Origin of the sequence: Flavobacterium cupreum (assembly GCF_003996965.1) — a bacterium.
Classification (GTDB): domain Bacteria; phylum Bacteroidota; class Bacteroidia; order Flavobacteriales; family Flavobacteriaceae; genus Flavobacterium; species Flavobacterium cupreum.
This window is the reverse complement of the sequence record NZ_QWDM01000002.1, coordinates 57,672-115,342: the sequence shown is the minus strand read 5'-3', so window position 1 is coordinate 115,342 and position 57,671 is coordinate 57,672. Positions and strand designations below refer to the sequence as shown.

The following is a 57,671-nucleotide window of genomic DNA, read 5'->3' as shown; positions in this document are numbered from 1 at the left end:
TTTAGTAAGTGCTGTTATTTGCTCGTCTGTAATTTCTACAGATTTCAATCGCTGCTCCTCTTTAGACGGAATAAAAATTCCAACGGTTCTGTTATTGCTTCTGAAATATTTCTCCGCAACTCTTTGTATATCTTCTTTTGTCAATTTTTCGACAGCATCACGATAGATAAACCCAAGTCTGTAATCTCCTGCTCCAATAATTTCCGTCAGATTGATTGCATAAGAAATGGTGTTGTTTTTTATACTTTCGATCTGTTTAATGATTTTTGCTTTCGCTCTTGCTACATCTTCATCGGTATATTTCGTTGTCGGGATTTTATCCAGTTCCGCGCGTACGATATTTTCTGTTTCCTTAATGTCTTTATCGTTAGGTACGGCCACTCCGAAATACACAAAACTTGCATCTCTTACAGTTGGCTGCCAGCTGTAAATACTGGACACTTTACGCGCTTCTACTAATGTTTTATAAAGATAACCGGAAGGATCTGCCGTTAAAATCTCGGTCAAAGCGTCAATGGCGGCGTAATCTTTATCAGCATAAGGAGCGGTATGATACAAAGCGCCTACGTTTTTACTATCACCTGCTCTTTTTAATTCTACAAATTTTTCTCCGTCCTGAGCCGGCTCAAGGGTATAGGTTTTATCCAAAACTCTTTTTGGTTTTGGTATAACTGAAAAATACTGTCCAATGTATTCCAGTGCTTTTTGCTCATCAAATTTACCTGCAATTACCAAAGTTGCATTGTCAGGCTGATAATATCTTTCGTAAAAAACCCTTAATGTATTTGCTTTTACGCGTTCGATGTCTTCTTTGCTACCTATAGTGCTATTTCCGTAATTATGCCATAAATAAGCGGTAGAAACGATTCTCTCCTGCAAAACACCATCCGGATTGTTTTCTCCAATCTCAAATTCATTTCTTACCACAGAGAATTCTTTATCCAGGTCGGTCTGCAGAATCGTAGAATTAACCATCCTGTCTGCTTCCATCTCAAGGCTCCACTTCAGGTTTTCATCATTCGAAGGAAAAACTTCATAATAATTGGTTCGGTCCAGCCAGGTCGTTCCATTGGCATTTCCGCCTTTGTCTGAAAGCATTTTTTTGATATCACCCAGGTTTTTAGTACTCTTAAAAAGCATGTGCTCCAGTAAATGTGCCATTCCTTTTTCACCATACCCTTCATTTCTGGAACCCACATTATAAATGATATTGACAACCATATTACTTTGGGAGGCATCCGAAATCAACAGTACTTTCAATCCATTATTTAATGAATATTCCTTCACTCCTTCTACATTGGTAATGTATTTGGGGGTTTCCTTTTTTTGAGCGTAACCAGAACTCACTACGCCCAGGGCGCAACACAAAATTCCTTTAAGTAATACTTTTTTCATACTTTCATTCAATTATTAAAACACGATTAATTATTTATGACTGAACCAAATATAGTACTTTTCTTAGACACAGCTAATCTTAAAAATAGAATCCTATAAAAAAAATCCGAAACAAACTTTTAAAATGTCGTTTCGGATTTTGATGTTATTCCTGTAAATCCAATTGCTATCTGGATTCTATTTATTTTTAGTAAAGATTTTATCTTTTAAACTGCCACTCCGGATTTTGCAATTTTAACATCCGCTTTCAGGTGGGCTGCATTTGCTCTTCCGCTTGGATCCTGGTTTTCCTGCCATTTTGGAATCCATTTTCGAACGGTTTGCGCCGCACTGACCTGCGGATAATATTTATGGAATATCGATCGGTATAAATACGCTTCTTTTGTGGTTGGCGAATTGTATGGGAATTCTGCATTGGCACCCTGTAATTGCTCGTCTGATACCTGTGTCGCACAATATTCAATTAACTCGTCAATCCAGTTGTATCCGACTCCATCTGAAAATTGTTCTTTCTGACGCCATAAAACTTCTGTCGGCAAATAAGGATTTTCGGGAGTGTCAAATGCTTTTCTCAGAATGTATTTCTCAATTCCGTCGTATGTTTTTGGCTGTTTTTCATCGGGTTTGATCAGTACATTGGCATCAAGGAAATCCTTATCTAAAAAGGGAACCCTTGTTTCGATACCATTGGCCATGGTCGATTTATCAGCGCGCAATAAATCTGCCGTAAACAGTTTCTGCACCCTTTCGATCGTCTCTTTTTGAAATTCTTCTGTTGACGGAGCATTTCTAAAATACAAATGTCCTCCAAAAATTTCATCAGCACCTTCTCCCGAAAGAATAGCTTTTATACCTTTCTCCGCTATTGCTTTCGACAATATAAACATGGGTACACTCGCTCTTACCGAGATGACATCGTAGGTTTCAATATTCTGAATTATTTTTTCCAACACGTCAATTCCTTCCTGAACAGAAAAATGAATTTCGTGGTGTTCTGTTCCCAAAAATTCAGCTGCTTTCCTCGCAATTTTATTATCGGGAGCATCAGCATTTAAGCCAATTGAAAAGGATTGTATTTTTTTTCCGGTTCCGGCCAGTAATCGGGTCGCAATCGAAGAGATCAGAGAAGAATCCAGACCACCTGAAAGCAAAACACCGACTGGTAAGTCACCCATTAAGCGCTTACGGACTGCTTCTGTCAGCGTTTCTCTTATTAAAGATAAATCAAGATCATGATTTGCTTTTTCGTAATCCTCATATTCCGGCTGGTAATATTTTACAAAACCGGTTTTCGGGGTATAATAATGCCCGGGAGGAAAAGTGGAAAACGTTTTGCACTGATCTGCAATCGGTTTCATTTCAGAAGAAAAATAGATCCTTCCTCTTTCATCCAGACCATAATACAAAGGCTTAACACCCAACGGATCCCTGCCGGCAATATAATCGTCTCCGTCAATGATTACAAATGCAAAATCCCCGTCTAACTTATTACAAAAATTATATCCGAATTCCTCGTACAAGTGCACAATAACTTCTGAATCTGATTTCGTTCTGAACGTATACGCTTTTAAAAGTCCGTTTTTTAATTCCTGATAATTATAGATTTCCCCATCATGTGCCATCCAGGCATTTTTAGTTCCCTGAATAGGCTGTTTCCCTGAATTCAAATCTATAATCGACAAACTTTCATGGCAGATAATACTGCCATTTTCCATGATCTGATACCCTCTTTCATCAGGACCACGGTGCGACATTCTTTTAGAAAGCTCCCTCACGAGCTGCGGGTCTTTTCCTTTACCTATAACGGCTAATATTCCAGACATACCATTCTTTTTTTTATTTCTATTTTTTTTAGCAACCTTAAATTTTATCTCACAGTATTTTTAAAGTTCATTTTCAGGATATTCTTTGGGGAATGTCAAATATAAAAAAGAAAGTTAAATAATTGCCAATAATTATTTTTAAGTAGCTGAAATAATACAATTTAACATTTAACAAAGAAAAACGTTCCCGATTAAGAGAACGTCTTTCCTATTAACAATTTTTAATTTAATGATTTTTATGCTTTTACGTAGGCATCATCGTGTACACTTGACACTGCTCTTCCGGAAGGGTCATTCATATTTTTGAACGCTTCATCCCACTCCAGGGCAATTTTTGTACTGCAGGCCACACTTGCTTCCTGCGGCACACATAAAGCGGCTGCATCACTCGGGAAGTGTTCTGCAAAAATAGAACGGTAATAGTACTCTTCTTTTGAAGTTGGGGTCTGTAATGGAAATTTAAATCTCGCATTGGCCAGTTGTTCGTCTGAAACTTCTTTTCCAACTACTTCTTTCAAAGTATCAATCCAGCTGTATCCTACTCCGTCAGAAAACTGCTCTTTCTGTCTCCAGGCAACGCTTTCCGGCAACATGTCTTCAAATGCTTTACGAACTACCCATTTTTCCATTGGGTGCTCTTTGTTGATCATTTTATCCTGTGGGTTGATGCGCATGGCAACATCCATAAATTCTTTGTCTAAAAACGGTACACGGCCTTCAATTCCCCAGGCTGCCAGACTTTTATTGGCACGTAAACAATCGTACATATGCAGTTTACTTAATTTACGAACGTTTTCTTCGTGGAATTCTCGTGCATTTGGCGCTTTATGGAAATACAAATATCCTCCGAATAACTCATCTGCACCTTCACCTGAAAGTACCATTTTGATTCCCATTGACTTGATAACTCTCGCCATCAGCCACATTGGAGTCGAAGCCCTAACCGTAGTTACATCATACGTTTCCAGGTTATAAATTACATCACGAACTGCATCTAAACCTTCCTGAATGGTGAATTTAATTTCATGGTGAATAGTTCCGATATGTTTGGCTACAATTTGTGCAGCTGCTAAATCAGGAGAACCATCTAATCCTACTGAAAAAGAGTGCAATTGCGGATACCAGGCGTCTGTGGTATCATCTGATTCAATACGTTTTTGTGCAAATTTTTTGGCTACCGCCGAAGTAATGGACGAGTCTAAACCTCCTGAAAGTAAAACTCCGTAAGGGACATCACTCATTAATTGTCTGTGTACTGCCGCTTCCAGTGCTTCTTTTATTGCAGGAATGCTTGTTTCGTTGTCTTTTACGGCATCATATTCTGTCCAGTCTCTTTTGTACCATTGTACAAATTCGCCATCTTTACTGGTCATGTAATGTCCAGGAGGAAATAACTGAATTTTGGTGCAATATCCTTCTAAAGCTTTCAATTCAGAAGCTACATAAAAAGTCCCATGCTGATCCCATCCAATGTACAACGGAATAATTCCCATATGGTCACGGGCAATAAAATACTCGTCTTTTTCTACATCATAGATTGCGAATCCAAAGATTCCGTTCATTTCATCCACGAAATGAGGTCCTTTTTCCTGGTAAAGAGCTAAAATAACTTCGCAGTCACTTTCGGTCTGAAAGTTATATTTTCCTTCAAATTGTTTGCGCAATTCCCTGTGGTTGTAAATTTCACCGTTTGCAGCCAAAACCAGTTTTTTATCTTCTGTAAACAAAGGCTGCTTTCCTGAAGCCGGATCTACAATCGCCAGACGCTCATGAGACAGAATTGCTTTTTCATTGCTGTAAATTCCGCTCCAGTCCGGTCCGCGGTGACGAATGATTTTAGACATTTCTAATACTTGAGGTCTTAATGTTTCGGCTTTTTGTTTTAGATCAAAGGCACATACGATTCCACACATAACTATATATTTTTATTTTTAAATTTTATTTTGATAGGGCAAAGATGCAGTAATGGTTATAATTGAAAAACACAAAAGCCAAATTCAATTACAATTTATAATCATAAGTTGAATTTTACATATAAATTGTAAAATTTTAACACCAAATAAAGCTTCAAACTTGAAAATTTCAATTTTGAAGGTGAACAAAGAAAAAAACTCAATGTTTTAAAGAGATCGTTGAATTATAATGACTGATGCTTTCAAAACGATGAAAGATTATTAACAGAAGAAATAGAAGTTCTTTAAAAAATGTGGTTTTCTAAAATCTAGTAGTGTGGATACGCTCACAAATACATTTATTGTTTTAAGTAAGCATATTTCTAAGCTGCAAAATGTGGCACGCAGATTTGGCAGATTAAGCAGATTTATCGCTGTTTTAATCTGAAAAAGAATAAGTGATGTGAATTGTTATAAAACACTCTCGATGGTATAATGCGTTTTATTAATTTCAAACTGAAACCCCATCTTATTTCCCATTAAATGCGAGCCTAAAGGAGACTGAGGCGAAAGGGCGATCACATTTATACCGTCAATCGTAATTTTGGGAAGGGCAACGCTTAAATACAGATAGATTCCGTTGGCTTTGACAAGACTTCCGGAAATAATATTTTCTGCTGTTTTGGCGGCATCAATCTTATCTAAAATTGCTTTTTGAGTGATAGCTTCTTTTAGTTTATTGGTCAGTTTTTCCTGCTCGATATGCATCATCGACAGTGCTGTTTCGTGCTTGTCGCCGGCCGAACCTTTTGCATCGTTTTTAGAATCTTCGGTCAGAGCAGAAATCATGTCCCTGAAAACATCGATCCGATCCTGGACCATTTGTAAGTAATGCTTATGTATTTTTTGTTTGAATTCCATTGTGTAGTTAACCGCAAAGGGCGCTAAGTTTACGCAAAGGTCGCTATTTTTTAGGCCACGAATTACACAAATTTGCACTAATTTTCGCGATTTTTTTTTGCCACTGATTAAAGGATTAGAATGATTATTCTATTTGCTTATAATTTATAAATACTTTAATTCGTGAGAATTCGTGTTATTCGTGGCTAACTATAAAAGCAAAGTTCGCTAAATCTCTGTAAAGACTTAGCGAACCCTGCGTAAAACTTAGCGCCCTTTGCGGTAAAAAGAATTAAAAATCGAACTTATAATTGGCGCCGCCTAAGACCTGAAATCCCTGTACCGCGTAATTTAGCCATTTTTCGTAAGCCTGATTTCCGATATTATTCAGTTTTAAGAAGAAAGTCAGACGTTCGCTGTATTTGTATCCTAAATGCGCATTGGCATCAAAATAGCTTTTTAAAGTTACCATAACAGGATCTGTGGCAAAATCTAAATTCGACTGCATATCCTTACGTTCTCCCACATAAAAAACATTCAGGCCGGCATACCATTGTTTGGTGATATTGACATCCAGGTTTGAGCTTAATTTTATTGTTGGTAAATTCCAGGCTTCTAAATCGCCGTCATTTTTGTAGCTGTTAAAAGTTCCGTTGATTCCAAAAGTAACATTTTCAGAAAAATCAGCTTTTAGTTCCCCGTAAAAACGAAATGTTCTGACGTCCTGATACACCACTCCGAAAGAGTTTCCGTAGGCGTAATTTTCATTTGCAAGGTCTTCTGTGTAATCATTGCTTTTAAACAATGCTTTATTCTTTTCATTCAGATAAGAACCTGTTACGTTATAATTGATATTATTGGCCAGTTTCCCTTTTAATCCTGCAAAAACAGTGTATTGATTGCTCGTCGGCCTCATGTTAAGCGTTGGAGACAGAAATGGGTTTTCGGTTACAAAATCAGCATAGGAATTCTGATTCAGGCTACCATTTGCCCCGGCATAAAAAATCATCAGGTCACCTACTAATTTATAAGAAGCATTTACTTTTGGATAAATATAAAATTTATTCCCGCTGTTTTCAGAGTCCAGACCGTAAAACAATCCTGCCCCTAACTCTAATGTCCAGTCGTTTTCAAGAATTACAAAACTAGGCTCAATTCCAAAATTAGTAAGGCTGTATTTTAAAGGCTCCGTATTATCATTCGCATAATTATTTTCGAAACTTCCGCTCACGTGGTCTACAATAATATTGGTATTGATAGACTGGTCCATCACCTCGACTTTAAACGATGGTTTTAGGTAAAACCTGTTTTCAGAAGACGAAAAATTATCTGAGAAATGCGTAAATCGGGTTGATATCTTATTAAAAACACCTTCTGTAAAATCAATATTCCCACCTAAAGATATGGTGTTGTACGAGTGATTCGGATTAATTTTATCCACTAACTCTAAGCGCTCTCCGGGAAGCAAGGCCGAACCAAAGGCTGCAGGCAAACCGTACCAGTTGTAAATCTGGTTTTGATATCCTAAATCGACGGCCCAGGACATATCGCGATTGTTGGCACCATAGCCAATATTTAAAGCGGTATCATAGAATTCATCATTCAGTTCTGCGTCTTTTATGCCGCCCTGAGACGAATGATGACGGAACATTCCGGAAAAGTAATCGTTATTTCCTAAATCCTGTGTTACAAACAATTCCGCATTTAAAGTGGAATAATTCCCTACTCCTACAGTCGCATAATTGCTAAACAAACGTTCCTGTTTAGACTTCTCTACGCCTTCTGCTTTTCCTTTTGAAGGTGTAAAAGTGGAAGCCACCGGAACAGACAAGATACTGTATTTAATCGTTTCTTTGGGCTGGTTTCCCGCATCGTCAATCGAAGGGGTTTCTTTTACCTTAAAGGCATCTGATACTGTCGGCGAATAGGGCTTTACCACATTTACTGTTTCAGTTCCGATACTTTCCTCTTTCGTCTGCGAAAAGGAAAGCTGAAAAACAAACAGCAAAATCAAAAGGATCGTTTTATTATTGAAATTCATTTTCATATTTATTTTATTTTGTAAAATCCAATTGGTGAAATGTGAAATGTCTTTTTTCAAATTACATTTTACAATCAGGCATTACATTATCTAGTTTTCTAATTATCTAATCATCTCATTATCATGCTTCCCAATCTCCCTTGGCAACAAATTGAGATTTTCCTCCAATTTGTATTGTATACTCGTTCTCTGTCAATTCTCCTTTAAAATAAATTCGGGACGGTCGGTTTATAAAATCGCCCTGATGGTTTATCGTCTCTATTTTCGCCGAATGATATTTTAGAAGAAAAGCCTGTAAGCAGGTACTGGCGCTTCCTGTCGCGGCATCTTCCACCAGTTGATTGTGTTCTACACAAAGCATTCTGCTTATTATTTTGGAATCTTCCAGGCAATAAAAATATAAGGCCCTGTGGTTTGTTTGGCAATTCTTCATCAGCCAGTCATTTGTTTTGTCTTTGTCTAAAACCAATGCCTCCAAAGCTTTTTGATCTTTAAGCGGAACGATCACAAAAGCACTTCCCGTGGTCACTTCCTGAACAGGATACTGATCCTCAAAATCTTCACTTTTTAAACTACTGAAGGATAAAAAGTCTTCCTTATCGAAAACATTTAAAAATTCCGGCTGAGCCGCTTGTAACCAAATTAAATCTTCTGTTTTACGAATCGCAATTTCTCCAATCGGAACTTTCAGTGTAATGGCATCAGGTTCATTTTTGAATATTTTATGGATCAGCACCCACGAAGTTCCGATAATGGGATGGCCTGCAAATTTCATTTCACTTGCCGGCGTAAAAATTCTGATTTCGGCTCTATTATTTTCAAAATCCAGCTTTGTAATAAAAGTACTCTCGGCAAAATTGATCTCTTTGGCGATCCTCTGCATTTCTTCCGAACTTAGATTTTCTGCTTCCAAAAAAACCGCCAGTTGATTCCCGGCATATTTATTTTCAGCAAAGACATCAATGATATAAAAAGGTAAAGTCATTTTTCTTTTTTTTAAAGAGAGTATAGAGAGAAGAACATAGAAAATAGATTTTCCTCATCTACCTCTATTTTTTCTATGATCTATATTCTATATTCTATATTCTTTCTTCTATATTCTATATTCTATATTCTTATTTCGTAATCGACGAATTCGTTTTAGACTCTTCCAGTTTAATAGCGCTCAGTTCTCTTTTCGCTTCTTCCACTACATCCGGATAATCGGTGAAATTATTGATGACATTATCTAAAATATAAGTGGCCTGATAGCTGTCTTTCAGTCCGTAGAAATTTCTGGCCATCAGCACCAGACTTTTCGCACCGTAATATTTATAAGCCGAATAACTCTTCGCTAATTTTTGAACTGCCACATTGGAAGCATCAAATTTGCCTTCTTTTGTTTTAAAATAGGCATCATAGTACAGCGCCTCTGCTGCCAGTTCTCCTTTTGAAGTGGTTGACAATTTAGCATAGGCAGTTTTTGCCTTGTCTTCATCACCGGTCTGCATTGCGGCACGGGCTACGATAATCTGTGCATCTGCTTTTACGTTTGCATCTGCTTTTGAATTTTGCAGTACTTTGTCAGCGTAGACCACTGCATTTGTATAGTCTTTTTTATCGTAGTAACACTTCATCAGATTGGCCTGTGCGAAGTTTTGGTTCTGGGCAACATCGGCTTCATTATCTAAACGAACCAATACCGGAATCGATTTGTCACAATCTTTTGCTTTCAGGAAAATCTGGGCCAGTCTGTTTAATGACTGCTCCGTAAATTCATTTCTCGGCTGATCTGTTACATATTGATAATTGACAACCGATTTCGTTTCCGAACCTTCTGCGTAATACAATTGTGCTAAATAATAGTTTGCCTCCAACGCATGAATTCCGGTTGGGAATTTGCTGATGTAACCTGCAAAAGCTGTAATGGCCACTTTACTGTTATTCTGACTGTATTGTTTAAAAGCTCCTTCGTATGTATCGTTATCCAGTTCTGCATCTGTAACCTCGACAAAATCCAAAGTACGTACCCAGGTGGCATATTCGTCTACTTTTCCGGAATCAACGTAAATTAATCTGGCAGTTGAGACTGCTTCTAAAGCTTCCGGTGTTTTTGGAAACTCGGCAGCAACTTTTTTAAATTTTACTAAAGCTTCATTGTCACGATCTGTATTGTAGTATACCAGACCTTGTTTCAGGATTGATTTTGAAGTAAAGGCCCCGTTTCTGTATTCAGAAATCAGCTGATCGTATGTTTTAATGGCCAAATCATTCTTTTTCTGCGCAACGTAAGTATTTCCTAATTCATACAAAGCGTCATCCCTGTAAGATGATTTTTTATACATCAACAGGAAATTATTCATCTCTTCGATTTTTTTATCGTTTTTAGACATAAAACCGTAAGAAAGTGCTTTTTGATATTGCGCATAATCCGCGTCAACCCCTTTGGATTCCATGGCTTTGGCGTACGCTTCCATGGCCGGCCCGTATTTGGCACTCACGAATCGGCAATCTCCCAAACGTAAGTACGAATCATTTAAACGTACTTTATCTTCTTTCGAAGTATCAATTTGGGCCTGAAAATAAGTACCGGCCTGATCGTATTCTTTCAGTTTAAAATAAGCGTAGGCTATATTATAATTGATGTTTTTGTATTCGTCAGTTGTTTTTGCCGCAGCCAGTCCCGCAAATTGTTTGTAACTCAGTAAAGCAGCCTTAAAATCATCGGTCACATACTCTGATTCTGCTTTCCAAAAGGTGGCTCTGGCTGTAAAGTCAGGATTTTTTTGTTCTTTTACAGCGTTATTGAACATTTTTAGTGCTTCGCCATAATTGGCTTCATTATACAATTCCACGCCTCTGTAAAAAAGGACTTTCTGGTAGGCTAATTTATTTTCGGGAGTTCGGTTCTTCTCCAGTAAAACCAGAGCTTCCTTGTAATTTTTTGAAGAGATATACGAATCCACCAGTAGTTTTTCTACTTCTGATCTGCTGGAATTGTTTGGGTATTTTTTTAAGAAATCAAGCAGAATGCCGGGAACGGTCTGGTATGCATTTCCGATTTCATAACTCAGTTTAGCATAATTTAAAGCGGCGTCTTCCTGAATCTGGGTGTTGAAATCCATTTCAGAAGCGTTTTTGAAAGCATTTAATGCCTCTTGTTTTTTTCCGGTATTCAGGTAACTCAGCCCTAAGTGATAATAGGCATTTTGGGCTACGAAATCTTTTCCTTCAATAATTTTATTGAATTGGGAAATCGCGCTTTCGTAGTTTTTTTGCTCATAATACGCATACCCCAGCTGATAAAAATCGGTGTTATTCCATTTTCCTTTTCTGCCTTTGTATTCCTGTAAAAACGGAATCGCTTTGTCGTATTGTTTTAAATTGAAATAACTTTCCCCAATAATTTTATTCAATTCCGATTGCTCAAGGGCATTTGATTTCCCCATTGCCTTTTGGCCCAAATCAATCGCTTTTTGGAAATTTCCTAATTTGAAATTCATATCGGCCTGATAGTACGACAGCTTTTCCTTGTATTTTTCTTCTCCTGAAACTTCATCAAAATACTTGGTCGCTTCTTTGTAATCGTCTCCTTCATATGCCATAAACCCTAAGTAATATTTGGCCTGAGAGCCAAACTCGGGAGAATTAACCACCTTATTGAAATAGGTTGTTGCTTCTTTTTTGTTTTTAGCATTAAAATAACTGTATCCTTTCTGAAAGTTGAATTTATCCAGGTCAGACTTGCTCATATAGCTTTCATCTACCTTGTCAAACCACTGCAAAGCTTTCGGATAATTGCCCTGTTCGAAGAAAAAATGAGCCACTTCTACATAAGCCTGATTTTGTTTTGTACTTGTCGGATAGTCGGTTACAAACTTTTCCATCAGTGCATCAGCATTCGCCTGATTCGTCCTGATGGCGCAGTTGGCAATGTAATAAGCACAATCAGACTGAACTTCTTCTGTCGTGGCGCTATTCTTTACATATTCAAAAATATGTTGTGCCGAAGCGTATTGTTTGTCATTGTATAAAGCCAGTGCTTTGTCAAAATCCTTTAGATCGTAGGTATATATAGCTGATTTTTGCGCTGATACCAGGGTCGAAAAAAGGACAATTGGTAGTAAAAAGAACCAAAAAAGTTTACGCATTTTATTGTTATTTAGTATTCAAATTTATCATTTAATACCGTTTATAACGAAACGTTTCGGCCTTTTATTATAAAAAAACATTTTAAAAACTTATATCTGACAGCTTCTGCAAGCATATCTCTTAACCATATAAGTTGTGTAAGTTATTATAAGTAAGACTCTTTAACAAACCGCTCCATGAGATTGAGAGTATATCAATTTCATAAATAAAAACCTTACCCATCATTTCCTAAAATGAACTTACATCACTTATATGGTTCAATTTTTCACGGGCTAAATGTTTTTATAACGTACTTATTCCTTCACAATTCAATACCAAAAACCTGCCACACCATTCTCTAAAATGAACTTATATCGCTTACAGGGTCTGATTTTTTATTTCTTTCTATTATAGGTTTTCTTCAGAAATGATTGAAATTTATTTTGAATCCATCCGTTATCTTATTACTTTTACCATTCAAATCAATTTATTATGTCACAAATCGTACTGTCTCTTAAAGAAGTCACTATATATCAGGAAGGAAGAAAAATTTTATCTCATATTAATTTAGATGTTCAGCACGGTGAGTTCATCTACATCATCGGGAAAACAGGTTCCGGAAAAAGTAGTTTTATGAAAACTTTATACGGCGATTTGCCTTTAAGTGAAGGAGAAGGCCACATCGTTGAATTTGATCTGGCGACTTTAAAAGAAAGTGAAATTCCGTTTTTGAGACGTAAAATTGGAATTGTTTTCCAGGATTTTAAATTACTGCCGGACCGTTCTGTAAAAGACAACATGCTTTTTGTACTAAAAGCAACCGGATGGCATGAAAAAGACGCCATGGAACACAAAATCGATGAAGTTCTGGACAAAGTCGGAATGAAAGAATTTGTAAACAAAATGCCTCACCAGCTTTCGGGAGGTGAACAACAACGTGTTGCCATTGCAAGAGCGCTGCTAAACGATCCTGAATTTATCCTTGCCGATGAGCCGACCGGAAACCTTGATCCGCAGACGAGTTCTGAAGTATTGGAAGTTTTGAAAAAAATCAACGCCAACGGTAAAACAGTTATCATGGCCACTCACGATTATGCTTTATTGATGAAATTCCCGTCTAAAACCTTAAAATGTGAGGACGAAAGAATTTTTGAAGTGGTACAGCGCAGCGTATAAAACCCAATTATTTTTTATAAACATGTGGGTTTTCACGAATTCCCTTTTTAAACAACTTTCTCAGATTCATTCTAAGAAAAGTATCTATTTTTAAAATTGCATCCGTAAATTTATGTTCAGGCCTTCCTCTGAAGGAAGTAACGTGAAATTTATCTGTTGTGTAAACCGGTACTTTTGAAAAGTAATAATTGGAAATACAACATCTGAATCCGTCAAAAACGATTGGCGACACCGAATGCAGCGACTGATTGTGCGTCACCATAACGGCCAATCGGTTGAATTTACTGTGAATTGTTACTGGTTTGTTTTGTAAACCGTCGGGCCACAATTCGAGATTTCCGCCATATTCCTCTTTCCAGTCCGGTGTAACGTAATACAATAAATTCAGGACACGCCAGCGCTCTCTGTCTTTATCGTGTGAATTATCTAAATGTGGATTTAAAAACTGTTTGTTTCCCATCATAGAAAGTCCGCCTGCATACAAAAACTCATCCGGAATTGGCGCTTCTATCTGGCAGATCTCCCCAATTAAATGAACAATTTTAGGATCCTGAAAAGCATAAATAATTTCCTCCAATACAGGATTATAAAGGTTCATCTGTACCGCTACAAATTTATCTTCCTTGATGCTTTTCTTTAAAATCATCTCTTCTTTCTTCGGGAAAACATTGTATAGACCCATAGCTATTTCTTCAGGAAGCAAATCATCGATAAAAAGGTAGCCAATTGCGTTTTTTGACGCGGCAAACTGGGTGGCTAAAAGCGTTTTGTTATCGTTGATTTTATTATAAATAATTTCAGCAAGTGCAATTCTATTTATAAATTCCATACTTTTGAATCTTCTGTTACGTTGCAAATATATTACTAAAAATTGCTATTAATGCTCTCCATTCTTATCCCGACATACAATTATACTATTTATCCGCTTGTTTTAGAATTACACCAACAATGTTTAGGTTTAGGGATTGCATTTGAAATTATTGCAATGGATGATGCTTCAACAATTGCAGCTGCTGAGAATGAAAAAATAAATACACTGGAATATTGCCATTACGAAATACTGAGCACTAATATTGGAAGAAGCAAGATTAGAAACCTACTGGCCGGAAGAACAAATCATAACTGGTTACTTTTTCTGGATGCTGATGTTTTTCCAAAAAATAAAGACTTCATTTCCAACTACATCAATCAACTTGGAAATGACCCGAAGTTAGTAAATGGAGGTTTAGTATATCCTGATGAAAAACCACAAAAAAGCAAGCTGTTTCGATGGATTTACGGAAAAAACAGAGAAGCGTTAGACTATAGAAGAAGACAAAAAAATCCTTACCTCAGTTCTTTAAGCCTTAATTTTATAATTCATAAATCGATCTTTGAGAAAGTTTCTTTTAATGAATCTATTCCAAATTTGAGGCATGAAGATACTTTATTTTCTTATAGCTTAATGAAAGAAAACATTCAAATAGAGCACATTAATAATCCTGTTTATCATTATGGAATGGATGATTTTGAAGTGGCCATTCGCAAAGAAAATGAATCGTTGCATGCTTTAAAACACTTAATTGACAATCAGTTACTGCCTCCCGACTACGTCCGGCTTTCCAAATTGCTATTGAAAATTCACAGAATAAACGCATTGTCAGCGGTTGCCTTTTTTCATAAAATAACAGCTTCTCTTTTTCTAAAAAATTTAGGCGGTAACTATCCTTGTTTGTTTATTTTTGACTTGTACCGATTGGGTTATTTATGCCAACTTGAGAAAGAACAAAAAGGCTATATTTCAACCCGTTAAACCTTAAAAACAATGCCTTTTTTTTCTATCATTATTCCGTTATACAACAAAGAAAACTTTATCGAAAATACGATACAAAGTGTACTGGCTCAGACTTTTCAGGATTTCGAAGTGATTCTGGTGAATGACGGATCAACGGATAACAGTGAGAAAAAAGCGCTCCAGTTTAAAGATCCCCGAATTCAGTACTATTCCAAAAAAAATGAAGGCGTTTCACTGGCAAGAAATTTCGGTATCGAAAAAGCCAGCGCACAACACATTACTTTTCTTGATGCCGATGATTACTGGTACCCTGATTTCCTGCAGGTAATGTTTGAACAAATCAGGCAGTTTCCGGAACAAAAAATTTTTAGTGCCGCGATTGAAATTGAAACTTCAAAAAAAATATTTCCTGCTCAGTATTCCATACCCAAAACTGGCAGTTCTGAGCTTGTAAATTACTTTCGCGCCAGTACAAAAGAACCCATTATCTGGACTTCCTGCGCGGTATTTCACAAAAGCATTTTTGACCAAATCGGAGTTTTTGACCCTAACATAAAAAGCGGTCAGGATACAGATCTCTGGATTAGAATCGGATTGGTTTATCCTGTTTTGTTTTCATGGAGCATTCTGGCGCGCTATGTCTATGACAACAACAGCTTGTCTAAAAACGATACATTACTACATGCAAAAATGGATTTTTCGAAATTTACAAAGCTTGAAAAAACGAATGCTGACCTGAAGCATTATTTAGATTTAAATCGGTTCTCGCTCGCCATAAAAAGCAAATTAACCGGCAACAAAGCCCTTTTTACTCACTTTTATACCGGAATTGATTTAGGGAAAATAGGCTTCAAAAAAAGATTTTTACTAAGCCTTCCCTCCTCTTTATTATGGCTGTTGATTCAGATAAAATTAAAAATGGCTGACCTTGGTCTAGGCTCATCGGTTTTTAAATAGTTTGAAATTTTTATATTCCCTGATGTAGTCTTCTTCGTCAAATTCGTCCGAAGCCAAAACCAGACAAACTGCACCGGAAGAAAAATTTTGCAATTCCCGCCAGATCCCTTCTACGATTAACAAGCCTAAATTAGGCCTGTTGAGTGTTACGGTCTGCGATGTTTTTCCGTCTTTCAAAACCACGTCAAAACTTCCGCTCAGAGCGATTAAAAATTCCTGCTGATTTTTATGGGCGTGCCCACCGCGTTTGCTTCCGCTAGGAACATCATACAAATAATACACCCGTGTTGAGGCAAACGGAATGGTTTGCCCTTCTATAACTGAAAGATTGCCGCGCCTGTCCTGAATTTTTGGAATTTCGATTAACTGAATATCAGTATTTGTAGTCATAGTTTATGTTGCGTTATTTCTCTGAATTTTGCGATTCCTGCAAAACCGGTTTTATATTTTTCTCCAATTTCAGAAAAGCGAATGTACTTTTTTCTAATCAAAAAAAAGACATATTTTGCCAGCCAGATGTAAGCGAAGCTTCCATGCAATTTATAAAATAAAGCCGCTCTCGAATAAATTAAAGTATCGGATCCTTCGTCTTTTCCCGATGAAAATTCAGGATGCGAAACTATAATTTCCGGGCTAAAATAAACGTTCCTGTTTTGATTTAAAGCTGTTTTTAAAAATAAAAATTCTTCGGCAGTTTCAAAAAAGGAACCCAGTCCAAAATTGGTGTCAAAAGCGATATTCTTTTTTCTAATCTCTGCTACCTTGAATGCAATTTCAATGGAACTTACACTCCAGATGGTTTTTGAATTATGTTTGAAAGGTGAATTCCATTTTTTCTGTGGCTGCAAAGCACCAATCCGCTGATGATTAAAGGTAATGATATCCGCTTTTTCCTGAATTTCGAAAGCCAATAGAATATCTTTTCTGAAGTTTTCTGCAAAAACAACATCATCATCGGTGATCAAACAGATTTTTTTTGAGGCATTCTGAATGGCTTTGTTCCTGCTTTTAGACAGACCTTTCTCAGTACTATTAATTACCTTAACAGATTCAAAATCAGAAGACAAAATCTTATTTTTCGACTGATTTATAATCAGAATATTGAAATTTGAAAAATGTTCAAACGGAAACATAGGCATCAAAAAATCAAAATTGCTTCTATCTTTGGTAGCAATTAAAATTTCGAAGTCCTTTTCAGAAAAAACATTTGACATTTTCATATATATTTACGTAAATATAAATATTTCCGACACAAATGAAAGTACTATTGGTAGGAGAATATAGCAGGCTGCATAATTCTTTAAAAGAAGGACTGGAAGTGCTGCAGCATGAGGTCACCATTATTGCAACAGGGGATAGTTTCAAGCAATTTCCTGTGGACTATTCTATTTTTCCCAGGTACTTTATGGAGAACAAACTCTTAGTATTTTTAAACAAAATTTTGTTCCGTCTTTTCAAACTAGATTTGCCACTGGCTGAAAAAGGAATTCGTTTTTGGTTGTTTTTACCCCGATTAAAAGAGTATGATGTCGTTCAGTTGATCAATTCCAACGCAATTGAAACCTATCCTTTTTTTTCTAAATTTTTATTAAAAAAACTCTTTCGTCAGAATAAAAAAAGTTTTCTGCTCGTTTGCGGTGAAGACACGCCCATAATCGATTTCATGCTAAAAGATTCTCTAACATATTCTATTTTGACACCCTTGCTAAAAGACAGGAAACTTGCTTCTTATTATCGTTTTTCACTAAAATACACTCAAAAAAAATATCGCGATTTATATGATTTTGTAAGCAAAAGTGTTTCCAAAACAATAGTTTCTGATTTGGATTATAAAATTCCATTGCCGGAAAAAACCTTAATTCCGAATCCGGTAAATACCGCTAAAATTGCTTTTGAACCGTTGGATAGCGTCCAAAAAGTCATCATTTTTTTAGGCGTAAATAATACAAGCAGCATAAAAAAAGGAACACTTTTTTTCGAAGAATCTCTTAAAATTATTCAGCAAAAATATGGCAACAAAATAGCTATCATCAAAACTGAAAACGCTCCTTATAAACAATACATCACCCTTTACAATCATGCGCAAATTGTATTAGATCAGATATACTCGTATGATCAGGGATACAATGCACTCGAAGCAATGGCAAAAGGAAAAGTGGTTTTTACAGGTGCAGAAACTGAATTTAACAACTATTACCACCTTACCGAAAGAGTCTGCGTAAATGCGCTTCCGGATGTAGATTATCTGGTTGCCGAATTATCGTATTTAATCGAAAATCCCGAAGAAATAACGGAAATGGGCAAACGTGCCAGGGCTTTTATCGAGAAGGAACATGATTATGTAAAAATTGCTGAAAGCTACCTGAAGGTTTGGAGTGAAAGTGAAAGAAAAGTTTATTAAAACTACCTCATAACCTCTACCAATGTTATTGCTGTTTTAATTTTTACTTCTTATTTTTTGACATTTTGACATTGTAGGTTTGCTAGGTTATTTCTCCGTCACCGCTCCATCACCCCTATACGAAAATGAAATCAGAAACTTTTAGAACATTTTCTCTTTTTGCGTCACATTGTCAGGTATGAAAAGATTTATTTATTAACATTATTTCTTTTATTTTGACAGAAGCAATGAAATTGTACTGCCGTCTTTTTGAATAAAAATAGTATCACTATTTTTATTTTTGCTAATTATAAAAGGAGCTTCAATATCAGATATCCTTGGTTTATGCTCACTTCCTTTAGGTCTCCATATAGCGTCATCCTCTATCTTAATTGTATTAGTTCCAACTATGAAAGTGGAGCTATTTACGTAGTATTGGTCATTTAAAATGTATATACCTCTTTCATTGTAAGCTTTTTTAACCCGTAGGTTATCTATCTTATCCTCATATTGAATAGCACTTATTTCTGATTGAATAGTATTATTAATTGATATTAAATACATAAAAATTATTATTCCCAAAGTGAGCATAATTATAAAGAATGCCTTTTTATTCATAATCTAAATTTTAGTTTTGTCCTAAAGGCTTTCTTGTCTCTATGATGGATCAAACCATTCTTTTCTCTTAGCGACTTCAATTAAATGTTTTATTGTGAGTGCTGGTTTTAAAGGATATTCTACTTTGTCAAAAAATAATCGAATGAAAACTAAACTTCTCCAAGAATAATTTGGATATATAAAATACTTACTAACAATGAAATTTGAATAATCAATATTATACTTTTTAAAGAACGTTTCCATTAAATTTTCAGCATCTAAATCAAATATTTTATATTTTTCATCCCCTATATTTGTGTTTAAATCTATGTCTCTTAGACCTGTAGTTGATTTAAAAAAGTTTGCTATTTCCGTTTCTAATTGTACCATCTTTTTAAGGTTTAAATCCATTATAAAGTGTATTGCTTCTGTGAACAATCATTCCAGCACCAATAACAGAAGAATTTCGTCCTAGAAAAATCCCTAAATTGTTTATAGGAACACCCATCACTGTTGGTAACCGCCATGGCATCTTATAATTAATACCTATGTTGTTTGGAAATAGACTGAAGACTTTAATGTTGTTTCAGAACCTCCTAAAACAACTCTAATACCTAAACTAGATTTAGAAACAGTTGTAAGTCCCATTATTGTTAATTTGGCTCCTGCATAAATTTCACCTACTGCAAATAAATTAGACGTAAAGTTAAGGGAGTCATCGGTTATAGCTCCACTAGCCATTCTAAATCCCTAAAGCCATAACCTCTTAATTCTCCACTACTAGAAATAGCTCCTTTAAATCGAACAGAAGTTGACGATATGATATTTCCGTCTTTATCATACATGTAATCAGTAGTATCACCTCCTTTATTGTTTATCTGCTTTCCATTTTCATCATAGCCGTTGTCGTCAGGACTATCCATCTGATGCATTACATGATTCAGCCAGGCAACAATTCCTCCAGTGACGGCTCCCTGCCAGAAATTACCTCCTGTCAATTCAGCTCCTACACCTCCGCTTAGTGCTCCAAAGGCTATTGTTCCCACTGCGCTGTTAGCAAATTTAACCGGTCCTGAGCTCCATGCTGTGGCTCCTAAACTTCCACAAAATCCTTCTGCTGTTGCCCATCGATAATAGTACTTTGCGCTAATGAGAGTGCGCTGGCATTAGTGAAGGTACCTAATCCCTATTCTATAAATTTAATCGAAACTCTGTTCTTAGATTTGATTACACCATGATAGACCTGATATCCATTTTTTTGAATAGTTCTTAAAATCGGTCTTGACAACATCTTTTTATAGTTGGTAGAGTCACTAAACATCGTTATTTCAGCACTATATTTTGCATTTTTATCAAAATCCACATGAGCATTTTGGATTGGATCTCCATAAGGAAGATTTACAAACCCTTCAAAATAAAGAGTCTCATTTGAATGAATTATAAAATTTGAATTGTCAAAATATTTTTCATTACCCATAGTAGAATAATTTAACATTTTTAAAATATGAACATTCCTTTTATTCGATATAGAATTTGGATTAAGATTAAAATTTGGATGACCGTATCTCACTTTAACTTTTTCCTCTTTATTTCTATTATCTTTATAAAAATAAATTGTAGCTTGATTTATTGTTAAACCGTCCAAATTAGAATATAATTTACCAAAATAGTTCAAATTAAAATAATAACTTTTGCAATCATAATTTGTCAATTTAAAAACGATAATTGTTTTTGATTTATAATTAGTTAAACTGTCATCCATATTATTATATGTATTCTTATCTTCAGGAACTAAGGAAAGAATAGATTTATTTATTATCTCAAGTTCTAATCCTTCCTTCCTTTTGCATCCTAAAACAGATAAGCATAACATAATAATTAGTATATTTTTTTTCATAATTTTTTATATTTATTAATTCCTTCCGAAACATATGAACTACGATTTCCTAAATACCATTCAAATTCATATGCGGCTCTTTCTAAATATCTTTCACCACCCAAAGGCACTTCACTAATATAACCAAATGGTCCTTCTTTCGCTGCTAAGAAAACTGAATTTTTAGAATAATTTACCCGTTTTGTTCAGGAATTATAATCTTAAAAATTACAATCAAAATTTATTTTTTGATGATTTTAATGGTCTTTTGCCGGCCATTACTATAATTGAGCACCACTAAATAGAGGCCTGAAGGATAGGGTGCAAAAGCAAGAGTCTGAGTAGTCAGTTGCTGCAGATTGGATACCGCCTTTAAAACCTGACCATTGATGTTATTTACGTGTATAGAAGACACTGTATTATCGCTTGAAAATTCCCATTTCAGATACAATTCCTCTTTAACGGGATTTGGATAATAGGAAATCACATCTTCACTATAAAATTTCTGCAAATCCTTTTCTGTAAGTGAATCGATTTCCTTTACATCAGTAGTTTTTTCAGTTGTCGTACGGCAATTTATACACAAATAGCGTTTAATCTGATTTCCGGCAGCATCATAGTCAAAGCCAATTTTGTTTGTTTGCGCATTTGTTAAGAGTGAAAATCCTAATACGAAGAGCGTTATGTAGTGTTTCATATATTCTCTAATAAAAACGGAACGTTTATTTTGCAATTAATAATGCTTTAACCTGTGCCTTTAATTCTTCAATTTCTTTATGCTGCTGAATTAAATACAAGGTAAGTTCTTCGATTTTTTCCTGTTGAATTTTGGTCATTTCTCCCAGTTCCAAACCTTTTTCCGTAATTTCCTTAGCTGATGGTACATTTGGTAAATGGCCGTTTTTATGGATAAAAGTCTCTACCGCATTTAAAGTTGGCAATTCATAGGACGGACTAAAAACGTAATCAGCCCAGGTGTTATAAACTTTTATCTCTTCAGCTCTGATTTTTCCTTTTACCGAAAGTTTATACGTAGTAGCTCCATCTGTAAAACTTGAAGTTCCAATACCGATATTTGCGTCTGTTAAAATATTACCTTCGATTTTGGCACTACCTCTGACTACAAATTTGTGCTCCGGTAGATAATCCCCGAATCCACCAATTACCACTCTGGAATTGGTTTTAGGTAAATGCATAAAAACATTACCACTTCCATCTTCATTAACAGCAAAAATATTAGTCTGAGATTTATCATCTAATAAAAAGCTCGATTTTCCGCCTGTCTCTGAAAAAAATGTTAATCTATTATTATCACTTCTATCACCTATTATGAAATAGGACAATGATTTCGCATCAATATTTGATTGAGGAAAATCAAAAAACTGAAATGTTCTTGTATTTAAATATCCGGGGCCAGTTCCAACTAATGCACCTCCCGATAATACCAAACATTTATCATTCCTTTCTTGCCATCCTGAAAAAGTGGAGCCGTTTGGCAATGAATTTGAAAAAAAACCTTGTACTCCTTTAATATCACCATTAACTTGTAGTTTAGCGGTAGGATTAGTAATTCCTATACCTACATTAGTATTGGTTGCAGGTGCATTAGCTAATACACTGGCTGCACCACCTGTTCCTGTGCTAATTTGGGCACTTGCTTGTAATGCCATTAAAAAAACAATCCCTAAACACTTTTTTCTAATAATTCTTCCCATTTCAATAGTAAATTAATTTGCGCAAAAGTAGCAAAAACTTTATACCAAGAAAGGAAAATACTATTTTTTTTTATTCAGAAATTTATTAAAAATTTAATGTTAAAAACATCTATATATTTATAGTGAAAATTAGTCAAAAAAAGCAAAATGTGATCGTATTATAAGGCTTAAAGAAACTATTAAATGAATTTAATAGAATAGCAGTAATCCATTTAAAGCTAGCCAATAAGATATTTTAAATAGCTTTTGTTAAGGTATTAAATCTTGTTTTAATTACAAATAATAAATCTTCAAAACCATAGAATTACAAAAAGAAGAGTAAAATTATGCTAGTAAAAAAAGTATTCATAGCTTTAAATTACTAAACACTAAGCCATTTTTCTAGATTTTCTTTTTCGCCTTCCCAATCTCTTGAAATATTTTCTTTAATTAATTTTACTGGCACTCCACCAATTAAGATATTTTCACCGAAAGAAGAATAATTTTTGTTACATAGACTATTTGAAGCAATAGTACAATAATCCGGAGTTCTTGTTCCTTTCATAATCGAAACTCTATTACTAACAAAATTATAATTTCCAATTTGTATAGGTAAACTCATTTTATAGATCGTACCAGTTTTAGTATCAATCATCTGATGAAAATTAGTATCTATCACTTGACATTCTGATCCTAGTCGGGCATAATCTCCTAAAATAATTTTTTCAGTACATATTAATTTTCCATTTGATCCTAAAGAAGACATATGACCTAATTCACAATATGCGCCCTTTTTTATGAAGATAAAATAATCTTTTCCTAGCTGCATACGCCCTTTAAAAATTAATTTTCCGGTTATATTGATCTCAGCTGTTCCTCTATGGATAGTATTCATTTCATAGGATTGCCCAAAACCAATCATTCCTTTATATATGTGAGCTTTAATCTCAATTTGACCAGTAATAGAAGTAAACTTGACCTTTCCATAAAAAAAAACAGGAAGCTTTTTGGCAATAGCAAAAGGAAATTTTTTAAAATTAAAATATAGCGTTTTAGTCCAGTTCACTGAATAATAAAATTTAAATCGCTTGTAAACTAATCTCAAATTGTCATACATAAAAAAACACTATTTATTTTTATTTCTAAAAGGCAATATTACTACATTTTTCAAATCCATCACTTTATTCATTTGAAACAAAACAAAAGCTATTGCTATTAAGCACATTGACCCCATTAAACTATATTTCAAAACTTCAAACTCTATATATCTCAAGAAGAAAGTAATAATACACACTACAAAACAAATTAGGTAAATACCATAAAATTCTTTTTCATAATAAAAACCGTATCGCTTTTTTGTTATAATCTTTAAAATCAGGAAATGAAAACTATAATAAATCAGAAAACTAATTCCTAGGCCTTCCAAACCATAAAAATGGTAAGCAAAAGCATTCATTATAAGCGATAGAATATTAAATAAAACAGCCGTTTTAATAAACATTTTAGAATCTCCTTTAGCAATTAAAATATAGCCCATAGACCATGAAACTGCCCGAAATAGCATTCCCAAAATACCAAAACAGACCATTGGCACTATTGCGGTGAATTTTGAAGTATATACAACTTTTACAATCAAGGGAATAAAGGTTAAAAACAACACTATAATAGGTGTAATTATTAAAATTGAAATAAAAGATTGTTGCGTTACACTTACCTTAATTTTTTCACTATCATTATTTATAGCAGCCAATCTGGGGAAATAATCGGTGCTCATAGCCGTAAAAATAATTCCGACGTACGAATTTAAAAGCGTAAAACCGGCATTATAAAAACCGACCTGCTCGACATTACTAACGTAACTAATGAAAACCTGAATTAGATACGTAGACAATAATGTCAAAAGTCCACTTAAAGTAAGCATTATTCCAAGCTTAATGATAATTCTCCCTTCAGTTGCGAAATAAGCGATATCAATTTCTTCTTTTTCAATCTTTATTTTGTTTGAAAAATAAAAAGAAAACAACAAGGCAGACAAAGAAGTTATAATGATAGTGGGTACAATTGCATCAATTTTTAAAAAAAAATATAGAGGAATCGAAAACAATAAGCCAAATAAATTTCCGTATAAATTTGCTTTAGCTAAAAGCCTGATTCTTCTCAATCCCTGTAAAATTATTAATTGTCCGGATGTTATTTGTTTAAATAATAATGTTATCGACAAAAAAATAAAAGAATACATTTGATTCGTGTTTCCAAATGTAAAAATACTAAGCCATTTCGAAAACAAAATAGTCAATAGCGTCCCAAAAATGCCCGTAATTAGCATCATTTTTTTTACTACGGCAACTAGTTTGGAAATACTTTTTAAATTTTCATCTTGATACTTTTCAGAAATATTTTTAATAGCGCTAGTTTCAATTCCTAAACCTGAAATTCCACTTAATACATTAATTGTCGAATTTAGCAAAGTAATTATACCCATGCCTGTCGGGCCTATAAAAACTGCAATAAATTTGGTTCGAATTACCGAAATGATTATTGTGAAAAATTGAACTCCGCCAAAAAGAGAAGTCGTCTTTAAAATTTGCTGATATGACTTACTCTTGGACATTAGTATCTATTTAAAACATCAATAATACAATCCACTTCACCTGCTGTCAAAACCGGACTCATGGGCAGACTCAAAACTTCCTTGTGGATTTTTTCCGTAATAGGAAATGATAAATGATTCCAGTCTGAAAACGCTTTTTGCTTATGTACCGGAATTGGATAATGAATAACGGTCTGAATTGTATTCTGAGTTAAATATTCCTGTAAATCTTCGCGATCTGAAGTTCGGACAACAAACAAATGAAAGACATGATTGTTTGAAAAATCCCAAGCCGGAAGCACTATTTTGTCGTTTTTAATTTCGGCTAAATATCGTTTGGCTATACTTCTGCGTCTGTCGTTATCGGCATCTAAATTTGGTAATTTGAGATTCAAAAAAGCGGCCTGAATTTCATTCAGTCTTGAATTAACGCCAATGTATTCGTTATAATATTTTTTTTCAGAACCATAATTTCGTAGCGAAAAAAGCACTTTTGCTAATGCTGAATCGTTTGTAGTTATCGCTCCGCCGTCTCCTAATGCACCCAGATTTTTCCCGGGATAAAAGCTGTACGCCATTGCGGCTGAAGACTTTTTAACTTCGATCAAAGTGCCATTTTTGGAATTTGGAATTTTCACCTTATTGGAATTTTCAAAAGCCCCATGCGATTGCGCGGCGTCTTCAACCACTAGCAGATTATTTCGGTTTGCAATTTCGTTAATTTGATCCATTTCTGCCAGTTGTCCGTATAAATGTACGGCCAGAATAGCTTTTGTTTTCGAATTGATTTTTTCCTGAATCAGATCCGGATTAAGATTGTAGGTTTCTAATTTTGGTTCCACCAGAACGGGGACTAAACCGGCTTCAACAATGGCCAGAATACTGGCAATATAGGTATTGGCAGGCACTATAACTTCATCTCCTTTTTGCAGTTTTCCTAATGTTATATAGCCTTTAAAGATCAACACCAACGCATCCAGGCCATTTCCCACTCCAATACAATAATCGGTTTTACAATAGGCCGCGAAAGCTTTTTCGAATGTTTCTACTTCTTTTCCTAAAATATACCAGCCGTTATCCAAAACCGATTTCAGTTTTTCCTGAAAAGCAGTTTCATACGGTTTGTTTATTTTTTTAAGATCCAGAAAGGGTATCATGTATTTGTCTGATTAGATAAGTACGGTTTCTAATTTACTATAATTTGCGGTTTCCACTTCATAAAAATCATGAATTATGGTACCGGCACCAAAACTTTCTTTCCAGTACGATAATCCTTCATTAAGGTTTTTCCCCTGATTTTCATTCGAAATTCCAAAATCGAAAAACCTCTTTCCGGCAAATCTTTCCTGAATTAAATACTGAAACAAGTAATCTAAACTGCCCAGGTTGCCCTGCTTTTCATTTTTCGAAATATACTGGCAATGCGCTACTGTTTCGGTTTCAAAAATAGTAGTTCCTGCCACAATTTTAGTATCGGAGTACACATTAAACTGATGTATATGATTCGGGAAAAGTGCTTTTAGCTGATTCATTTCGGCTATTGAATGAACTGGTTTTGCCTGGTGTTTGTCGGCTAAATTCGGAATCAGGATTTCATTCCAAAAGGATTCAAAATCATTTTCTTCTTTAATAATCAATTGATTTGAAATGGCTTTCTGAATACCTCTTTTCCTGATTTTTGAAATGTTTTTTTCTTGTGATAAATCAATTACGGAAAGCGAATCGCGCCGGACCAGTTTGGCGTCAGCTAAAAACAAACTGTATAAAATTTCGTCAGCAGGCTGGAGATGATAAATGGACGGAATCGCTTTGAAGTACAATTTTTCGAATCCATTTTCCTTTAGAAAAAATAAAATAGCCTTAAAAATCTCGATTACCGACGCTAGTTTTGTACTTCCCTCATACACCAGTCCTCCATACGTTAATCCCTGATGTGAATGCACCAATTTTCCTTGTTTATTACCGGGTAAAATTGCTTTTACTATTTGATTTTCGAATACCATAAGCGAAAAATCTTCAAAACGATCTGCATGATATTCCATGAAATCCCTGTGAAATAAAAACGTAGCATTCTTGGCCTGGGCAACAAATGCATTCCAGGTTTTATAATCACTTTTTTGATATTTTCTTACGGTATATTTTGTCATTTTCCTGCCACAGATTTAAGGATTCCAATCCTTTAAGGCGGCTAATATATTATTTAAAATCTTATTTGTGGTCAAATGCCGGTAAATACCATTTGAATTTTACTGCCATTAAACGAACTGAAATAATTACAACAGAAGTCGCTAAATATAAAATATCATTTTCCAGATTCAGTTTTTTCAGAATAAAGAATACGATTCCGCCTAAAATGCAGATGGTTGCATAGATTTCCCTTCTGAAAATGGTTGGAATTTCATTGCAAAGGATATCCCGGATCACACCGCCAAAACAGGCTGTCATTGTTCCCAGAGCGATACAAATAACAGGATGCAGCCCAATTGAAATTCCTTTCTCCAAACCGATTAATGTAAAAACACCCAAACCAATCGTATCAAATAAAAACAAGGAAGTCCGTAATTTATCAAATTTTTTCCTGAAAAGAATCGCCAGTCCAAAACCCAAAATAATCACATAGACATATTGCAGATCCTGCATCCAGCCTACCGGAGTTCTGCCGATCAGAACGTCACGAAGTGTTCCGCCGCCCACTGCAGTAACAAAAGCAATAATAAAGACCCCAAACGGATCGAGCTTTTTATGCATAGCCGTTAAGGCACCGGACATGGCAAAAGCCATGGTACCGATTATATCTAATATATGGAACATTTTCTATTTTTAACGACCAGGATTTGAATTGCCCGGTTGGATTTAATTTCTATCTTTTTACGTAAATCGGACTTCTTTTTAATAAATACGAAACAGAATCTATCCAGCTGTCTTTTAAATTAAGAAAAGGCTTTCTGGTTTGTGAATAAATTTTAGTGCTGTTTTTGTACATATCAAAATACACCGTGTAATAATAGTACATCTGCGTATTGGCAGTGGTTGTCGAAATATCGTTTGTTTTTAATTTTTTGTCGTTGTCGCTAATTTTTGCATTTCCGCTGTTATAGGTTGTAGCCGTTGAACTTGAAGACATGGTAAAAGAAACCTTTGCAGCGACAATGTTATCAACCCCCAGAATTCTTTCCAGATCCTCGATCGGTGTGTCATCAATATTATTATGGTCAATTCCGGCTTTGTGCAGTAAACTATTCGTAGTCCTTAAATCCTGCACCGTAAGCGGCAAAATATTAGCCGACTTGTCTAATAATTTATTGTAAAGGTCATTCTGGGCAAATTTTGACATGTCTTCCGAACTTTGCAGATTATCCGAATTCACATAAGGAACCGGCAGTACCGCGATCGTATTGGTTTTCATTGGTGCATTCGCGATCACCGGATTTGATGAAACGCTGCTGCTTACAGGACTACTGGCCGCAGCAACATCGAAAGTCTGGGAACGGCCGCTTGAAAAATCAATTCTCGCAATTTGGGAAACATCCAGTGAGATTTGTAACGTTTCTCCGGGTAAAGAATATTCGACTGTTTTATCAGACATTTTCGAAATCGTACATTCAATAATCTGATAATCACGCTTTATTATTTTATCTAATTTTTTACTTCCGCCCTGGGCAAAACCAGCTACTGAAACAAGCAACATTATAATCGTAAAAATTTTTGTAATTCTCATAATCTTTATTTTTTAAAGTTACCCTACTCTTTATGGCTTTTCGGTTCCGCCTTTTGTTACTACTTTGTTATCTTTAAAATTAGTGTACTACATATTCTGGGTGTAGAAATTGTAATCTTTTAAAATCACCCGAAGGAAATCACGTTCGTTCCCGGATTGATTTTTGATGCCGGAAACGCTTTCAATTTTAGAAACCAGTTTGTGAATTGTTTCGTAATCATTTCTAAGATCCGCTTTTTGAAAAGTCTCTTTGATAATTCGCATATCATTATCAGACAGCTTTATCACCAGAGGATAGGTTGGCACATAAGAATCCCCGATTTCTTCGAGAATGGTGTGGCTGATATTGATTTTATTTTTTAAAGTAATAACTGCCGTACCCGCCACCATATCGCCCAGACGCTGCCCCTTTTTACTGGAAACGACTGTTACAACAGCAATAATTCCGCTCAGAATTGAAATATCTATCAGCCTGAAAAACCATCGCATCAGATAGTCTCCAAAACCAGCCTGATAACCATCAATTTTTACTACTTTTATTTTTATTAGTCTTTTGCCGATGGTCTGTCCCTCAAAAATGCTTTCCAGCGTGATCGAATAAATGATAATCGGAAAATAAAGCAACAAAAGAATGGACATTCTGGACCAGCTGTCTAAGGTATCCAGTAATTTTCCCAATTGCAGCCAATAAAAAAAGAGGAGCGAAATCACTATCCCATAGGCTATTTTAATGGTTAAATCGACAAAATAAGACCCTATCCGCTCGCCGGCAGAAGCTGCTTTAAAATTTATTTTGACATTTTGCGTCGTATTAATTGATAATTCTGACATATTTTATATTTTAGCCCTTAATGAGAGAAATCGCCTTCATAAAACAAAATAAAGAAAAATGGCTGGAATTTGAGCTGGCAATTTTCGGTAAAGCTAAAAAAAATCCTGATGAGTTAGCTAATTTATACATTCAAATGATGAATGATTTATCTTACGCGCAAACTTATTACCCCAAAAGTAAAACCGTGGTGTACCTGAATCATCTGGCTTCACAGATTTATCAGAAGATTTACAAAACCAAACGGGCGGAAAAAAACAGGTTCATGGAATTTTTTAAAACTGAAGTCCCGCTGCTTGTTTACGAATACAGACGGTATCTGATGTATTCCTTCGTCCTTTTCTTTCTTACCGTGGGAATAGGCGTGATTTCTGCACGATACGATCAGAATTTTGTCCGTTTGATTTTAGGTGACGGTTATGTAAACATGACCCTCGAGAATATCAAAAAAGGAGATCCTATGGCCGTCTACGGAACCGGAAGCAACTGGGGAAGTTTTATTGGCATCACCATGAATAATTTGTATGTAGGGGCGAGATGTTATATTTACGGCATTTTTGGCGGTATCGGAACTTTTTATATTTTCCTTCAAAACTGTATTATGCTCGGATCTTTCCAATACTTTTTTTACGAGCAGGGTGTTTTCTGGAAAAGCGTTCGCGGCATCTGGATTCACGGTTCCATGGAAATTTTTGCCATCGTAATTGAAACTTGTGCCGGATTTATTTTAGGCGCTTCTATTCTTTTTCCTAAAACTTTCTCGAGAGTGAATTCTTTTAAAATCGGTTTTAAAAACAGCTTCAAAATATTCCTGAGCACATTTCCGTTTACCATCAGTGCCGGATTCCTGGAGGGATTTATTACCCGCTATTCCATTGATATGGCGAACTGGCTCAGCAGTTTTATTATAATTTTTACCCTAAGCGTCATTTCTTATTATTATCTGGTTTATCCCTATATCGTTCACAAAAAAACACAACTATCAGCCAAATTGAACTAATCAGAACCGGTAATGAATAAATTTTTCTTTGTTTTATCTTTTCTCTTTTTCTTCAGCATTTCCAATGCTCAGGATTCTTCGGACGTGACAATTGATCCCCCGAAAGTTTCATCTGTAAAATATACGGAGAAAGATATTAAAATCGACACCACTGCTATTGAAGGGAAAACCTTCAGTAAAAATTTCAAAAAAAAATATACCGACTCCGATTTTGTATACGAATACAAAGCGCCGGAAAAGAATGCCTGGGATCATTTTAAAGAATGGCTGGCTGGAATTTTAAGAAGCTTATTCACTTTTAACAATCCTGCAGCTGCACTCAATTTTGTAGCAATCCTCATGAAAGTGCTGGCTGTGCTGATTATTGTCTTTGTGATTTATCTGATCGTAAAAGCCTTAGTTGGTAAAGAAGGAAGATGGATTTTCGGAAAAGATTCCAACAAAAAAACCATTTACTACTCTGAACTGGAGAAGAACATTCACCTTTTGGACTTCAAAAAACTGATTCAGGAAAGTATCGAAAAAGGCGAAAAAAGAATTGCCATCCGTTACTATTATCTTTGGCTGCTGAAAGTGATGGCGCAGAATCATTACATCGAATGGGATATCGAAAAAACCAATTCCGATTATTTGTACGAGCTTCAAAGTCCCGTTTATAAAGAAGAATTTACGTATTTGTCCTATCTGTACAATTACATTTGGTATGGTGAATTTGAAATTGATGAAACCACTTTCAAAAAAGCCGAAAACCGTTTTAAGAATTCCATAAAAACCTTTGGCAATGAATAAGTCTATCAAAATTTACATCGCTATACTGGTTTTTGTTTTTGCCATCATTTTAATTGCAAGTTCGAACAAGCAAAAACCGATCGATTGGCGTCCAACTTATTCTGTTAATGATAAAATCCCTTGCGGATTGTATATTTTTGACAAGGAAATCAGTGGCATTTTAAAAAATCAAAAGATTGAAAGGGTTTCCACCATAACACTCTATGAATTTTTAGACTCCAAATATGTACCCGATACCATCGAGGGAAAATATAAAATAAAAGGAACCTTCTTAAACATAGCTGCATCGGGAGAAATTGACAATCAGTCGGTAACGGAACTTTTCTATTTTGTGTCTCATGGCAATAATGCCTTCCTGAGCATGCAAACATTTCCGCAATCTTTACTGGACAGTTTGAAAATTGAATTAAATACCCAATTTCATACTCCTGTCCCTAATGCAAAAATATGGATGGCTAATCAAAAAGTAAGCTCTAAAAAATATAATTTTAAAGACATTGATACAGAAAATTACTTTGCGAAAATTGACACCGCAACTACGACCGTTTTGGGCTATCAGGGCAATGAAAAACAAAAACATGTTAATTTCATAAAAGTGCCTTACGTGAATGGTTATTTTTATCTGCACCTGCAGCCTGTAGCTTTTACCAATTATCATTTACTAAAAACAGATCATTACCAATATGCCCAGAATGTGCTTTCCTATGTTCCGAAAGGAAATATTTACTGGTACACCAAAGGACAGAACAGCGAATCAATTTCGGATTCGCCTTTACGGTATATTTTAAGCCAGCCCGCACTGAAATGGGCCTGGTATTTATTTTTAATCGGAATGCTTATTTTTATTCTTTTTAATGCCAAACGAAAACAGAGAATTGTTCCGATCCTTAAACCATTACCAAACCTTACGGTAGATTTCACCAAAACAATTGGAAACTTATATTATCAGGAAGGGGATCATTATAATATTATCGATAAAAAAATCATTTATTTCCTCGAAAGAATGAGAAATGAATATTTACTCGATACCACAAAACTCGATGATACTTTTATCACCAAACTGCATCATAAGTCCGGAAAAGACGAAAATGATATTCGGGAACTCGTATTTTTGATCAACGAACACCGGAAAAGTTACCACGGAAGTCTCGAAGAAGATTTAATCCGTATTAATAATGCGATCGAAAAGATTTTAAATTAATATTTTTAACAGAAATTCATTCAAAAGAAAACATACCAAAACATGGACGATTTTAATACACCAGAACCAGAAGTTACCAACGAAAACGTAAATTTTGAAACAAGATTGAATTTAGCGCCACTTTTAGAGCACGTTAATACGATCAAAAAAGAGCTTGAAACGGTAATTGTCGGCCAGCATAAAATGATCGACCAGCTTTTGGTTGCTATTTTATCCAATGGGCATGTTTTACTGGAAGGTGTTCCGGGAGTGGCCAAAACGATTACGGCTAAATTATTATCCAAAACTTTAAATATTGGTTTTAGCCGAATTCAGTTTACACCGGATTTAATGCCTTCTGATATTTTGGGAACGTCAATTTTTAATTTAAAAAATTCTGAATTTGAATTTAAAAAAGGGCCGATTTTCTCCAATCTGATTTTGATTGACGAGATCAACCGTGCTCCTGCCAAAACACAGGCCGCCCTTTTTGAAGTTATGGAAGAACGCCAGATTACCATTGACGGATCGGCGTATATCCTTGAAACTCCTTTTCTGGTGATTGCCACGCAAAATCCAATTGAGCAGGAAGGAACTTATCGTTTACCGGAAGCACAATTAGACCGTTTTTTATTCAAAATCACCATCGATTATCCGAAACTGGACGAAGAAATCCTGATCATTCAAAGAGAGCATTTATTACAGGATCACGGTAAGTTAGAAGCCATCAAAACGATTCTTTCTGCAGAAGAAATCAAAGCCTATCAGGCACTGATTAAACAAATCAGGGTAGAACAGAACCTGTTGGAATACATTGCCAGAATCGTCGTAAATACCCGTGAAAATGCTTTTTTATATTTAGGAGCTTCTCCCCGTGCCTCAATAGCCATACTAAATGCATCCAAAGGTTTTGCAGCCATTCGTGGCCGCGATTTTGTAACACCCGAAGATATCAAAGAAGCAGCGGTTCCTGTTTTACAACACCGTGTTATCGTGACACCGGAACGCGAAATGGAAGGCATTACAAGTGCTGAAATCATCAAGCAGATCATCGAAACAGTTGAGATCCCAAGATAAATAAGTCGCAGTCTCAGTTGCAGTTGGCAGACTGAAACTGTGACTGAAACTGTGACTGTGACTAAAAACCGAGACTGAAAACATAAAATAAAAAAATGAAATTCATAAAAAGCCTGTATCTCAACAACTTCTTCTTCTACGTGCTTCTGGGCATTATAGGAATGTTTGTTTGTGCTTTTATTTTTCCACGTTTATATGATGGCGTCTGGTTTGTTGTTTTGGTTTTAAGCACGTTTCTGCTGCTTGATATTCTGCTTTTGTATTTAGCAAAAACAGGTATCGAAGCAACGAGAAATACTCCGGAAAAGCTTTCGAACGGGGACTTAAACCCGATCAAAATTGCGATAAAAAATCAGTATACTTTTCCAATTTCAGTGAAGATAATTGACGAGATTCCTTTTCAGTTTCAGGTACGGGATTTCAAAATTCTGAAAAACATAAAAGCTTCTGCCCACGAAGACATCCAATACGAGCTGCGTCCGACAGAACGTGGTGAGTATTATTTCGGAAACCTGAACATTTATGTTTCTTCGCCATTAAAATTAATTTCAAGACGATTTACTTTTGATAAAGACCAGATGGTCCCTACCTATCCGTCTTATATTCAATTGAAGAAATACGATTTATTTGCCTTTTCGAATAACCTCTTTCAATACGGAATTAAAAAAATCCGGCGTATCGGACATACAATGGAGTTTGAGCAAATTAAGGAATACGTTCAGGGCGATGACCTTAGAACCTTAAACTGGAAAGCCACGGCAAAGAAAAATGCATTAATGGTCAACCAGTTTCAGGACGAAAAATCACAATCGGTTTATCTGGCTATTGATAAAGGACGCAGCATGCAAATGCCTTTTAACGGCCTAAGTCTGCTGGATTACGCCATAAATTCAACTTTGGTTTTATCTAATGTGATCCTGAAAAAGCAAGATAAAGCAGGTATTTTTGCCTTTTCTAAAAAGGTTGAAAACAGGGTTTTTGCCGAAAAAAGAGGTTCGCAAATGCAGAAAATCCTCGAAACACTGTACAATATCAAAACTGATTTTTTTGAAAGTGACTACAGCAGATTGTATGTCGACATTAAAAAGAACATCAACCAGAGAAGTCTGATTATTTTGTACACCAATTTCGAAACCATGGATGGCCTGAACCGCCAGCTGCCTTATTTGAAAGGAATTGCGAAAAGCCATCTTCTGGTCGTTATCTTCTTCAGCAATACCGAACTGAACCAAATCATCAACAAAAAAACCGAAACGATTCAGGAAGTGTACGACAAGGTTATTGCGGAAAAATTCATGTTCGAAAAGCGTTTAATTGCCAATGAACTCAAAAAATACGGTATTCATTCCATCCTGACACAACCGGAAAACCTGACTTTAGATGCGATTAATAAATATCTGGAGATTAAATCAAGGGGAATTTTGTAGGTTAGTCCTTTGTTAATTTAGGGTTATTTTTAAAACATGAATGAATAACGCTTTTATTGTTTCGGATAATATTAGTTAGCTTTGAATTATTTATAGTGGCATATTCTTATTTTCAAATTCCATCTAAAATAATAGAAATGAAAAAATTACTTCTGATTCCGTTCATTTTAATCAGCGTTTTGTCAACCGCACAAAAAACAGAAAACATTATTATCATTACCACAGACGGTTTTAGATGGCAGGAAGTTTTTAAGGGAATGGATCCTGCAATTGCCAATGACAAAACCTTCAATCAGGGCGACAGTACATACATTTATAAAAAATATTACAGTTCAGATTTCAAAGAAAGCCGCAAAAAACTGATGCCTTTTTTATGGTCTGAAATTGCTTCAAAAGGCCAGATTTACGGCAATCGGGATTTAGGCAATAAAGTAGATGTTTCGAATCCGTATTGGTTCAGTTATCCGGGCTACAGCGAAATTATGACCGGAAATGTGGATCTTCTGGTCAACTCTAATTCATACAAGGCGAATCCAAATGTGAATGTGCTGGAGTTTTTAAACCAGCAATCCAAAATAAAAGGAAAAACAGCTGCTTTTGGCGCCTGGGATGCTTTCGATCGGATTTTAAACGAAAAAAGAAGCAATTTCCCCGTAATTTCTGCCTTTGATCCTGTGGGAGGAAATAAACCTACGGCGGTACAGAACCTATTAAATGAAATGCGTGATAATTCTTTTAAACCCTTTCATGAAGATGAATGTCTGGATGTTTTTACCCATTATGAAGCCATCAGCGAACTCAAAACCAACAAACCAAAAGTACTTTATATTGCCTACGGGGAAACTGACGAATGGGCTCATTCCGGGCATTACAGATCTTATCTGGATGCCGCAAATCAGGTAGACAGCTGGATTAAAGAAATCTGGAACTTTGTACAAAATGATCCCCAGTACAAAAACAAAACGACACTCTTAATCACCGTAGATCACGGTCGTGGCGACAAAACAAAATCAGAATGGACAAGCCACGGTGACAAAATTGCCGGCGCTTCCGAAATTTGGTTCGCTGCCATGGGTCCTGAAATTGCCCCAAAAGGCGAAATAAAAACAGAATCTCAATTTTATCAAAAGCAATTCGCGCAAACCATCGCCAAAATCATGGGATACACTTTTACGGCAGAACATCCTGTTGCGAGTGAGGTCAAGGAAGTTTTTGATAAATAAACGGATTTAGATGCAGTTGTACCACGAATTTCACGAATTTACACTAATTTTTAATTCGTACAAATTCGTGACCGAGCGACAGCAAACAGGTGAAGCAAATTCACGAATCTGCACTATTTTTAATTCGTACAAATTCGTGAAATTCGTGGCGACTTTTTTTATTTCTAAAAACCTGCAAGGCTTTAAAAACTTTACAGAAGAAAACCTATGGAACTTTGCAACGCTGAACCTCTGCCCCTTTTTTAAAAAAATCTCAGTACCTTAGCCCCTCAGAACCTAAGTACCTTTAAAAAAAATGAAACAAATTACTTCAATTCAAAATCCGTTTATAAAATCTTTAGTGTTATTGCAGGAAAAAGCAAAAGCCCGCAAGCAAACCGGAACATTTTTAATTGAAGGTTTACGTGAAATTTCAATAGCCATAAAAGGCGGTTACGAAATAGAAACAGTTTTATTTTTACCGGAATTAGTGACTGAAAATCAGATCCAGAAATTAGTCGGCACAACAGTTCAGCTGATAGAAATCAACAAAGAAGTGTATCAGAAACTGGCCTATCGCGATACAACCGAAGGTATTCTGGCTATCGCCAAAACAAAATCGCTGCAGTTATCAGATTTAAAATTATCAGCAAATCCATTAATTTTAGTAGCCGAAGCACCCGAAAAACCGGGAAATATTGGTGCCCTTTTACGTACTGCCGATGCTGCCAATTTAGATGCTGTTCTGATCGCCAACCCAAAAAGTGATTTATACAATCCAAATATCGTTCGCTCCAGCGTAGGCTGCCTGTTTACCAATCAGATTGCTACAGGAACCACTGCTGAGATTATTGCTTTCCTGAAAGAAAAAAAGATTGATTTTTACTGCGCCACCTTACAGGATTCCACTTCCTATCATACACAGGACTTTACGACCCCTACAGCTTTAGTATTGGGTACAGAAGCCACGGGCCTGACTCAGGAGTGGCGTGATGCTGCCACACAAAATATCATCATTCCCATGCAGGGTGAAATCGACAGCATGAATGTTTCTGTCGCGGCTGCCATTTTAATTTTTGAAGCCAAACGCCAGAGAGGGTTCTGATTTTAGATTCTTAGATTTTAGATTCTTAGATTCTTAGATTCTTAGATTCTTAGATTCTTAGATTCTTAGATTCTTAGATTCTTAGATTCTTAGATTCTTAGATTCTTAGATTCTTAGATTCTTAGATTCTTAGATTCTTAGATTGAAATTAAAAGCCTGCAGCTTTACTTTTCTTGCTTTCAAATATTTTTACTATTTATTTTTAAACAAATAGTAGACATTCTATTGTAAGACTGAGTGAAGTCGAATTGTCGGACTGAGCGGAGTCGAAGTCCCTTTTATCAATATAAAATCTAAAATCTTATATCATAAATCTACAATCCATTCCCTTGCGTATGTTCTAACTTATGCTTATTTTTAGTACTTGAACTATGCCGTTATGATAGAAATAGATATTGAAAAAGAAAATAAAGCAATTGCGCACGAATACAAAGAATTACTTCGAATTAGCTACCAGACTTTATCACCCGCCGACAAAAAACTAATCAGAAAAGCTTTTGATGTAGCGGTTGATGCCCATAAAGAACAACGTCGCAAATCCGGGGAGGCGTATATCTTTCATCCTATTGCAGTTGCAAAAATTGTGGCGTCCGAAATTGGCTTGGGAGCGACCTCAATTGCAGCGGCTTTATTACACGATGTGGTCGAAGATACACCCATAACTGTTGACGATATTGAGCGCTTATTCAATCCGAAAGTAGCACAATTGGTAGAAGGCCTTACCAAGATCTCGATGGTTCAAAAAGATCTGAATGCTTCCATGCAGGCAGAGAATTTCAGAAAAATGATCCTGACGCTGAACGATGACGTACGCGTGATCTTAATTAAACTGGCAGATCGTCTGCACAATATGCAAACAATGGATTCGATGGTGGAATACAAACAAACCAAAATCGCATCCGAAACCTTATACATTTATGCCCCACTCGCCCACCGTTTGGGACTTTACAATATCAAAACCAAACTCGAGGACTTAGGTTTAAAATACACCGAACCGGCTGTTTACGAAGATATTGTCAGCAAAATCAGAGAGACGAAAGAAGAACAGGATGCTTACATCAAAGATATTTCAGATGTCCTGAAAAAATCTTTAGACAACGAAAATATTGATTACATCATCAAAGGCCGTCCGAAATCTATTTATTCGATTCGCCGAAAAATGCGTGCGCAGAATGTAAGTTTTGATGAAGTGTACGACAAATTCGCCCTTAGAATCGTCTATAAATCAGATCCTCACGATGAAAAATTCGTAGCCTGGAAAATATATTCGATTGTAACAGATCATTACAGACCGAGCCCAAGCCGTTTGCGTGACTGGATTTCCTCTCCAAAATCAACCGGTTACGAAGCGCTGCACATCACCGTCATGGGACCAAAAGGCCGCTGGGTTGAAGTACAGGTTCGAAGCGAACGTATGGATGAAATTGCCGAAAAAGGATACGCAGCACATTACAAATATAAAAATGGAGCCACGGAAGAAAGCGGCCTGGATGTCTGGCTGAATTTACTCCGTGAGGCCTTAGAAAATCAGGAAACGAATGCCGTTGATTTTGTTGAAGATTTTAAAATGAACCTGTATTCAAAAGAAATCTTCGTCTTTACCCCAAAAGGAGAAATCAAATCATTGCCGAAAGGAGCCACTTCTCTCGATTTTGCTTTTAGTATTCACTCCGAAATCGGAATTAAGACCAGAGGAACACGTGTAAACGGTCGTCTGGTTCCTTTAAATCACGAGCTGAAAAGTGGTGACCAGGTCGAAGTTATTACCTCTGCCAATCAGAAACCAACCGTGAACTGGCTGGAATATGTGACCACTTCAAGAGCTAAAAATAAGATTAAAAATGTTCTTAACGAGAACACCAAAAAAATTGCCGAAGAAGGAAAAGAATTGCTTACCCGAAAACTGAAGCATCTGAAAATTACCATAAGTGAACAGGTAATTAATGAGTTGGTTAACTTCTTCAAGCTTAAGACAAGCTTAGATTTATTTTACAGGGTTGGAATCGGAGCTATTGAAAATCAGCAATTAAAAGATTATGCTGCGCAAAAAGGCAATACCATTATCAATTTCTTTAAAAATAAAATCAAAAGGAATAAGGATACGGCTGACGATGATATTCACAAACCTGTCATTAGCAGCAATTACGACATGCTGGTTTTTGGAACCGAGCATGATAAATTAGATTATAAGCTTTCACAATGCTGCAACCCAATTCCGGGTGACGATGTTTTTGGTTTTGTAACGATCAACGAGGGAATTAAAGTCCATAAAAAAGATTGTCCGAATGCAATCGGAATGCAGTCAAATTACGCGTACCGCATTATGAGCGCGAAATGGATTGATTCGTCTCAGGAAGAATTCAAAGCGATCATCAATATTACCGGAATGGATGTTCTTGGACTTACCAACCAATTGACCAGGGTAATTTCGAACAATATGAGTGTCAATATTCAGAGTATTTCTTTGAGTACGGACGCAGGGATTTTTCACGGTCAGATTGCGGTAATTGTGAAGAACAACACCATTTTGAAAAAAATGATCAATGCCATCAAAAAAATAGACGGCGTGGATAAAGTAACTCGGGAATACAGAACTTAGCCTTGTAAATCAGACCTAATGAAAAATGACACTTTAAAAATACCCGAATTAAATTTTGATGAAAACGGAGCACTTATCATTACAGCCTCCTCATCTTCTTCTAAAAATGATTTTGATTTTTTTAAAGGCAAGTCCAATATCATCAATAAAAAACTAAAAAAAAGACTTTGTAATTGTACTGAATGGATCGAATTTCCGTCGACTCAGGAAATGTATACCATTCTGAAAGGAATTGGCAACATTGATAATTTTCTGGCGACTTTTGACGGAGAACCTTTTGAAGGAATGACCGTTCGTCTGTTTAATCCCATAACAAAATTATGGAGCATTTATTGGTCGGATTCGAATACAGGCGTTCTTGATAAACCAGTCATTGGTTCTTTTGAAAATAATGTGGGACACTTTTTCTCGGAAGATATTTTTGAAGGCAGCACTGTAATCCAGGTATTCCGCTGGGATGCCAGAGACCAGAAAAATCCGGTCTGGAGCCAGGCTATGAGTGCCGACAAAGGAAAAACATGGGAATGGAACTGGTACATGTTTATGACAAAATCCGAATAACATTTTTGTTAGTTTTATCTCATATCAAAATAAATATGTTAATAAAGTTTCTTCATACCAATAAAAAAAATACGTTGCAAAACCCTTAAACAGGAGTATTGGCAACATCTAAATCAAGATTTGAAAGTTAAACTTTGAACCGTAAACTTTTATTCATTAAAATAAAAAATTATCTTTGCCAGATTATGACACTAATTTCAACTGACAATACTAAAAATCAAGAAATTGTAAAAAATGTTTTTACAATGTATCTTGAACAGAAAGGGCATCGCAAAACTCCTGAGCGTTATGCTATACTTCAGGAAATTTACGATAGCGAAGAGCATTTTGATATAGAAAACCTTTATATCAAAATGAAAAACAAGAACTATCGTGTGAGTAGGGCAACGCTATACAACACGATTGAGTTACTGTTAGACTGCGCTTTGGTTAGAAAACATCAATTTGGGCAAAATCAGGCTTACTACGAAAAATCGTATTTCGACAAGAATCACGATCACATTATCATGACCGATTCCGGTGAAGTGATTGAATTTTGCGATCCAAGAATTCAAACCATCAAGAAAACAATCGAGGAAATCTTTGATATTGAGATTACCAATCATTCATTGTATTTCTACGGAAACAAAAAAGAAAAACAATAGTCCGGAAAGGAATTATTCAAAAAAAAATAAAAAAAAGAAAATTAACTACATTAATCAGTAGGGCAACTTAAATTGTCTCAACGCAAATTAAAACAGAATGACCGTAGATTTATTACTAGGATTACAATGGGGAGATGAAGGTAAAGGAAAAATTGTTGACGTTCTTACCTCAAATTATGATATTATTGCACGTTTTCAGGGAGGACCAAATGCAGGACATACATTAGAATTTGATGGAATTAAACACGTTCTTAGAACGATTCCTTCCGGGATTTTTCATAAAAATTCAATAAACATCATTGGAAATGGTGTTGTAATAGATCCGGTAGTTTTTCAAAAAGAAATTGAAGGCTTAGAGAAATTCAACCTTGACATCAAAAACAAACTGATCATTTCAAGAAAAGCTCATTTAATTTTACCAACACACCGTTTATTAGATGCAGCTTCTGAAGCTTCAAAAGGAAAAGCAAAAATTGGTTCTACACTAAAAGGAATTGGCCCAACGTATATGGACAAAACCGGCAGAAACGGATTGCGTGTAGGAGATATCGAGTTAGAAGATTTCAAAGAAAGATACAGAGCATTAGCCGACAAACATGAAGCAATGATTGCTTTTTATGATGTTGCGATTCAATACAACTTAGCAGAACTTGAAAAAGAATTTTTTGAAGCTGTTGAAGAATTAAAAAAATTAGATTTTATTGACAGTGAAGAATATATCTACCAGGCTCAGAAAGCAGGTAAATCTATTTTATGCGAAGGAGCACAGGGATCTTTATTAGATGTTGATTTCGGAACGTATCCTTTCGTAACTTCATCCAATACTACTGCTGCCGGAGCTTGTACCGGTTTAGGAATTGCTCCTAATAAAATCAAAGAGGTATACGGAATTTTTAAAGCCTATGTTACACGTGTGGGCAGCGGACCTTTCCCAACAGAACTTTTTGACGAAGTAGGTGCTACAATGGCAAGAGTAGGAAACGAATTTGGTTCTGTTACAGGAAGACAAAGACGTTGCGGATGGCTGGATTTAGTAGCTTTAAAATATGCTGTTCAGGTAAACGGAGTAACGCAGTTAATGATGATGAAAGGCGATGTCCTTTCCGGATTCGAAACTTTGAAAGTTTGTACCGAATACAACTATAAAGGACAAAACATCTCTCACTTTCCTTACAACATCGAGCCTGAAAATGTAACTCCGGTTTATAAAGAATTTAAAGGATGGAAAGCAGATTTAACAGGATTGACTACTTACGAGCAGTTGCCAGTAGAGTTAAAAGAATATATTGAGTTTATTGAAGCAGAAGTGGGTGTGCCAATCAAAATTGTATCGGTTGGGCCAGACAGAAAACAAACGATAACCAAATAAAAAATACGAAACGCTCTGATAACAGGGCGTTTTTTTATACAAAACTATTTTCATCATGAGAAAAAATCCGGAAATTAAAATAACCGAAACTAAATTATTATCCGATAATTGGTACGTACTAAACAAAGTTACTTTTGATTATACAAAGAGCGAAGGTAAAACCGAATCTCATATTCGTGAAGTGTATGACCGTGGCAACGGAGCGGCAATTTTACTATACAACAGCGCTAAAAAAACAGTTGTTCTAACGAGACAATTTCGTTTGCCGACTTACCTGAACGGAAATAAAACCGGAATGATGATCGAGGTTTGTGCAGGACTTTTAGACAAGGATAATGCAGAACAAGCGGTGATTCGTGAAACGGAAGAAGAAACGGGGTACCGTCTAAGTAAAGTTCAGAAAGTGATTGAAACGTATATGTCGCCCGGTTCTGTAACAGAAATTCTATATCTCTTTGTTGGGGAATACGATGAAACCATGAAAGTGAACGAAGGCGGCGGATTGGATGCCGAGCAGGAAAACATTGAAGTCCTTGAATATACTTTTGATGAAGCTTATGCCATGATTAAATCCGGTGAAATTACAGATGCAAAAACGATTATGTTGTTGCAGCATGCTAAAATAAAAGGTATAATATAAGAAAAAACTTACGTATATTTGTGAGCTAAAATTTAGAATATGAAACATCTACAAATTCTCGATAAACTTGCCGCAAAACATTTGGTACAATCCATAGATGAAGATTTAGCCAGATTAACTTTTTACGCAATGTGTTATGAAAAAAATGACATTGATAAACAACTTTCATACATTTTACCAAAACTTTTAAATCGTTGGAATTGTATTTTAAACGCCAACCATAACATTTCTGAAATATACAAACAAAAAGCAGTGCTAGCATTAAATATTCTTTTGCATAAATACGGTTTTACAGATAAAAAAATCGCCGATAAGGCACTAAAATCAATTGACGCACTAAATGAAAATGTAGCTTTGAGTGATGATTTCTTTAGTAAATCCGAACAAATTAAACAGTATATTATAGCTGCTCCAACGCCTTTAAAACGTAAGCCATCCGTACCCGAAAGTATAACTTTTTACAGAGAAAAAGATGTTATCTCAATTCAGTTGAGAGAACATTTTTATGGCGCTTATATTCACGAAATTAGAGGATTAAACGAAGCACCTGTCCTAGAATTCTATAATGGGGTTTTTAACAAAAAGCCAACATTAAAAGAACTCGAAAATTTACCTGCTAAAGGACAATTGTACGATGATAAAACAGAGCACATCTCTCTTTTTAGTATTGCCGGAATAAAGTTCCTGCCCGATCCTGCAAATCAGATCCAATTAATAAGTGCTTGTGTAGAAAATAAACCAAAAAATAATCATCTTACTGAATCGGTTGGATTATATCAAATGAGTGATATATTTAAAATTCAAGATACGATAGAAACTTTTTTTAGTAGTAAATGAGATATTTTTAACTAGCTAAATGAAAATCTAACAACCAATTCATAAAATTGTGTAAGCGATTTGAGAGGTGATTAAAATAACTTTACATTGATTAAAAAACCAATTTATGAAAAAGTTATATTACACATCCAATATTCTTCTTTTGCTTGTTTTAGGTTTGGTAGGTTCTTGTAAAAAAAGCGAAACTACAAAAGAAAAAACAGGAGCAAAACCACATAAAACTGTTGAATACAAAAAACCAAAATCAATAGGCTTTCATTTCGAAAAAACAAAACAATGGCTTGAAGCCAATAAAAGCGATTCGACGAAACTGGATATCGTTTACGCCATAAACAGAACGGACAAAGCTAATCTGGCCAAAATGGATTCCGCTGTTGTTCCAACTGATTTTAGCGGTGACTTACCTTCTTACCTTCCTTTCCCGATTCATGTTTCGAATTTAGAAAGTGTTGATAAAGTTTTACTATTTTCTTATCCGACCCAAACTTTTGCTGCATACGAAAATGGTGAATTAGTGTATACAGGCCCAACCAACATGGGAAGAAAAAAAGACCAGACGCCAACCGGGTTATTTTTTACCAACTGGAAAGCCGAAAAAACCACCAGTACTTTTAATGACGAGTGGGACCTAAAATGGAACTTCAACATCGAAAATAAGTTAGGAGTAGGTTTTCATCAATATGAATTACCGGGTTATCCTGCTTCACATTCCTGCCTGAGATTATTGGAAAAAGATGCCAAATATCTATATAAATGGGCCGATGAATGGATTTTAAAAGACTCTGAAAACGTAAGAGTCAAAGGAACACCTGTTATTGTATTTGGAAGTTATCCGTTTGATACACCAAAACCCTGGTTTGAATTAATTAAAGATCCGAAAGCTCTGGATCTTTCAGAGTCAGATATTGAAAGTCAGACAGCGCCTTTTATTCAAAAAATATTAGACAATCAGAAAATCAGAACAGGCGAGGAAACTTCTGCACCTTAAAAATTCTTAACACTATATATATACTCACAAAATCAGCTGTAACAGTATTGTTTGGCTGATTTTTTTTTTGTTAATAATAGTAGATTAGCTGTTTGCGAAAGGAATTTTTTTAAAGAAAGTTACTGCTGCTTTTACAGGAAATCACTTTAATTTACCTATTTTCGTTAAAGAAATTATGCTCCGTGAAATAAAATGACCGGAGAAAACTTAAACGCCTAAACCCATAAGAAAATGTTCAATAAATTTATTCTGTTATTTCTGCTCTCTGCTTCCTGCATGATCGGACAAACCAAAACCAATTCAAAAGTAGATACGTACACCAGCCGAAAAAAAGTTTATGAAATAAAGTACGCGCCTGAAAGATGGATCCGCGCAGATACATCCGACTGGGATGTTGAATTTCATGATAAATACAATCTGGTAACCGCTTATTTTATCGAGTATGATTACTTCATTAGCGATAAAAAATTAAAAAGCACGATTGAAGATGAATATAAGGAGTTTGGTAAAATCAAAAATCTTAAAATCTATAAAAAGAAAATAAATGACTTAAACGTTAATTATTTCGAATGTGAACTGGATTATAATGATATGTTGTATAAGTATCAGGGATTTTTCTACAGCGGAAAAGGCGGCTCCATACAAATGCAGTTTGGCGCACAGGCCGAAGCAATAGAACAAAATCAGGCTCTTATTGATGAATTGAATAATGGGATTTCGATCATTAATTAATACAAAAAAGGCGTAAGAATTTTAATCGTACGCCTTTTTTTAAATAAATTTGTAAGATTAATCAATAATTAATCTAATAAAATGAAAGAAGATAATAAGCTAGATCAATTTGGAAAATTTTTAGTCGAAAATCTAAGAGATAAAGGAATTAGTCACGCTGAAATTTTATTAAACAATAAATCAAAAGCTCCATCTCGATTACCATTACAATCTGAACTGAACAAACTTTCCGATTTACAAAAAGATCTAGTAAAGAAAACTGTCGTTGAAAGCATCGACGTTGCAATACACGATTTTTTATTTGCTTTACAAGAATTAGCCGATTTTGATAATAATATTAAAATTCTGGTAGACGATGAAAATATCGTACAACTTAGTGACGGAATCCATGGTGAATCTTATTCCAATGATGGATGGAACGCAAAATATAGTCATTTTGGTGAAAATATATGAATATCAAAAAAATTGGAACTAATCAAAAAAGGCGTAAGAATTTAAATCTTACGCCTTTTGCTTTATAATGAAAGCTGAAAATTATCTGGAATAATTGGGAGCTTCTTTTGTAATGGTAACATTATGAGGATGACTTTCTGTAATTCCGCTTGACGTGATTCTCACAAAACGTCCTGTTTCCTGCAAAGTCGGAATATCTTTAGAACCACAGTAGCCCATTCCGGCACGAAGACCGCCAATGAACTGAAGCATACTTTCGTTTAATTCTCCTTTGTATGGAACACGACCTACGATTCCTTCCGGAACTAATTTTTTAACATCGTCTTCAACATCCTGGAAGTAACGGTCTTTAGAACCTGTCTGCATGGCTTCTACAGAACCCATTCCGCGGTAGGATTTGAATTTTCTTCCTTCAAAAATGATTGTTTCTCCCGGAGATTCTTTTGTTCCTGCCAGTAATGAACCCAACATAACACAGTCAGCTCCGGCAGCAATTGCTTTAGGAATATCTCCTGTATAACGAATTCCGCCATCTGCAATAACCGGAACACCAGTTCCTTTTATAGCTGCTGCCACTTCAAGAACTGCAGAAAACTGAGGAAAACCAACACCTGCAACGATACGTGTTGTACAGATAGAACCGGGACCGATTCCAACTTTTACACCATCAGCACCATTCTCAACTAAATACTTCGCTGCTTCCGGAGTTGCGATGTTTCCAACGATTACATCTATTTGCGGGAATCTTGATTTTACTTCTTTTAAGGTATTGACAACACCTTCGGTATGTCCGTGAGCCGTATCGATAATGATGGCATCAACACCGGCAGCTACTAATGCAGCGGCTCTTTCAACAGCATCTCCGGTAACTCCAATGGCAGCCGCCACTCTCAAACGTCCAAAGATGTCTTTGTTTGCGATTGGTTTTTGAGTCAGTTTGGTAATATCCCTGAAAGTGATTAAACCAACTAATTCATATTTATCATTTACAACCGGTAATTTTTCGATTTTATGACCTTGTAAAACTACTTCTGCCTGCTCTAATGAAGTTCCTTCTGCTACAGTAACAAGGTTAGTACTTGTCATTACTTCTACGATTGGACGGGATCCGTTTTTTTCGAAACGTAAATCACGGTTGGTAACGATTCCCTTTAGGATTCTGTTTTCGTCAACAATTGGAATTCCGCCAATTCCGAATTCTTTCATGGCGTTTTTAGCATCTGCAATGGTAGAAGTCATTGGTAAAGTTACAGGATCAATAATCATCCCTGCTTCTGCACGTTTTACTTTTCTAACCTTCGCTGCCTGCTGCTCGATAGTCATGTTTTTATGTAAAACACCAATTCCGCCTTCCTGCGCCATAGCGATAGCCATTGCACTTTCGGTAACGGTATCCATAGCAGCTGAGACTATTGGAACGTTTAGTGTTATGTTTCTTGAAAATTTTGATTTGATACTCACTTCGCGTGGAAGTACATTCGAGTAGTTAGGTACTAATAATACATCGTCGTAAGTTAAACCTTCGCCGATAATCTTGGAGTTGTGTGCTATCATGTTGCAATTTCTAGTTGAATTGCGTGCAAATGTAGTGAATAAATCGGCAACTTGTTCACTAACTTAATCATAAAATTGTATTTACAGGAAAGTACTTACAAATGATTTAGGAGGTAAATTCCAATTTTTAAATTCCAAATTCCAATAAAGGCGCAGGAAATTTAAATACTAAAAAAGTACAAATTCCAATGAATTACAAACCTGAAACTTGAAACTTGAAACCTGAAACCTGAAACATGAAACATGAAACATGAAACATGAAACATGAAACATGGAATTTGGAATTTGGAATTTGGAATTTATATTTTCATTAATCTTCCCGGTCCTGAAAAACGAAATTGAATCCGAATTGAAAGGCCAGACTATTGGCTTTGGTGACATCTTTATATTCCAGGAGATTATCGACAAGGGCGTAAATATTAAACTTTCCAATCGTTCCTGCGATTCCTAAACCAATATTTTTCTTCGAAAAGGAATCGAAAGTATAAGTCGCTTTTACATCCAGTTTCTCGAAAATACTGCGTTTGTAAAAAACAGTAAATGCTGTAAAAGGCGCTCTTGGCATTGTCATCAGAAACAACTGGCCACCAACCGCGTTCAGGTATCTTCGGCCCACTTTTCCTTTGCAATTACAATCTTCATCAGAGCGGTATTCGCCAAACGAATATTGCATTGAGGAATAGAATTTTACAGGCCGCCAGGTGGTGTATTTGTTATAAAGCGTGTCGCGGGGAATGGCTTTTTCGAAATCATCAAAAACATTTTCAGGTTCATCGATCACAGAAAAAATTGGATTCACGCCTTCATATTCATAATATCCTTTATACGTCAAGGTCTCGATATCTTTGGACTGTTTTATAAAACCTACATCCACTACACTTGCCGTAAACTGAAGGTTTTCTTTGAAATAATAGGTAATTCCCGCATCAAAACCCACCCCTAGACTCCCGTTAAAGAAGGTATTGTGGGCTATATCTCCTGGTATGTTTCCTTCGTATTCGTCTTTGGTAAAACTTGCAATTCCCGAAGTTTTAACTTCTAAATCAGACGAAATGATCTGATTATACACGTTGGCTGTCCCCTCATTTTTTCCGGTATAAATATATCCTGAATTTTTCGTAGAAGTTGCATTGGCCCCACTCGAATAGATTTTCGCACGACCTCCCAACACCAGCTTTTCGCTTACTTTTTTATGAAATCCGACATGGAATACCGAAAGCACTTCGGCCCTTAGATTTACATCCCCTAAATTGAATAATTTACCAATATAATCACGGTTTCCGTCTAAGGCAAGTACACCGATATCTTTAGGGAAGTACATTAAAAAATCAAATTCCTGATAGACTCCAAAGGAGATATAGGACTTACTTTCTTCTCCTCCGACTCTGAAACCTCCCGAAAGCAATTCCAGTTGCTGGTTGACCTGGGTTTTATCATTATTGGACGATCTGCTTACAATTCGACGGACTTTATCATTAAAATCAACTCCATTATCAGCAAATAAATCGTAAGCCGAAAAACTTTTGGAGCCCATATTTGCAGAAACCCCGGACAATGCAGGAACTCCGAAATAAAATTTATACGAAACATCTGCACCCGGATTTACAAGTGAGGACTGTGGAATGGAGGTAAAATTATACAGCACTTCTTTATTTTGAGAAAAACAAGAAAGCTGAAAAAGCACTGCCAGAATATAGATTGCCTTTTTCATTCGATTACCAGATAAGCGGTGGCCCCGGATCTTAGTTTTAAACTTCCTGCGCTGTTTTCGTCTAAAGGAACTCCGGCGCCCATTTTTACGACAAAACGAATTTTAACCGTTTGTTTCAGTAAATCTAATCTTTGCCCTTCGAATAGTTCAGTACTATGCTTTATAACGTTGGCATTTCCTGAATAAGCGGGCGTTTCTAATGTTACGGTTTCAAGAACGTTACCATTCTCGTTGAGAAGTAATAAATCAATTGTGAAGGCACGTGCTATTGTGTTTTCAGTTTCGCAATCGAGCTCTAATTTTACGAGATTATCTGTGAAAAATTTCTTTTTAAAAACATCGAATTCCTTTTCATCAAAAGCAATCAGCTGTTCTTGCCCATCATCTGTAAATTCATTTGCCGGCACATCAAAATGAGCCACATTGGCTACAAAGACAGGCTCTAGCTTCAAATCATCCACCTGATCAAAATCTAAATCACTGGAACATGAAATAAAAACGAAAGGCAAAAAAAGGAACAGGAAAATTTTATTTTTAAAGAATAATTTCATGATGGTACTTACATTAACAAGTAATAACGAATAAAGCATATTCTTTATTATCCTGATTTATAAGTAAATATCCTGATTTTAATGAAACTTTCCAAATAATTTTGATGCTTCGTTATAAGCACTTTCAAAACTTAAAGAATTTAGTCCGGTTATTTTTTTGTTTGCCGTAAAATAAGAAATGAGTTTTTCTGTAGGCATATTTCCGGTAAGTTTATCTGTTGCCATCGGGCATCCGCCAAAACCCTGGATAGCGCCGTCAAAACGGGTACAGCCAGCTTTGTGTGCGGCATCAATTTTCTCAAACCAGCTGTCCGGCGTCGTATGCAGATGTGCCCCGAATTCTATTTGCGGATATTTTGGAATTAAATTTGAAAAAAGATACGTGATAACGTCCGGAGTAGAACTTCCTACAGTATCGGAAAGTGACAATATTTTCACGCCCATTTTAGACAATTTTTCAGTCCACTCCCCTACGATTTCCACATTCCATGGATCTCCGTACGGATTACCGAAGCCCATAGAAAGATAGGTAACGACTTCTTTATCTTTTTTATCGGCAATTTCAAGGATTTCTTCAAGGGTAATTAAAGATTCAGCAATGGTTTTGTGGGTATTACGCATCTGAAAATTCTCTGATATCGAAAAGGGAAATCCCAGATACCGAATGGCTTCATGTTCTGAAGCGGAAGCTGCTCCCTGTGTATTGGCAATTATGGCTAAAAGTTTACTTGTTGTCTGAGACAAATCGAGCTTGGATAACACCTCCGTCGTATCCTGCATTTGCGGAATAGCTTTAGGCGAAACAAAACTCCCAAAGTCAATGGTATCAAACCCTACCCGAAGTAAAGACTGAATATAGGAAACTTTATTTTGGGTTGGAATAAAATCCCTGATACCTTGCATAGCATCACGTGGGCATTCGATAATTTTGATTTCTTTATTCAAAGCTTATTCTTTAGTGAAGGCTAAGTTAGTTTCTTTTTTAAAGAAATAAAAGAGAATTTTCTTAATCATTATATTCCGAAATAACGTAACAATTAAAAATGTTACCTAAAAAGGTAACTATACAAAATGTTACACAAATAAGTAACATTTAAAAATATTATGTATATTTGTACTATTATTATTATTTATTTTAATTATATTTGAAGCTATGACTAGTGTAATTACAGGAGACCTGATTGATTCCAGAAAACAAAAATCCAAGGACTGGGTGGAAGGTTTAAAAAAAATACTTTCTTCGTTTGGAGACAGCCCGCTGGAATGGGAAATTTACAGGGGAGATGAATTTCAAATCGAAATAAAAAATCCCGAAGATGCATTATTGTCCGCTATTTTAATAAAAGCGCATTTAAAAGCGATCAAACTGGATGCCCGCATGGGTATCGGTTTTGGGGATAAAACACATGAGGCTGAAAAAATATCCGAAAGTAATGGTACTGCCTTTATAAATTCAGGAGAGGTTTTTGAAACCTTAAAAAAGCAAAAAGTAACATTAGCCATGCGAACAGGGGATGCGGCTACAGATGAAAAAATAAACCTGATGCTTCAGCTGGCCCTAACTTTTATGGACAACTGGCCTGCGCCATCTGCCGAATTTACAGCAATCGCAATAGAAAACCCGGGCTTGTCACAAGAAGAATTAGCCCCGAAATTAGGCATCAAAAGAGCTGCCGTAAGCCGAAGACAAAAACGTGCCCAATTTGACCTGATTATGAATTTAGACCGTTATTACAGAAAACAAATAAACAATTTATAGTCTTATGATTTTATTTATAAAACTGCTTTTAGCCCATTTATTAGGCGATTTTATCTGGCAGCCCAACTCTTGGGTAGCGGATAAAGAAGCTAAAAAACACAAAAGCATTTATTTATATCTTCACATCCTGCTTCATGGGGTTCTGGCCGCAATTCTTGCCGGGGAAATTCAATTTATACCCTATGCAATTCTTATTGCTGTTACGCACGGAATCATTGATCTGATCAAATTAAATTTTCAGGAAAACAAAACAAAACGCATTTGGTTTTTAGCCGACCAAATCCTGCATCTCATCGTTTTAGCCGGAATAACGATACTCTATCAAAACAAATCCATAAACCTGGACTGGTTTGATAATCGGTTTTGGATTTTAGTAACAGGAATTTTACTGATCACCAAACCCACTTCGATTTTTATCAAAATAATAATTTCGATATGGAGTCCTGAAAGCAGCACTACTGACAGCGATCATTCGCTTGCCAATGCGGGAAATTACATTGGCATATTAGAGCGCTTATTTGTGTTCTGTTTTATCCTGACAGGTCATTTTGAAGCCATAGGTTTTTTATTGGCAGCAAAATCTATTTTTAGGTTTGGAGACCTGAAAGAAGCCAAAGACCGAAAACTTACCGAATATGTTTTAATCGGTACGTTGTTAAGTTTTGGAATCGCAATACTCACGGGATTTATTGTTCAGGCGTTACTTTTACAATTGCTTTAAAACCTTTTTATTTATAGCTTTTATCAAAGCCGGTCCCTCATAAATAAAACCGGTATACAATTGTACCAGACTTGCCCCTGCATTTAGTTTTTCAATAGCATCATCGGCTGAGTGAATTCCTCCTACTCCGATAATCGGGAATGCCTTATTACTTTTCTCTGAAAGAAAACGAATAACCTCCGTAGAACGTTTTGTTAAGGGTCTGCCTGACAAACCTCCCATTTCAGTTTGATTGGCGGATTGCAATCCCTCACGTGAAATTGTCGTATTGGTCGCAATGACACCCGCAATCTGAGTTGTTTTTACAATATCAATAATATCAAGCAATTGTTCGTCGGTTAAATCCGGAGCAATTTTCAAAAGAATTGGTTTTACTTTCTGACTGCTTGTTTTTTGCTTTTCTGTATTTCTGTCCTGCAGAGTCTGCAGTAAAGCCGTAAGCGGTTCTTTATCCTGTAAAGCTCTTAAATTTGGGGTATTTGGCGAACTTACATTTACCACAAAATAATCAACATGGTCAAACAAGGCATCAAAACAAATGATATAATCATCAACAGCATTTTCGTTTGGAGTAATTTTATTTTTACCGATATTTCCACCGATTAAAACATCGGAATTCTTTTTCAGACGTTCTACCGCTTCCAGCACTCCGCCGTTATTAAAACCCATTCGGTTGATAATAGCCTGATCTTCTTTTAATCTGAACAATCGTTTTTTAGGATTTCCTTCCTGTCCTACCGGTGTTACGGTTCCTATTTCTATGAAACCAAATCCAAAATCGGAAAGCTCTTTATACAATTTGGCATCCTTATCAAATCCTGCTGCAAGTCCAACCGGGTTTTTAAACTTAATTCCAAAAACTTCCCTTTCTAAACGAGTATCTTTTACTTCGTAAATGGATTTGATAATTGACGAAACACCAGGGATTTTTGACAGGAATCTAATAAATGAAAAAGTAAAATAATGTACTTCTTCCGGATCAAACCAAAAAAGTATCGGGCGAATTATCAATTTATACATAGTAAGTTGTTGTTGTTTTTTCGGTTGCAAATTTAACTATAATAGTTGAAATCTCCCTATATACTTTACCTCTGAAATTAAAATAATTTGCATAATAAATATTTACCCTATAGAATAAGTAGAATTTTTATATCTTTGAAATAAAATTATGCAGCCTAATTAAATAAATGGTATTTGATAAGGTTGCTTTTTTTTATCAAATTCTATTCAGCTGTAAAACAACCATTTTAAAATTAAAATTTGCCCTGATGAAAAATAAAATTTACAGGATATTTACCATTCTGATCCTGGCTGCTATTTCAGTCGCCTACAGCTTCACCCAATTTACTACGCCAAAAGAAAAATTAACCGCAATGGATTGTACAGAGGCTGCAAATACTACGGCGGTTTCTGAATTCGAGCCCACCATCATTAATAAAAATTCAGCTCCATCCCAAACTCCAAAAGGAATGGTTTGGATTCCCGGCGGCGAATTTTCGATGGGCAGCAATGTTGAAGATGAAAGTTTATGCAGCATCAAAGGTGTCACAAAAGACGCCTCTCCTGTTCACCGTGTGTATGTTGATGGTTATTTTATGGATGAAACGGAAGTTACCAACGAAGAATATGCAAAATTCGTCAACGCTACCGGCTATGTTACCGTTGCCGAGCAAAAGCCAACTCAGGAAGAATTTCCGGGTGTTCCGGCAGAAAATTTAATAGCCGGTTCTGCAGTATTTTCTCCCACAACAGCCGCTGTAAATCTCAACGACTTCATACAATGGTGGTCTTACGTAGGCGGAACGGACTGGAAACATCCTTTGGGTCCGGAAAGTTCCATAAAAGGAAAAGAAAAATATCCTGTGGTACAAATCACCTACGAAGATGCTGCTGCCTATGCAAAATGGGCAGGAAAAAGATTACCAACCGAAGCCGAATGGGAGTTTGCTGCCCGTGGCGGAAAAACAGGAAACTTATATTCGTGGGGAAATACCTTAAAACCGGACGGAAAATTTCAGGCAAACATCTATCAGGGGCACTTCCCTGTGAAAGACGGAGATGCTGGAGAAGATGGCTTTAAAGGCATTGCACCCACTGGCCAATTTAAGCCGAATGCATTTGGGTTGTACGATATGGCAGGAAATGTATGGGAATGGGTAAACGACTGGTATAGTCCATCCTATTATACTGAATTAAGCAAAGGCGGAAAAATAGCCCGAAATCCTCAGGGACCTGATGCTTATGACGTTCCGAATGATCCTGAAAAAAAAAGGGTGCATCGCGGAGGCTCCTTTTTATGTACCGATCAATATTGTACGCGATATATGGTAGGCACCAGGGGAAAAGGAGAAATCCGGTCTGCCGCCAACCATCTCGGATTCAGATGCGTCAAAAGTCTTTAAATAATAACCCTGAAAAAGGATGCTACAGCAAACAGAATCGTGTTTTATTTGAATTTAGATATTACCAATCGCAATAATACAGCCCGGAAAAATGCCTATATTTGCTAAAAATTATAAAAATGCAACACCTTATAGATCGTTTTATCAGTTATGTAACAATCGACACAGAATCTGATCCGAACTCCAAAACTACCCCAAGTACCGAAAAACAATGGAATCTTGCCAATAAACTAGTAGAAGACCTAAAAGCAATTGGATTACAAGACGTTACAATAGATGACAAAGCTTATATTATGGCAACTTTGCCAAGTAATGTTGCTCATGAAGTTCCTGTAATTGGATTTGTTTCGCATTTTGATACTTCCCCGGATTTTAGCGGTGCTAATGTAAAACCTCAGATTATTGAAAATTACGACGGAAAGGACATTGTGCTGAACGCTGAAAAAAACATTATTTTATCTCCCAATTACTTCAAAGATTTATTACAATATAAAGGCCAGACCATCATTACAACAGACGGTACAACGCTTTTGGGTGCTGATGACAAAGCCGGAATTACCGAGATTGTTTCTGCAATGGAATATCTGGTACAGCATCCTGAGATCAAACACGGTAAAATCAGGATTGGTTTTACGCCTGATGAAGAAATTGGTCGTGGTGCACACCATTTTGATGTAGAAAAATTCGGCGCTCAATGGGCTTACACCATGGATGGAAGCCAGATTGGTGAATTAGAATATGAAAACTTTAATGCTGCCGGAGCGAAAATTACTTTTAAAGGAAAAAGCGTTCATCCGGGTTATGCCAAAGGAAAAATGATCAATTCGATGCTTATTGCCAATGAGTTTATCAATGAACTTCCAAAAGGGGAAACACCACAGGAAACAAAAGGCTACGAAGGATTTTTCCATGTGCATCATCTGACGGGAAGTATCGAAGAAACAGTTTTAGAACTTATTATTCGCGATCATAACAAAAGTAAGTTCGAAAAAAGAAAAAGCCTGATTGATAAAATTGCAAAAAAAATCAATAAAAAATTCGCCAGACAATTTGGGGAAGATATTGTAACCACTGAAATAAAAGACCAGTATTACAATATGAAGGAAAAAGTACTTCCGGTAAAACATATTGTTGACATTGCCGAAAAAGCAATGCGGGAATTACAGATTAAACCGATCATCAAACCCATTCGCGGCGGAACTGACGGATCTCAATTATCCTTTATGGGATTGCCTTGTCCGAACATTTTTGCGGGCGGTCATAACTTCCATGGTAAATACGAATATGTTCCTGCAGAAAGCATCCAGAAAGCAACTGATGTCATTGTAAAAATTGCGGAACTAACGGCAATTCCGGGCATTTTTAATGTAACTGAAAAACCTAAAAGAAAATAATTCATTGGACCCGAATTCTGATAAAAAACACGTTTGGGACAAAGTCAACAACTGGGAAGAAGAACTTCTTTTCCTCAAATCAATAATTGATAAAACGGAACTGACGGAAACCATAAAATGGGGCGGACCAATTTATGTTTACAACAAGAAGAACGTTATTGGCATTGGTGGTTTTAAAAACTATTTTGCCATTTGGTTTCTGAATGGGGTTTTTCTGAAAGATGACAAAAAGAGATTAATGAATGCCCAGGAAGACAAAACAAAATCCATGCGTCAATGGCGTTTTACTTCAAAAGAAGACGTAAACGAAAAAGAAGTTTTAGAATATATCCTGGAAGCCATTGAAAACGAAAAACAGGGTAAAGTCATAAAACCAGCTAAAAAAGAAGCAATTGTTTCCGAATTACTGGAAAAAGAAATGAAGCAGAACCCGGCTTTAGCAGAAGCCTTTCAACAATTCTCTCCTTATAAACAATATGAGTTTTTAGAATATATTGAAACCGCCAAACAGGAAAAAACAAAGTTATCCCGAATAGAAAAGGTGATTCCGATGATACTGGGAAATGTTGGGTTGAATGATAAATACAGATAATTGTAAATTTTAATTTAAAATCCCAATATTTTAAAATTCCAAATTCCAATTATTGTAGAAATAAAGCAGAGTCGAACTTACAAGATGAAACATAAAAAAATCCCAAATTCCGGTTTCAAAACCTTGGAATTTGGGATTTATATTTTTTGGAATTTCAAAAACTTATGCCTTTTTATTCAAAGCCGAACTCATTTCCAAAGAAATAGCAGAACGCTCAATTTTTAATTTACCGGACATCGTTTCGATGATTACAGAAGTTTCACCAAGTTCAACAACTTTACCGTGAAAACCACTTTTTGTAATTATTTTATCCCCTACTTTTAGGCTGCTTTCAAATTCTTTTTCGTTTTTTGCTCTTTTTTGTTGTGGTCTGATCATGAAGAAATAGATCACTACAAACATCAATAGAAATGGCGCAAATTGAGTTAATTGTCCCATAATGTAAATTCTGTTTTTATTTATTATTAATATTTTTTTTAGCTCTTCGACTTTGCTCAGAGTAACAACTTCAATTGGAATTTGGCTCTTCGTCTTCGCTCAGAGTGACAACTTCAATTGGAATTTCTTCTCAATTACATCAAACCTCTTCCCACTTTAATCATCTTTTTATTGGCTTCCAGCTCTTTAACCAG

55 protein-coding genes (2 of these 55 cut by a window edge) are annotated in these 57,671 nt (G+C 35.8%); 25 read left to right on the top strand and 30 right to left on the bottom strand.

Going from position 1 to position 57,671, the window contains the following annotated elements:
• From D0817_RS03130 to D0817_RS03100, 7 genes are all read right to left on the bottom strand, one after another.
• Positions 1-1,395: the 5' portion of a M16 family metallopeptidase gene (locus D0817_RS03130; protein WP_127336946.1), read on the bottom strand. 1,338 nt of this gene lie to the left of the window's left edge; only the first 1,395 of its 2,733 coding nucleotides appear in the window; the start codon lies at positions 1,393-1,395; the stop codon falls past the left edge of the window.
• Between the two features lie 206 nt (positions 1,396-1,601).
• Positions 1,602-3,218, bottom strand: a complete 1,617-nt coding sequence (gene asnB, locus D0817_RS03125) for an asparagine synthase B (protein ID WP_127336945.1) — start codon at positions 3,216-3,218, stop codon at positions 1,602-1,604.
• Positions 3,219-3,454: 236 nt separating this feature from the next.
• Positions 3,455-5,131 (bottom strand): asparagine synthase B, encoded by a 1,677-nt coding sequence (asnB, locus tag D0817_RS03120; protein WP_127336944.1) that lies wholly within the window; start codon positions 5,129-5,131, stop codon positions 3,455-3,457.
• Positions 5,132-5,581: 450 nt separating this feature from the next.
• Positions 5,582-6,031: a hypothetical protein gene (locus D0817_RS03115; RefSeq protein ID WP_127336943.1), complete on the bottom strand. Its 450-nt coding sequence runs from the start codon at positions 6,029-6,031 to the stop codon at positions 5,582-5,584.
• A gap of 271 nt (positions 6,032-6,302) precedes the next feature.
• Positions 6,303-8,057, bottom strand: a complete 1,755-nt coding sequence (locus tag D0817_RS03110; protein WP_127336942.1) for a TonB-dependent receptor — start codon at positions 8,055-8,057, stop codon at positions 6,303-6,305.
• Positions 8,058-8,172: 115 nt separating this feature from the next.
• Positions 8,173-9,036 (bottom strand): PhzF family phenazine biosynthesis protein, encoded by an 864-nt coding sequence (locus D0817_RS03105; RefSeq protein WP_127336941.1) that lies wholly within the window; start codon positions 9,034-9,036, stop codon positions 8,173-8,175.
• A gap of 130 nt (positions 9,037-9,166) precedes the next feature.
• Positions 9,167-12,181, bottom strand: coding sequence for a tetratricopeptide repeat protein (locus D0817_RS03100; RefSeq protein ID WP_127336940.1), 3,015 nt, complete (start codon positions 12,179-12,181; stop codon positions 9,167-9,169).
• A gap of 472 nt (positions 12,182-12,653) precedes the next feature.
• Between D0817_RS03100 and D0817_RS03095 the strand changes: the two genes are divergently transcribed.
• Positions 12,654-13,337, top strand: a complete 684-nt coding sequence (locus tag D0817_RS03095; protein WP_127336939.1) for a cell division ATP-binding protein FtsE — start codon at positions 12,654-12,656, stop codon at positions 13,335-13,337.
• 7 nt (positions 13,338-13,344) lie between these two features.
• Here D0817_RS03095 and D0817_RS03090 read toward each other — a convergent pair whose 3' ends face one another.
• Entirely contained in the window at positions 13,345-14,166 is an 822-nt protein-coding gene (locus D0817_RS03090; protein WP_193555350.1) for a 2OG-Fe(II) oxygenase, read from the bottom strand.
• 51 nt (positions 14,167-14,217) lie between these two features.
• Between D0817_RS03090 and D0817_RS03085 the strand changes: the two genes are divergently transcribed.
• Together D0817_RS03085 and D0817_RS03080 are read left to right on the top strand one after the other, a co-directional pair.
• On the top strand, positions 14,218-15,129 hold the full coding sequence (locus tag D0817_RS03085; protein ID WP_127336938.1) for a glycosyltransferase family 2 protein: 912 nt from the start codon (positions 14,218-14,220) through the stop codon (positions 15,127-15,129).
• Between the two features lie 12 nt (positions 15,130-15,141).
• Entirely contained in the window at positions 15,142-16,068 is a 927-nt protein-coding gene (locus D0817_RS03080) for a glycosyltransferase family 2 protein (RefSeq protein WP_127336937.1), read from the top strand.
• Here D0817_RS03080 and D0817_RS03075 read toward each other — a convergent pair.
• Positions 16,051-16,458: a sugar 3,4-ketoisomerase gene (locus D0817_RS03075; protein ID WP_127336936.1), complete on the bottom strand. Its 408-nt coding sequence runs from the start codon at positions 16,456-16,458 to the stop codon at positions 16,051-16,053. The genes D0817_RS03080 and D0817_RS03075 overlap by 18 nt on opposite strands.
• Positions 16,455-17,282, bottom strand: coding sequence for a glycosyltransferase family 2 protein (locus tag D0817_RS03070; RefSeq protein WP_161568414.1), 828 nt, complete (start codon positions 17,280-17,282; stop codon positions 16,455-16,457). The genes D0817_RS03075 and D0817_RS03070 overlap by 4 nt, the downstream gene beginning before the upstream one ends.
• A 41-nt stretch (positions 17,283-17,323) precedes the next feature.
• On the opposite strand from D0817_RS03070, the gene D0817_RS03065 reads away from it, so the two are divergent.
• Positions 17,324-18,469: a glycosyltransferase gene (locus D0817_RS03065; protein ID WP_127336934.1), complete on the top strand. Its 1,146-nt coding sequence runs from the start codon at positions 17,324-17,326 to the stop codon at positions 18,467-18,469.
• Positions 18,470-18,679: 210 nt separating this feature from the next.
• On the opposite strand, the gene D0817_RS03060 is transcribed toward D0817_RS03065, so the two are convergent.
• The 13 genes from D0817_RS03060 to D0817_RS03000 all read right to left on the bottom strand — a co-directional run bounded on the left by D0817_RS03060 (position 18,680) and on the right by D0817_RS03000 (position 29,754).
• Positions 18,680-19,066 carry a hypothetical protein gene (locus tag D0817_RS03060; RefSeq protein WP_127336933.1) on the bottom strand — a complete coding sequence of 129 codons (387 nt, stop codon included), beginning with the start codon at positions 19,064-19,066 and terminating at the stop codon, positions 18,680-18,682.
• Between the two features lie 39 nt (positions 19,067-19,105).
• Positions 19,106-19,435 (bottom strand): DUF1493 family protein, encoded by a 330-nt coding sequence (locus D0817_RS03055; RefSeq protein ID WP_161568413.1) that lies wholly within the window; start codon positions 19,433-19,435, stop codon positions 19,106-19,108.
• A 332-nt stretch (positions 19,436-19,767) separates the two neighbouring features.
• Complete coding sequence (locus tag D0817_RS03050; protein WP_127336931.1) at positions 19,768-20,091, bottom strand: hypothetical protein; 324 nt, start codon at positions 20,089-20,091, stop codon at positions 19,768-19,770.
• Between the two features lie 140 nt (positions 20,092-20,231).
• Positions 20,232-20,942, bottom strand: a complete 711-nt coding sequence (locus D0817_RS03045) for a hypothetical protein (protein WP_127336930.1) — start codon at positions 20,940-20,942, stop codon at positions 20,232-20,234.
• A 220-nt stretch (positions 20,943-21,162) separates the two neighbouring features.
• On the bottom strand, positions 21,163-21,618 hold the full coding sequence (locus D0817_RS03040) for a T9SS type A sorting domain-containing protein (RefSeq protein WP_127336929.1): 456 nt from the start codon (positions 21,616-21,618) through the stop codon (positions 21,163-21,165).
• Between the two features lie 25 nt (positions 21,619-21,643).
• Entirely contained in the window at positions 21,644-22,636 is a 993-nt protein-coding gene (locus tag D0817_RS03035; RefSeq protein WP_127336928.1) for a hypothetical protein, read from the bottom strand.
• Positions 22,637-22,997: 361 nt separating this feature from the next.
• The gene (locus D0817_RS03030; RefSeq protein WP_238160810.1) at positions 22,998-23,681 is read right to left on the bottom strand and encodes an acyltransferase; all 684 of its coding nucleotides are present in this window, start codon (positions 23,679-23,681) and stop codon (positions 22,998-23,000) included.
• Positions 23,682-23,741: 60 nt separating this feature from the next.
• On the bottom strand, positions 23,742-25,226 hold the full coding sequence (locus tag D0817_RS03025) for an oligosaccharide flippase family protein (protein WP_127336926.1): 1,485 nt from the start codon (positions 25,224-25,226) through the stop codon (positions 23,742-23,744).
• Positions 25,226-26,362 carry a DegT/DnrJ/EryC1/StrS family aminotransferase gene (locus tag D0817_RS03020; protein ID WP_127336925.1) on the bottom strand — a complete coding sequence of 379 codons (1,137 nt, stop codon included), beginning with the start codon at positions 26,360-26,362 and terminating at the stop codon, positions 25,226-25,228. Before D0817_RS03020 ends, D0817_RS03025 begins: the two co-directional genes overlap by 1 nt.
• A gap of 12 nt (positions 26,363-26,374) precedes the next feature.
• The gene (locus D0817_RS03015) at positions 26,375-27,352 is read right to left on the bottom strand and encodes a GNAT family N-acetyltransferase (RefSeq protein ID WP_127336924.1); all 978 of its coding nucleotides are present in this window, start codon (positions 27,350-27,352) and stop codon (positions 26,375-26,377) included.
• A gap of 61 nt (positions 27,353-27,413) precedes the next feature.
• Positions 27,414-28,016, bottom strand: a complete 603-nt coding sequence (locus tag D0817_RS03010; RefSeq protein ID WP_127336923.1) for a trimeric intracellular cation channel family protein — start codon at positions 28,014-28,016, stop codon at positions 27,414-27,416.
• A gap of 49 nt (positions 28,017-28,065) precedes the next feature.
• Complete coding sequence (locus D0817_RS03005) at positions 28,066-28,923, bottom strand: hypothetical protein (protein WP_127336922.1); 858 nt, start codon at positions 28,921-28,923, stop codon at positions 28,066-28,068.
• An 87-nt stretch (positions 28,924-29,010) separates the two neighbouring features.
• A complete protein-coding gene (locus D0817_RS03000; RefSeq protein ID WP_127336921.1) occupies positions 29,011-29,754 on the bottom strand; it encodes an RDD family protein in 744 nt (247 codons plus the stop codon).
• A 20-nt stretch (positions 29,755-29,774) separates the two neighbouring features.
• Here D0817_RS03000 and D0817_RS02995 point away from each other — a divergent pair, with 20 nt between their 5' ends.
• The 16 genes from D0817_RS02995 to D0817_RS02920 all read left to right on the top strand — a co-directional run bounded on the left by D0817_RS02995 (position 29,775) and on the right by D0817_RS02920 (position 46,355).
• Positions 29,775-30,752: a stage II sporulation protein M gene (locus D0817_RS02995; protein WP_127336920.1), complete on the top strand. Its 978-nt coding sequence runs from the start codon at positions 29,775-29,777 to the stop codon at positions 30,750-30,752.
• Positions 30,753-30,764: 12 nt separating this feature from the next.
• Positions 30,765-31,541 (top strand): DUF4129 domain-containing protein, encoded by a 777-nt coding sequence (locus D0817_RS02990; protein ID WP_127336919.1) that lies wholly within the window; start codon positions 30,765-30,767, stop codon positions 31,539-31,541.
• Complete coding sequence (locus D0817_RS02985; protein ID WP_127336918.1) at positions 31,534-32,742, top strand: DUF4350 domain-containing protein; 1,209 nt, start codon at positions 31,534-31,536, stop codon at positions 32,740-32,742. The genes D0817_RS02990 and D0817_RS02985 overlap by 8 nt, the downstream gene beginning before the upstream one ends.
• A gap of 42 nt (positions 32,743-32,784) precedes the next feature.
• Positions 32,785-33,798, top strand: a complete 1,014-nt coding sequence (locus D0817_RS02980) for an AAA family ATPase (protein ID WP_127336917.1) — start codon at positions 32,785-32,787, stop codon at positions 33,796-33,798.
• A 95-nt stretch (positions 33,799-33,893) separates the two neighbouring features.
• A complete protein-coding gene (locus D0817_RS02975; protein ID WP_127336916.1) occupies positions 33,894-35,225 on the top strand; it encodes a DUF58 domain-containing protein in 1,332 nt (443 codons plus the stop codon).
• A 137-nt stretch (positions 35,226-35,362) separates the two neighbouring features.
• On the top strand, positions 35,363-36,448 hold the full coding sequence (locus tag D0817_RS02970) for an alkaline phosphatase family protein (RefSeq protein WP_127336915.1): 1,086 nt from the start codon (positions 35,363-35,365) through the stop codon (positions 36,446-36,448).
• 295 nt (positions 36,449-36,743) lie between these two features.
• Positions 36,744-37,532, top strand: coding sequence for a TrmH family RNA methyltransferase (locus D0817_RS02965; protein WP_127336914.1), 789 nt, complete (start codon positions 36,744-36,746; stop codon positions 37,530-37,532).
• 379 nt (positions 37,533-37,911) lie between these two features.
• Positions 37,912-40,131, top strand: coding sequence for a RelA/SpoT family protein (locus tag D0817_RS02960; RefSeq protein WP_127336913.1), 2,220 nt, complete (start codon positions 37,912-37,914; stop codon positions 40,129-40,131).
• A gap of 18 nt (positions 40,132-40,149) precedes the next feature.
• A complete protein-coding gene (locus D0817_RS02955; protein WP_127336912.1) occupies positions 40,150-40,692 on the top strand; it encodes a hypothetical protein in 543 nt (180 codons plus the stop codon).
• Between the two features lie 185 nt (positions 40,693-40,877).
• Positions 40,878-41,336 carry a Fur family transcriptional regulator gene (locus tag D0817_RS02950; protein ID WP_127336911.1) on the top strand — a complete coding sequence of 153 codons (459 nt, stop codon included), beginning with the start codon at positions 40,878-40,880 and terminating at the stop codon, positions 41,334-41,336.
• 97 nt (positions 41,337-41,433) lie between these two features.
• Entirely contained in the window at positions 41,434-42,705 is a 1,272-nt protein-coding gene (locus D0817_RS02945) for an adenylosuccinate synthase (protein ID WP_127336910.1), read from the top strand.
• Between the two features lie 55 nt (positions 42,706-42,760).
• Positions 42,761-43,345, top strand: a complete 585-nt coding sequence (locus tag D0817_RS02940; RefSeq protein ID WP_127336909.1) for an NUDIX domain-containing protein — start codon at positions 42,761-42,763, stop codon at positions 43,343-43,345.
• A gap of 39 nt (positions 43,346-43,384) precedes the next feature.
• On the top strand, positions 43,385-44,182 hold the full coding sequence (locus D0817_RS02935; protein ID WP_127336908.1) for a hypothetical protein: 798 nt from the start codon (positions 43,385-43,387) through the stop codon (positions 44,180-44,182).
• A gap of 106 nt (positions 44,183-44,288) precedes the next feature.
• Positions 44,289-45,170: a L,D-transpeptidase gene (locus D0817_RS02930; protein ID WP_127336907.1), complete on the top strand. Its 882-nt coding sequence runs from the start codon at positions 44,289-44,291 to the stop codon at positions 45,168-45,170.
• 231 nt (positions 45,171-45,401) lie between these two features.
• Positions 45,402-45,902: a hypothetical protein gene (locus tag D0817_RS02925; RefSeq protein ID WP_127336906.1), complete on the top strand. Its 501-nt coding sequence runs from the start codon at positions 45,402-45,404 to the stop codon at positions 45,900-45,902.
• Positions 45,903-45,983: 81 nt separating this feature from the next.
• Positions 45,984-46,355, top strand: a complete 372-nt coding sequence (locus D0817_RS02920; protein WP_127336905.1) for a hypothetical protein — start codon at positions 45,984-45,986, stop codon at positions 46,353-46,355.
• Positions 46,356-46,436: 81 nt separating this feature from the next.
• Here D0817_RS02920 and guaB read toward each other — a convergent pair whose 3' ends face one another.
• The 4 genes from guaB to D0817_RS02900 form a co-directional block, all read right to left on the bottom strand.
• A complete protein-coding gene (gene guaB, locus D0817_RS02915; protein WP_127336904.1) occupies positions 46,437-47,909 on the bottom strand; it encodes an IMP dehydrogenase in 1,473 nt (490 codons plus the stop codon).
• Between the two features lie 310 nt (positions 47,910-48,219).
• Positions 48,220-49,620 (bottom strand): DUF5723 family protein, encoded by a 1,401-nt coding sequence (locus D0817_RS02910; protein WP_127336903.1) that lies wholly within the window; start codon positions 49,618-49,620, stop codon positions 48,220-48,222.
• Positions 49,617-50,171 (bottom strand): hypothetical protein, encoded by a 555-nt coding sequence (locus D0817_RS02905; RefSeq protein WP_127336902.1) that lies wholly within the window; start codon positions 50,169-50,171, stop codon positions 49,617-49,619. Before D0817_RS02905 ends, D0817_RS02910 begins: the two co-directional genes overlap by 4 nt.
• Before the next feature lie 78 nt (positions 50,172-50,249).
• On the bottom strand, positions 50,250-51,116 hold the full coding sequence (locus D0817_RS02900; RefSeq protein ID WP_127336901.1) for a hydroxymethylglutaryl-CoA lyase-like TIM-barrel protein: 867 nt from the start codon (positions 51,114-51,116) through the stop codon (positions 50,250-50,252).
• 208 nt (positions 51,117-51,324) lie between these two features.
• Between D0817_RS02900 and D0817_RS02895 the strand changes: the two genes are divergently transcribed.
• On the top strand, positions 51,325-51,930 hold the full coding sequence (locus D0817_RS02895; RefSeq protein WP_127336900.1) for a hypothetical protein: 606 nt from the start codon (positions 51,325-51,327) through the stop codon (positions 51,928-51,930).
• A 4-nt stretch (positions 51,931-51,934) separates the two neighbouring features.
• The gene (locus D0817_RS02890; RefSeq protein WP_127336899.1) at positions 51,935-52,651 is read left to right on the top strand and encodes a DUF3307 domain-containing protein; all 717 of its coding nucleotides are present in this window, start codon (positions 51,935-51,937) and stop codon (positions 52,649-52,651) included.
• Here D0817_RS02890 and D0817_RS02885 read toward each other — a convergent pair.
• Positions 52,637-53,671, bottom strand: a complete 1,035-nt coding sequence (locus D0817_RS02885; RefSeq protein WP_127336898.1) for a quinone-dependent dihydroorotate dehydrogenase — start codon at positions 53,669-53,671, stop codon at positions 52,637-52,639. The two genes, D0817_RS02890 and D0817_RS02885, sit on opposite strands and share 15 nt — an antisense overlap.
• A gap of 248 nt (positions 53,672-53,919) precedes the next feature.
• On the opposite strand from D0817_RS02885, the gene D0817_RS02880 reads away from it, so the two are divergent.
• From D0817_RS02880 to D0817_RS02870, 3 genes are all read left to right on the top strand, one after another.
• Positions 53,920-55,053, top strand: coding sequence for a formylglycine-generating enzyme family protein (locus D0817_RS02880; protein WP_127336897.1), 1,134 nt, complete (start codon positions 53,920-53,922; stop codon positions 55,051-55,053).
• A 119-nt stretch (positions 55,054-55,172) separates the two neighbouring features.
• The gene (gene pepT / locus D0817_RS02875) at positions 55,173-56,447 is read left to right on the top strand and encodes a peptidase T (RefSeq protein ID WP_127336896.1); all 1,275 of its coding nucleotides are present in this window, start codon (positions 55,173-55,175) and stop codon (positions 56,445-56,447) included.
• Between the two features lie 4 nt (positions 56,448-56,451).
• Positions 56,452-57,039: a YdeI/OmpD-associated family protein gene (locus D0817_RS02870; RefSeq protein WP_127336895.1), complete on the top strand. Its 588-nt coding sequence runs from the start codon at positions 56,452-56,454 to the stop codon at positions 57,037-57,039.
• A 162-nt stretch (positions 57,040-57,201) separates the two neighbouring features.
• Here D0817_RS02870 and yajC read toward each other — a convergent pair whose 3' ends face one another.
• Both yajC and nusB read right to left on the bottom strand, forming a co-directional pair.
• Positions 57,202-57,477: a preprotein translocase subunit YajC gene (gene yajC, locus D0817_RS02865; protein WP_127336894.1), complete on the bottom strand. Its 276-nt coding sequence runs from the start codon at positions 57,475-57,477 to the stop codon at positions 57,202-57,204.
• Positions 57,478-57,611: 134 nt separating this feature from the next.
• Positions 57,612-57,671: the final stretch of a transcription antitermination factor NusB gene (nusB, locus tag D0817_RS02860; RefSeq protein WP_127337272.1), read on the bottom strand. 852 nt of this gene lie beyond the right edge of the window; 60 of the gene's 912 nt are visible here — the last part of the coding sequence; its start codon lies beyond the right edge, outside the window; its stop codon occupies positions 57,612-57,614.

Bases quoted from the DNA above. Each gene is read 5' to 3' on its own strand.
- asnB (WP_127336945.1), bottom strand. From the start codon at position 3,218: ATGTCTGGAATATTAGCCGTTATAGGTAAAGGAAAAGACCCGCAGCTC.
- asnB (WP_127336944.1), bottom strand. From the start codon at position 5,131: ATGTGTGGAATCGTATGTGCCTTTGATCTAAAACAAAAAGCCGAAACA.
- D0817_RS03115 (WP_127336943.1), bottom strand. From the start codon at position 6,031: ATGGAATTCAAACAAAAAATACATAAGCATTACTTACAAATGGTCCAG.
- D0817_RS03110 (WP_127336942.1), bottom strand. From the start codon at position 8,057: ATGAAAATGAATTTCAATAATAAAACGATCCTTTTGATTTTGCTGTTT.
- D0817_RS03105 (WP_127336941.1), bottom strand. From the start codon at position 9,036: ATGACTTTACCTTTTTATATCATTGATGTCTTTGCTGAAAATAAATAT.
- D0817_RS03100 (WP_127336940.1), bottom strand. From the start codon at position 12,181: ATGCGTAAACTTTTTTGGTTCTTTTTACTACCAATTGTCCTTTTTTCG.
- D0817_RS03095 (WP_127336939.1), top strand. From the start codon at position 12,654: ATGTCACAAATCGTACTGTCTCTTAAAGAAGTCACTATATATCAGGAA.
- D0817_RS03090 (WP_193555350.1), bottom strand. From the start codon at position 14,166: ATGGAATTTATAAATAGAATTGCACTTGCTGAAATTATTTATAATAAA.
- D0817_RS03085 (WP_127336938.1), top strand. From the start codon at position 14,218: ATGCTCTCCATTCTTATCCCGACATACAATTATACTATTTATCCGCTT.
- D0817_RS03080 (WP_127336937.1), top strand. From the start codon at position 15,142: ATGCCTTTTTTTTCTATCATTATTCCGTTATACAACAAAGAAAACTTT.
- D0817_RS03075 (WP_127336936.1), bottom strand. From the start codon at position 16,458: ATGACTACAAATACTGATATTCAGTTAATCGAAATTCCAAAAATTCAG.
- D0817_RS03070 (WP_161568414.1), bottom strand. From the start codon at position 17,282: ATGTCAAATGTTTTTTCTGAAAAGGACTTCGAAATTTTAATTGCTACC.
- D0817_RS03065 (WP_127336934.1), top strand. From the start codon at position 17,324: ATGAAAGTACTATTGGTAGGAGAATATAGCAGGCTGCATAATTCTTTA.
- D0817_RS03060 (WP_127336933.1), bottom strand. From the start codon at position 19,066: ATGAATAAAAAGGCATTCTTTATAATTATGCTCACTTTGGGAATAATA.
- D0817_RS03055 (WP_161568413.1), bottom strand. From the start codon at position 19,435: ATGGTACAATTAGAAACGGAAATAGCAAACTTTTTTAAATCAACTACA.
- D0817_RS03045 (WP_127336930.1), bottom strand. From the start codon at position 20,942: ATGAAAAAAAATATACTAATTATTATGTTATGCTTATCTGTTTTAGGA.
- D0817_RS03040 (WP_127336929.1), bottom strand. From the start codon at position 21,618: ATGAAACACTACATAACGCTCTTCGTATTAGGATTTTCACTCTTAACA.
- D0817_RS03035 (WP_127336928.1), bottom strand. From the start codon at position 22,636: ATGGGAAGAATTATTAGAAAAAAGTGTTTAGGGATTGTTTTTTTAATG.
- D0817_RS03025 (WP_127336926.1), bottom strand. From the start codon at position 25,226: ATGTCCAAGAGTAAGTCATATCAGCAAATTTTAAAGACGACTTCTCTT.
- D0817_RS03020 (WP_127336925.1), bottom strand. From the start codon at position 26,362: ATGATACCCTTTCTGGATCTTAAAAAAATAAACAAACCGTATGAAACT.
- D0817_RS03015 (WP_127336924.1), bottom strand. From the start codon at position 27,352: ATGACAAAATATACCGTAAGAAAATATCAAAAAAGTGATTATAAAACC.
- D0817_RS03010 (WP_127336923.1), bottom strand. From the start codon at position 28,016: ATGTTCCATATATTAGATATAATCGGTACCATGGCTTTTGCCATGTCC.
- D0817_RS03005 (WP_127336922.1), bottom strand. From the start codon at position 28,923: ATGAGAATTACAAAAATTTTTACGATTATAATGTTGCTTGTTTCAGTA.
- D0817_RS03000 (WP_127336921.1), bottom strand. From the start codon at position 29,754: ATGTCAGAATTATCAATTAATACGACGCAAAATGTCAAAATAAATTTT.
- D0817_RS02995 (WP_127336920.1), top strand. From the start codon at position 29,775: ATGAGAGAAATCGCCTTCATAAAACAAAATAAAGAAAAATGGCTGGAA.
- D0817_RS02990 (WP_127336919.1), top strand. From the start codon at position 30,765: ATGAATAAATTTTTCTTTGTTTTATCTTTTCTCTTTTTCTTCAGCATT.
- D0817_RS02985 (WP_127336918.1), top strand. From the start codon at position 31,534: ATGAATAAGTCTATCAAAATTTACATCGCTATACTGGTTTTTGTTTTT.
- D0817_RS02980 (WP_127336917.1), top strand. From the start codon at position 32,785: ATGGACGATTTTAATACACCAGAACCAGAAGTTACCAACGAAAACGTA.
- D0817_RS02975 (WP_127336916.1), top strand. From the start codon at position 33,894: ATGAAATTCATAAAAAGCCTGTATCTCAACAACTTCTTCTTCTACGTG.
- D0817_RS02970 (WP_127336915.1), top strand. From the start codon at position 35,363: ATGAAAAAATTACTTCTGATTCCGTTCATTTTAATCAGCGTTTTGTCA.
- D0817_RS02965 (WP_127336914.1), top strand. From the start codon at position 36,744: ATGAAACAAATTACTTCAATTCAAAATCCGTTTATAAAATCTTTAGTG.
- D0817_RS02960 (WP_127336913.1), top strand. From the start codon at position 37,912: ATGATAGAAATAGATATTGAAAAAGAAAATAAAGCAATTGCGCACGAA.
- D0817_RS02955 (WP_127336912.1), top strand. From the start codon at position 40,150: ATGAAAAATGACACTTTAAAAATACCCGAATTAAATTTTGATGAAAAC.
- D0817_RS02950 (WP_127336911.1), top strand. From the start codon at position 40,878: ATGACACTAATTTCAACTGACAATACTAAAAATCAAGAAATTGTAAAA.
- D0817_RS02945 (WP_127336910.1), top strand. From the start codon at position 41,434: ATGACCGTAGATTTATTACTAGGATTACAATGGGGAGATGAAGGTAAA.
- D0817_RS02940 (WP_127336909.1), top strand. From the start codon at position 42,761: ATGAGAAAAAATCCGGAAATTAAAATAACCGAAACTAAATTATTATCC.
- D0817_RS02935 (WP_127336908.1), top strand. From the start codon at position 43,385: ATGAAACATCTACAAATTCTCGATAAACTTGCCGCAAAACATTTGGTA.
- D0817_RS02930 (WP_127336907.1), top strand. From the start codon at position 44,289: ATGAAAAAGTTATATTACACATCCAATATTCTTCTTTTGCTTGTTTTA.
- D0817_RS02925 (WP_127336906.1), top strand. From the start codon at position 45,402: ATGTTCAATAAATTTATTCTGTTATTTCTGCTCTCTGCTTCCTGCATG.
- D0817_RS02920 (WP_127336905.1), top strand. From the start codon at position 45,984: ATGAAAGAAGATAATAAGCTAGATCAATTTGGAAAATTTTTAGTCGAA.
- guaB (WP_127336904.1), bottom strand. From the start codon at position 47,909: ATGATAGCACACAACTCCAAGATTATCGGCGAAGGTTTAACTTACGAC.
- D0817_RS02910 (WP_127336903.1), bottom strand. From the start codon at position 49,620: ATGAAAAAGGCAATCTATATTCTGGCAGTGCTTTTTCAGCTTTCTTGT.
- D0817_RS02905 (WP_127336902.1), bottom strand. From the start codon at position 50,171: ATGAAATTATTCTTTAAAAATAAAATTTTCCTGTTCCTTTTTTTGCCT.
- D0817_RS02895 (WP_127336900.1), top strand. From the start codon at position 51,325: ATGACTAGTGTAATTACAGGAGACCTGATTGATTCCAGAAAACAAAAA.
- D0817_RS02890 (WP_127336899.1), top strand. From the start codon at position 51,935: ATGATTTTATTTATAAAACTGCTTTTAGCCCATTTATTAGGCGATTTT.
- D0817_RS02885 (WP_127336898.1), bottom strand. From the start codon at position 53,671: ATGTATAAATTGATAATTCGCCCGATACTTTTTTGGTTTGATCCGGAA.
- D0817_RS02880 (WP_127336897.1), top strand. From the start codon at position 53,920: ATGAAAAATAAAATTTACAGGATATTTACCATTCTGATCCTGGCTGCT.
- pepT (WP_127336896.1), top strand. From the start codon at position 55,173: ATGCAACACCTTATAGATCGTTTTATCAGTTATGTAACAATCGACACA.
- yajC (WP_127336894.1), bottom strand. From the start codon at position 57,477: ATGGGACAATTAACTCAATTTGCGCCATTTCTATTGATGTTTGTAGTG.